Below are 55,642 nucleotides of genomic sequence, written 5' to 3'. Positions count from 1 at the left end.
AAGAGCTGCGCAAATCCAAGCGCGTCACCATTTTCCGCGACTTTCTCATCCGCAAGGTCGCCGAATACGCCTTCTGAGCCTTCCTGGCGGCACAGCCATGCAGGGTGCGCATATGAGGGTTGAGAAGTTTGCTCTTTCCCCGAAGCGGCCAATTTAATACAAACGGGGCGAGCGATGTTGCGACGCAACATCCCGCTCCATCAAGATCCCCTGGTCTTGATGAAATTGCACAATCTCCTCCCTGATTATGCAATTTATGTCTATTGACATATTACCTCCCTGTTAGACTAGCCGGCCTCTTTATTGAGGCCGGCCTTTTTTTCTGCGGTTTTATAAGCAGAATATGAATTGCCATTCACAGGGTGAAACGTCAGGATTTTTGAGCCATGCGTTATTTGCATAGGTGCACTGCAATATTATCGGTGGCAAACCGCTCTTGGATTGGCTATCTATTGAACATGGATGTTGCGATGCAGCATCCCACATATCAGCCTCCCTGCTGATATCGGTTACATGTATTCCTCCCAATCACATGTAACCTGTATTGTCGAAAGACAATACCTCCCTGTTAGACTAAGCCGGCCTCTTCATTGAGGCCGGTCTTTTTTTTCTCCCGCATCAATTTTGAACATATGTTCAGACAGCATGGCTGCCATGTCATTTTGGCGGTTTTAATCTCTGTCCGAAACCCGACATATAATTAAGATGATGCGCAACGCATCGTCTGATGGCTGGATTTTTCCGGCCGGGACAAGTGGCACCCTCCCTATCCTGCTTGTCCCACGCATCTTTTCAGATGCACCTCCCTGTCAGACTGGCCGGCCATGCAAATGGCCGGCTCTTTTTTTGGGATCAGCCGTGATGATCGCTGATCTTGCCTTCCTTGAACAGATAGTCCTTGAGCTCCTTGTCCAGCACCGGGTCCCGGCGGCGGATCCATTCGAGGACCATGGCGGCATGTTCCTTTTCCTCATCGCGGTTATGCTCGAGTATCCGCTTCAGCTCCGGATCCTTGCAGGCATCGACCCGCTGGTTGTACCAGTCGACGGCTTCGAGCTCTTCCATCAGGGAAACAATCGCCTTATGCATATCCCGCGTTTCATCGGAAAGCTCTTCAATGGGTTCGTGATATCCTTCGCTGGCCATTATGCCTCGTCCTCCTTGACGTTGTTTCGAATGATTCCAATCTTACTGTCTTATTGTCAGCAAAACCAGCCGCAATCGCAACCCGTTACGTAAAGTTTTATGGAGGTCGCCGCCGGGGCCAAAGATAAGGCTCCCGCACGGCGGGCATTACATGAACAGCGCCTCGCCCTTCATGTCCTTATAGAGATCAGCGACATAGTCCCCATAGCCATTGTAAAGAACCGTCGGAATCCGCTCCCCCGTGCCGATGTCCCGCTCCGTCGCCTGTGACCAGCGCGGATGCGGCACCTCCGGGTTGATATTGGCCCAGAAGCCATATTCCGACTTCGCCAGATTTTCCCAGAAGCTGACCGGCCGCTTGTCCGTGAAATGGAAACGAACCAGAGATTTCGCATGCTTGAAGCCGTATTTCCACGGCACGGCAAGGCGCAAGGGCGCGCCGTTCTGTTTTGGCAGCGGCTTGCCATAAAGGCCCGTCACCAGAAAGGCGAGATCGTTGGTCGCTTCCTCCATGGTCAGCCCCTCCGTATAGGGCCAGGGATACCAGAACTGCCGCTGGCCGGAGGCCATGGCGCTGTCTTCAAAGGTTTCCATCACCACATATTTCGCCGATGACAGGGGCGCGGCCAGCTTCACCAGCTCTTTCATGGGAAATCCGCTCCACGGCACGACCATGGACCAGGCTTCCACGCAGCGATGGCGGTAGAGGCGTTCCTCCAGCGGCATCCGGGCCAGCAGATCATCGATATCGAGCTGCTGCTCCTTCTCCACCATGCCGTCGATCGTCACCGTCCAGGGGCTGGTTTCCAATTTTTGCGCCGCCGAATGGATTTCCTTGTGCGAGCCGAACTCATAGAAATTATTGTAGGTCGTTACAATTTTCTCATCCGTCAGCGGCCGGCTGACCGTATAACGGTCGTTTCGCGGGACCGGATACAAGGAAGACCCGGCCGCCGCCGGAGCCGCGAGAAGCGCGCGCGGCAGCCCGGTCATGGCGGCCGATCCGACAAGGCCGACCGCCGCCATGCCGCGCAATATGGCGCGGCGGTCCTGATAGATTGTTTCCGGGGTCGCTTTACCTTCGGGAAGTTCCCAGCCTTTCGGCGTCTTGATCAGCATGTGCTCATCCTTTCCTTGACCCTCGATCCGCACAAATGATCTCTCTCTGCCCGAACCGACACAAGTCAACTGTCCGTGAGCGTGGAACGCGTGCCTAGGTCCGGCTTTGCAAAACCTTGTCGGCCCCCTGCCCCGTCAGCTCCTGCAAATGGTCAAATTCACCGCGATAGGTGCCAAGCCCCAGCGTGGCGGAGCGCAGGTCGATGATCAGATCATGCACCTCCGATTCCGGGATCATCGCCAGCAGCACATCCCAGCCGTCCCAGCCACTGCGGGCATCAAAGCCGAGAATTTGCCCGCGTCGTCCGCTGACAATGCTGTTGACGCGCGAGGTATGTTCGGACGGCATGGCGATTTCCACCTTGTAGATAGGCTCCAGCAGGACCGGATCGCATTTCGGCATTCCCTCGCTCATGGCAAGGCGGGCGGCGGACCGGAATGAGTTTTCGGAGCTATCCACCGAATGAAACTGCCCGTCAAACAGGGTCACCGCCACATCGACGACCGGGAAGCCGAGCGGTCCTTCGGCGAGATATTCACGCACCCCATGCTCCACCGCCGGGATATATTGCCGCGGCACGGAACCGCCGACGATCTTTTCCTCGAAATTGAAGCCCGAGCCGCGCGGCAACGGCTTAATCTCGATATGCACATCGCCGAACTGGCCGTGCCCGCCGCTCTGCTTCTTGTAGCGGGCATGCTGTGTCGCCGCCTTGCGGATGGCCTCCTTATAGGCGACCTTCGGCCGTCGCGCGCGGACATTCAGCCCGTATTTGCTGCGCATCCGGTCAATGGCAACGTTGAGATGGATCTCCCCCTGCCCCCAGAGCAGCAATTCCTGCGTGTCCTGCCGATGCTCCACCCGGAGGGAGTTATCCTCCTCCACGATCTTGGCGAGCACGGCCGACAGCTTGACCTCGTCTTCCCGTTTTTCCGGGAAAAGCGAGACGCTGTAAACGGGGATTAACAACTCCTCCTCCGGCAGATGCGTGGTGCTGTCGACTGCGAGGATATCCCCCGTCCGCGCCTGATCCAACCGCCCGAAGGCAACGATTTCCCCGGCCCCCGCGCTGTCACGTTTTTCGGATTTGGCACCTTGCAGGCGGAAAATGCCGCCGATCCGCCCGGCATCAAAAGTCTCCCCATCGCGCACCGGCCCGGACCAGATACGGGCGAGTGACAGCTTGCCGCCCTGCGCCGACATATAGGTCTTGAGAATTTGCGCGACCGGCGCGCCGGAGGAGGCGCCGACCCCGGCCCGCGCCGCCGCAAGCGACGCCTCCGGCACCTCATGGCGAAGCGCCTTCAACAGCCGCCGGACGCCACTGTCATTTTCGGCCGAGCCCAGAAAAACCGGCGTAACCAGCCCCTCGCGCAGGTCATTTTGCAACAGTGCGTAGATTTCCTCCCGCTCCGGCTTGATATCCTCCAGCAGCTCCTCCATCAGATGATCATCGAAATCCGCCAGCTTTTCCAGCATGGCAAAGCGGGAGGTTCCCTCCTCCTCCGCCATTTCCGGGGGCAGGTCGATAATGCGGGACGCCTCCCCCTCCTTGTAGACATAGGCCCGCTCGGACGCGAGATCGACATAGCCGCTGATGATATTATCCTTGAAAATCGGCACTTGGCGCAGCACCAGAGCCCGCTCCGTCACCGCCTGCAGCGAATTGAACAGCTCATGGACGGAACCGCGCGCCTTGTCCATCTTATTGACAAAGATAAAGGTCGGCAGCTTCTTCTCCTGCAGGCTTTTGAGCAGCGGCGTCAGCGTCAGAACCTTCGCCTCATCCGGTTCGCACACGACCACCGCCGCATCCACACCCTTCAGGGCATTTTCCGTTTCCTGGAAAAATTCGATCGAGCCCGGACAGTCGAGAAGATAAAAATCATCGCCCAGATAATTGATGTGACCGGCATTCACCTCGACGCCCATCTGCCGTTCCCGCGCCTCGCGGGAGCTGTCGCCGCAGGTCGTTCCCGCCTTGATGCTTCCCTTGCGATCCGTCTCACCGCAGATATGAAGAATGGCCTCAAGAAGTGTGGTTTTGCCGCTCGAATAGGGGCCCACCAGCGCAATGCTGCGAGGCCCCTCCGGTTTGTCTACGACCATGACGCGCCTCCCTTTTGTTAGATTTTTCTAATGTTCCACCTCCGGCCCGGCAGGTGCAAGAAAAATCTGCCACCGCCGCCGGAAGGCGCGGAAAACCGACCGGGACGCGCGGCGGTACAGCTTCGTTCAGACGGAAATAAAAAAGGCGGCCGAATCATCGGCCGCCTTTGATGGGGATATGTCGTGCGCTTATTTCAGGCTGGCGCAGAACCGCTGGATCCGTTCGCACGCTTCCGTCAACGCCTCCGTCGAGGTGGCATAGGAAATACGGAAATTCGGGGACAGGCCGAAGGCCTCCCCATGCACGACGGCGACGCCCTCGTTCTCCAGCAGGGCGGAGACGAAGTCGAGGTCATTTTCGATCAGCTTGCCCTCCGGCGTTTTCTTGCCGATGCAGCCAGCGCAGGACGGATAAACATAGAAGGCTCCTTCCGGCAGCAGGCAGTCGATCCCGGCGGCCTGATTGAGCATGCTGACCACCAGATCGCGTCGTTCCTCGAACACTTTGGCCCGCTCGGCAATGAAATCCTGCGGCCCGTTCAGCGCCTCGACAGCCGCATACTGGCTGACCGAACAGGGGTTCGACGTGCTTTGCGACTGGATCGTCGCCATGGCCTTGATCAGCGGCACAGGCCCCGCGCCATAGCCAATCCGCCAGCCGGTCATGGCATAGGATTTGGAAACGCCGTTCATGGTCAGCGTCCGGTCATAGAGGGAGGGTTCAACCTCCGCCGGGGTGACGAATTTGAAGTCACCAAAGACCAGATGCTCATACATATCATCGGTCATGATCCAGACATGCGGATGGCGGACCAGCACATCGGTCAGGACTTTCAGCTCTTCGCGGTTGTAGCCCGCGCCGGACGGGTTGGACGGCGAATTGAAAATTAGCCATTTGGTTTTCGGCGTGATCGCGGCTTCCAGATCCTCCGGCTTCATCTTGAAGTTATTTTCCTTCGTCGTCGGCACGATCACCGGCGTTCCGCCGCCGAGCAGCACCATATCCGGATAGGAAACCCAATAGGGCGCGGGGATGAGCACTTCATCGCCCGGGTTCAGCGTCGCCATCAGGGCGTTGTAGATAATCTGCTTGCCGCCCGTGCCGACCGTCACCTGCGCCGGTTCATAGTCGAGATTATTGTCCCGCTTGAACTTGGCGCAAATCGCCTTTTTCAACTCCGGAATACCGTCCACTGCCGTATATTTTGTCTTGCCTTCCCGGATCGCGCGAATGGCGGCTTCCTTGATATTGTCCGGCGTGTCGAAATCCGGCTCACCCGCGCCAAGACCGATCACATCGCGTCCGGCCGCTTTCAATTCCGCTGCCTTTGCCGTCACTGCAATCGTGGCAGATGGTTTGATTCGTCCCAGGCTTTTGGCAATAATAGACATGATTTTGATTCTCTTTCGGCTAAAAAATCCTGCTCGGGCACATGCCCGCAAGCAACAGAGCTATAGCGTTAATTGCCTGTCGAGACCACCCGTTTTTTGACGATTTTCCATTCATTCTCCCATATTTTCCGCCCTTTTTCAGCAGAAGGGAGAAAATAGGCGGCGGCCTTTTTCAATTTGCCCTGGTATTGCGCCTGCTGTCCTCTGTATCCCGTTCGGTGCGCGCTTTGAACCGGCCAAAACTTTCCGACGCCTCCTGCATGATCCAGTCACGAAAGGCCGAAATGCGGGGCCGGTCCGCCGTCGCTTCCGGGCAGACGAGATAGTAGGAATGATGCGCCTGGATCGGCTGCAGATCGAACGGCTGCACCAGCCGCCCGGCCAGCAGGTCATCAGCGGCCAGCGTGCTCCGGCCGAGAGCAATGCCCTGCCCTTCAATCGCCGCCGAGAGCAGCATGGAGCTGTCATTGAAGCTCGGCCCTTTCTTGGGGTCCACATCAGTCACCCCGGCCATGGTCAGCCAGGCCTGCCAGTCAATGCGCATATCGTCATGCAGCAGCGTATGGTGCTTCAGATCCGCAGGCGTGCGCAACGGGTGCCGCCCCTCAAGCAGCGCCGGACTGCACACCGGAAACATCACCTCCTCCGTCAGCAGCTTATCGACCCGCAGGCCCGGATAATTCCCGTGGCCATATCTGACCACCACATCCACATCCTCGCGGTTGAAATCCGTCAGATGGTCGGAGGCGGAAAGCCGTACATCGATATCGGGATGCGCCTCGCGAAAGCGGCTGAGACGCGGCAGCAGCCAGCGCGCCGCAAAGGAGGGCAGCGTGTCCACATGCAGGGCGCCGGACGCATCCTGCCGCATAATATTATCTGTTGCGACGCCAATCGCCTCCAACCCCTTGCGCACGCCAAGGAGATAGGTCTGCCCTTCCTTGGTGAGGATCACCGCACGGTTCAGCCGCTTGAACAGCGGCACCCCCAGCCATTCCTCCAGCGCCTTGACCTGATGGCTGACCGCCGCGGGCGTCACAAACAGCTCATCCGCCGCCTTGGAAAAACTCAAATGCCGGGCCGCGGCCTCAAAACTGCGGACGGCTTTCAACGGGGGAAGGCGCATTTCCGGATCCCTTTTCAGATTAGAAATTCTAATACATTTTATTAGATTTTGTCGTTTGCAATCAACCCCTGAAATTGACAAATATACGCCATTGATAAGAGCCGATGTGATGCGGCGAAGGGCGCCGCCCTGTTTTTTGAAGGAAAAGTAAAATGTCTGTAAAAAGCAACGTAAATGGCAGAAACCTGCATTTTTCTCCGGTCGTCAGCCGGTATGGCTTTCGCAGCGTTGTGAGCGCCGCGGCATCGCTGATCCTGCAATGGCAGCAACGCGCGGCAGAGCGCATCCATCTTGCGGATATGGACAAACATGACTTAACCGATGTCGGCCTGACATTTGCGGATGTCCGCCCCGAAACCGAAAAGCCGTTCTGGCAGTCCTGAGTTACCCCCCAGCCCGGAGCATCAACTGCACCCTTCCTGTCCGCAGGCTCCGGGCAACCCGAACCCTTTTTCCGCTGATTTTTCCGGACAACTGGAATAAGCTTTCACCGACCCCATATTATGGATGGAAATCCGTGCCCCTTTGGCCTATAAACGGATCATGCAGAAAGAGAACAAACCGGAAACAATGACTCTGGAAGAAGCCCCGGCGATTTTTATCCCGCACCGGCCCGCCCGGCCCGAGAAATCGGAAGGCGGCATCCCGTTCGAAGTGGTCTCGGAATATGAGCCGGCGGGCGACCAGCCGGAGGCCATCGCCGGGCTTGTGGACGGGCTGAAACAGCAGGAACGCGACCAGGTTCTGCTCGGTGTCACAGGGTCCGGCAAGACCTTCACCATGGCCAAGGTGATTGAAAAACTGCAACGGCCGACACTGATCCTCGCCCATAACAAGACCCTCGCCGCGCAGCTTTACGGGGAGATGAAAGCCTTCTTCCCCAACAACGCGGTGGAATATTTCGTCTCCTACTATGACTATTACCAGCCGGAAGCCTATGTGGCGCGCACCGATACCTATATCGAAAAAGACGCCTCGGTGAATGAGCAGATCGACCGGCTGCGCCATAGCGCGACCCGCGCGCTGCTGGAACGCGATGACGTGATCATCGTCGCCTCCGTCTCCTGTATCTATGGTATCGGATCGGTGGAGACCTATAGCGAGATGACCATGGATCTGAAGGTCGGCGAAAATTATGACCGCCAGCATCTGCTGCGCCAGCTTGTCGAAATCCAGTACCGGCGCAATGACGCCAGCTTCACCCGCGGCACCTTCCGCGTGCGCGGCGACACTATCGAAATTTTTCCCGCCCATCTGGAAGATCGCGCGTGGCGGCTGTCGCTGTTCGGCGACGAGTTGGAGGCGATTGTCGAGTTTGACCCGCTGACGGGAGAGAAGAGCGGCAGCCTCAAGGAAGTCCGCATCTATGCCAACAGCCATTATGTGACGCCGAAACCGACCCTGCGGCAAGCGCAGGAGCTGATTAAAAAGGAGCTGAAATCCCGCCTCGCCGAGTTCGAGGCGCAGAACAAGCTGCTGGAAGCGCAGCGGCTGGAGCAGCGGACCACATTTGACCTTGAAATGATGGAGGCGACGGGCGCCTGCGCCGGGATTGAGAATTATTCCCGCTATCTGTCCGGACGCGGCCCCGGGGAGCCGCCGCCGACGCTGTTTGAATATCTGCCCGACAATGCGATTTTGATGGTCGATGAAAGCCATGTCACCGTTAGCCAGATCGGCGCCATGTATCGCGGCGACTTCCGCCGAAAATCCACCCTGTCGGAATATGGCTTCCGCCTGCCCTCCTGCATGGATAACCGACCGCTGAAATTCGAGGAATGGGAGACCATGCGCCCACAGACGATTTTCGTCTCGGCCACCCCCGGCCCGTGGGAGATGGAACGCACCGGCGGCAGTTTTGTCGAACAAGTGATCCGCCCGACCGGCCTGACCGATCCGGACTGCATCATCCGCCCCGTGTCGCAGCAGGTCGATGATCTGATGCGCGAGTGCAAGCTTTGCGCCGCCAAGGGGGAGCGGGTGCTGGTCACCACCCTCACCAAGAAAATGGCGGAGGATCTGACCGAATATTTTCATGAGAACGGCATCAAGGTGCGCTATCTGCATTCGGATATCGACACGCTGGAACGGATCGAGATTATCCGGGATCTGCGCCTTGGCACCTTCGATGTGCTGGTCGGCATCAATCTGCTGCGGGAGGGGCTGGATATTCCCGAATGCGCCCTTGTCGCCATATTGGATGCGGACAAAGAAGGGTTCCTGCGCTCCGCCACCTCACTGATCCAGACAATCGGCCGCGCCGCGCGAAATGTCGATGGCCGTGTTATTCTCTATGCGGACAAAATCACCAAAAGCATGCAGTTCGCCCTGGATGAAACCAAACGGCGTAAGGACAAGCAGGAAGCGTTCAATGCGGAGCATGGCATCACCCCCATGTCGGTGCGCAAGAATATCGGCGATATCATGCAAAGCGTCTATGAACAGGACCACTATAATGTGAGCTTGGGCCTGGAAGAGGCGAGCCATATGATTGGCCATAACCTCACGGCGCATATCGAGGATATGGAGAAGAAGATGCGCGGCGCCGCCGAAAATCTGGAATTTGAGGAGGCCGCCCGCCTGCGCGATGAAATCAAGAAATTGCAGGACCGGGAACTGGGCATCGGCGGCCCCAACAGCGGGAGGCCACAAGGCCGGTCCCGCAAGGGCAAGGCCGGCACCGCGCATGTGCTGGGCGGGCGCAGCCGAAACTGACGCGACGGATCAGTTTTCCACTGCCATAAAGCCGAAGCTGCGAATGATCTCCCCGCCCTCATCGGACTGGATGAAGTCATAGAACTGCTTGGCGGAATGGGTGTCATGATCCTTGATCAGGGCCATGCCATAAACAATCGGCGGATGGGACTCCTCGGGGAAGGTTGTCACCAGCCGGATATTTTTCGCCAGCTTGAGATCGGTGCCGTAAATAATGGCGTAAGGCACCTCGCCCCGCTCCACCAGCGCCAGCACGGCCCGGACATTCGGCAACATGACGGCCTTTTTCTGCACGTCTTCCCACAGGCCGAGATTTTCCAGCGCCCCCTTGCTATAGGTGCCGACCGGCACGCTTTCCGGATCGCCAATGGCAAGACGGCCATCGCCCAGAAGCTCCGGCAATTTTGCAACATCAAAATCCATCACTTCGGGGGTTTCCTTCGGCGCAACCAGCACAAGGCTGTTGGACGCCATGGTCACCAGACTGCCCGGCACCAGCATCTTTTCGTCATCCAGAAATTGCAGCCATTTCATATTTGCTGACACAAAAACATTGGCCGGGGCGCCCTCGCTGATCTGGCGGGCCAGCGTCCCGCTCCCCGCGAAGGAGGCAATCACCGGCAGGCCGGGCTTCTCCTCGAACCTCTCGCCCAGGGACGATATGGTTTCCGTCATGCTGGCTGCCGCAAAAACGACGACCTCATCCCCCGCCGCGCGGGCCGGACCGGAGAAAGGCAGCAAGATGGCCAGCAAAAGCAGTGCGCGCCATATATTTCTTTTTTTCAAATCGGCAGCCATTATGACAGCCCCCTCCGGGCAATTCGTGAAACGTGAAATAATATGATAGTCTATTGATAGACTTTCGACAGTACAAGATATTGAGTCATTCATGCCCTTGCTTTCAAAGATATTTTTCACGGTCACCCTGCTTCTTTTCACAACGGGCTGGCCCGGGCCGCTGCCTGCAAAATCCCCCGCGCCCGAAAACTGCGCCGCGCGGCCGTTCGATCAGGGCAGGCTCTGGAAAGTATCGAAAGACGGTATTCCGACGAATTATGTTTTTGGCACCATGCATTCGAAGGACCCCCGCATCCTGCATTTGCCGGGAATTGTCATGCAGGCCTTTACCGGGGCGGGCACGGCCATTTTTGAAACCTCCCTGAGAGACAATGACATCGCCCGCTCACGCGCGCTCATGCTGCTGCCCACCGGGGACAGTCTTAGGGCACGGCTCGGCGATGCGCGGTTCGGCCGCCTGCTCGGCATCGCAGAACGCTATGGCCTGACGGCAGACACGCTCGACCGTTTCAAAATATGGGCGGCGGCGGCCGTTATCAGTCAACCGCCGCCTGACCCGGCAACCGGCCAGCCCCTCACCCTGCTCGACAAGGAGTTGGAAAAATCCGCGCTGCAAACGGGCAAGCGCGTACTTGCCCTTGAAAGCAATGACGAGCAGCTTGCGATTTTTGATGCGATGCCCGAAACCGTGCAGATCGAATATCTGGATCAGGCTATTTCGGAAAACCCGCGCTTGAATGAAGAGCTGGAAACATTGACCAGCCATTATCTTGCCGGGCGGACCGGCTGGATCGCCTGCGATCTTGAAGAAACGCTCAAAACGGCAAGCCCCGACCTTGATCGGGTCATGACGGAGGAGCTGATCGACAAGCGCAACCGTCGCATGGTGGAACGCATGCTGCCGGAGCTTGCAAAAGGGAACGCCTTCGTCGGCATCGGCGCCCTGCACCTGCCCGGCGCGGAGGGGGTTCTTTTCCTCCTGCGTAAACACGGATTTTCTATCGAGCGAAAATACTGACATTTCAACAGCCGGAACGGCATCTCTCTGTTTTCCTGACGTCCCGGATCCTCCGGATCGCCCCCGCCAGAAAATGCAATTTTTAGTGTTTTTTGCCCTTTTACAGGCAAAGGGTCGTGTCTATATAACAATGAATTGTCTTGACGGGGCTGCAGCGACGATATGACGGCGACAGAGAATAAGCTCCAGGGTGTTTGTGCAATATGATGTATCTACAGGTGGCTGCGGGGCTGGTTATTCTACTGGTCTGCGGCGAACTTCTGGTTCGAGGGGCTGTTTCTCTTGCTGAACACGCCGGTGTTTCCAAACTTCTGATCGGCTTTACAGTTGTTGCCTTCGGTACATCAGCGCCGGAACTCGTGGTTTCGGTTCAGGCCGCTCTCGATGGTATGCCGGGCATCGCCTTCGGTAATGTGGTCGGCAGCAATATCGCCAATATCCTCCTCGTGATGGGCCTGCCTGCGCTTATCTATCCGCTCTTCGGCGATCCCCGCTCGGCAACGCGGGATACCTGTTTCATGCTGGCCGCCTCGCTTATGCTGATTGCCTTTGCCTGGATGGGGGTCATCGGTTTCTGGCAGGGCGTCATCTTTGTCACCTTCCTCATTACCGTCATTGTCACCTCCTACATTCGGGCGCGGAAAGAAGGCGCCAAGGATGTGGATGAAGCTCTTGAAGAATATGAGCAGAATATGCCCAAACATCTGGGCTTCAGCCTGCTGTTCATTCTTATGGGGTTGGTGGGGCTGGTGCTTGGCTCGCATCTGCTGATTGGCGGGGCGGAAATGATTGCCCGCGCCGCCGGTGTTTCCGATGAAATTATCGGTCTTACCCTCGTTGCGCTCGGCACCTCCCTGCCCGAGCTCGCGACCTCCATCATCGCTGCCGTTCGCCGCCATGGTGACGTCGCCATCGGCAATGTACTCGGCTCCAACTTCTTCAATATTGCCGCCATTCTCGGTATCACCGTTATCATCGAGCCCATGGCAACGCCGCTCCAGATCCTGCATTTTGATCTCTGGGTAATGCTGTTTGTCTCCTTCCTGCTGGTGCCACTGTTCCTGCTCCGCATCAGGATAGGCCGGATTGTGGGAATAATTTTCTGTGCGGCTTATGTCACCTATGTCCTGCTTCAGTTTTATGGTATGTCCGGGACCGGCATCACATAATATCAGGCAGCAACACCGGGGTATTCCACCATGTCCAAAAACGCGCTGATAACCGGAGCGGGCCGGCGTATCGGACGGGCCATTGCCTGCGCGCTTGCGGAAAAGGGCTGGGGCGTCGCCCTGCATTATCGCCATTCGGCGGATGCGGCGCAAACGCTGCACGGGGAAATCACCGCGCGTGGCGGCCGTGCCGCGGTCATACAGGCCGACCTTGCAGAGATCGCAGATGTCCAGCGGCTTGTAGCAGAGGCGCGGGACGCCCTCGGCCCGCTGCACTGTCTTGTCAACAATGCTTCCCTGTTCGAGAATGATACCCTTCATGATGTAACGGCAGAGAGCTTTCATACGCATATGGATACAAATCTGCTTGCCCCGCTGTTGCTGACCCGGGATTTCGCCCGCCAGCTTCCGCCTGGCGAGAAGGGCAATGTGATCAATATCGCGGATCAACGGGTCTTCAATCTCAGGCCCGATTTCCTGTCCTACACCCTCAGCAAGACCGGGCTGTGGACCCTCACCCAGACAGCAGCCATGGCGCTTGCCCCGCAGGTGCGGGTCAATGCCATCGGGCCCGGACCAACGCTCGCGAACAGCCGACAAAGCGCCGATGATTTCCGGGCGGAGCAGGCGTCCGTCCCTCTCGGCTATGGTCCCAGCCCGGAAGAGATTGCCCTTGGCGTGCTGTTCATCCTCGACGCCCGGTCCATGACCGGCGAATTTATCGCCCTCGACGGCGGTCAGCATCTGCCGACATCCGGCCAGATGAACGCGGAGACTTCCCATGAATAAATCGACACCGCTTACCGTTCTGCACCCGCTTGACAAGCTGGTCAATCCCGGCAAGACCCATAAGATCTTTATCCGCGATCTGGTGATCGACATGCTGATCGGTGTCTATTCCCATGAGAAAACCACGCCGCAGCCGGTCCGCATCAATATTGAAATGACGGTCAGCGATGCCACCGGACCGATTGACGATAACTACAGAAATGTCGTCTGCTATGAGACCATCACAAATCATGTCATTCGCATGGCAACCGGGGAGCATGTCAACCTGGTCGAGACCCTCGCCGAAAGGACAGCCGCGATCTGTCTTGCCAATGAACGGGTTAGCCTCGTGACGGTGAAAATCGAAAAGCTGAATGCCATCAAAAACACCTCGAGTGTCGGCGTTGAAATTCTCCGCACAAGAGGGTGAAAATGGCGTCAGGAGACTGGAATCACTAAAATTTTCGGAAATGTCATCGATAGTTGTGCACATTGGGCGAGGATCGGGCTGATTCTGCAATTACCCCCGAATAAAATCTCGAAAAACTCCGGCAGGCTTCCTTGACTTTTAAAAAATTCAACTATTTCAGATAGTTATAACTTTGATTAAAAAATAGGCATCTTCGTGAAAGGCTAGGTTTCCTCGGCCTTGCAGGTGTCTTCGGACAGCTTATTCACAAAGTTTTCCACAGGAATCGTGGATAGTGTAAAAAAACTGTAACGGCAGTCCATGGACATATTTTTTTCAACCTCTAATGTCTCTTACAGATAGGGGGGTTAGGGTCTTTTACTGAGGATGCTTTTAACTATACCTTGCAAGCAACGCCGGGCCCGGCGCCAGCAGAATTAGATAAATGATGGATCAGAATACCGAATCAAATGAAAAGACCAGCATCTCCCCCTTCCGTCGCGGGGCGGAGGTGATTGAGCGGTTTCTGAAAACCCTGCCGGGCAGTCCGGGGGTATACCGCATGATCGGGACGGACGGTCAGGTTCTCTATGTCGGCAAGGCGAAAAACCTTAAAAAGCGTGTCAGCTCCTATATCAAGGCAACAGGGCAATCGAGCCGGATCATGCGCATGGTGTCCCTCACCCGGTCGATGGAATTCGTCTCCACCCATACGGAGGTGGAAGCACTGCTGCTGGAAGCCAATCTGATCAAGAATCTGAAGCCGCGCTACAACATCATCCTGCGCGATGACAAATCCTTCCCCTATATCCTGATCACCGGTGATCATGACTGGCCGCAGATCACAAAGCACCGCGGCGCCCGCAATCGCAAGGGCGAATATTTCGGTCCCTTCGCGTCCGCCGGGGCAGTCAATGAGACACTGGCAACTTTCCAGCGGCTGTTCCCGCTCCGCTCCTGCTCGGATTCCGAATTCCAGAACCGCACCCGCCCCTGCCTGCAATATCAGATCAAGCGCTGCTCCGGCCCCTGCGTCGGGCTGATCAGCCGGGCGGATTATCTCGATGTGGTGGAAGAGGCGCGCGGCTTTCTCTCCGGTAAGAGCCATCAATTGCAGGAGAAGCTGGTCAGCCGCATGCAGACCGCCTCCGATGCGCTCGATTTCGAGCAGGCGGCCATATTGCGCGACCGGCTGAAGGCCATGGCCCATATCCAGTCGCGCCAGACCATCAACCTGCCGTCCGAAGACGAGGTGGATGTCATCGCCGCCTATCAGGAGGGCGGGCAGACCTGCGTGCAGATCTTCTTCCTGCGCTCAGGACAAAATTTCGGCAACCGGGCGCATTATCCATCCCATAACAAGGACGATAGCCCCGCCGACGTGCTGGCCGCCTTCATCGGTCAGTTCTATGACAGCCGCCCGGCGCCCCGGCGCATCTGGACCAGCCATGAACTTCCCGATGCAGAGTTGATCGGCGAGGCCCTTTCGATCACAGCGGAGCGCGTCGTGCGGATCGAGACGCCGAAGCGCGGGCCGAAAAAGGAAATGGTCGATCATGCGCTGATGAATGCGAAGGGAGCACTGCTTCGCCGGATGGCCGAGAATGCGAGCCAACGCAAGCATCTGGAAGGGGTGGCGGAGGCTTTTGACCTGCCCGAGCCGCCGCAGCGCATCGAAGTTTATGACAACAGCCATATTTCCGGCACCCATTCCGTCGGAGCAATGGTTGTGGCCGGGCCGGACGGGTTCGAGAAAAAGGCCTATCGCAAGTTCAATATCAAGAACAGCGCCCTCACGCCCGGCGATGATTACGGCATGATGCGCGAAGTGCTGACGCGCCGCTTCTCCCGCCTGCAGAAGGAAGATCCGGACCGGGCCGGGCCGGACGCCTCCGGTTCCCGCGAGCAATGGCCCGATCTGGTCCTGATTGACGGCGGACAGGGGCAGCTCAATATCGCGCAGGAGGTATTCGAAGAGCTCGGCATCAGTGATGTGACCCTTGTCGGCATCGCAAAAGGACCGGACCGCAACGCCGGACGCGAACGTTTCTTCATCCCCGGCAAGGCGCCGTTTTCATTGCCGGAAAAGGACCCGACTCTCTATTTCCTGCAGCGGCTGCGGGACGAGGTGCATCACTTCGCCATCTCCACCCACCGGGCGAAGCGATCAAAAGCCATCGGCCGGTCGCCGCTCGATGACATTCCGGGCATTGGCGCGAAACGCAAGAAGGCCCTGCTCAACCGCTTCGGCTCGGCCAAGGGCGTAGAACAGGCGGCTCTCGGCGATTTGCAGGCCGTTGAGGGGATCTCCCGGGCAACGGCCGAAATCATCTATAATTTTTTTCACGAGAAAAGCTGACTTCTGCTCTTTTATAAAAGCAAACCCCTGCCTATACTGGCTTTTTCAGCAGACCGTCGGCGACCAGAATTTATATGCTCCTAAGCCTGCCTAATATACTCACCCTGTCGCGGATTATGGTCATTCCGCTGCTGCTCGCATCGCTGTTCCTGCCGGGCACGCTGGCGAGCTGGATTCCGCTCGGGCTGTTCGTGGCGGCGGGCATCACCGATTTTCTCGACGGCTATTTCGCGCGCCTGTATGGCCAGACATCCAAGCTCGGACGGTTTCTCGATCCTGTTGCGGATAAGCTGCTGGTGGCCTCTGCCCTGCTGGTGCTGGTCGGCATTGACCGGATCAGCGGCTGGGTCCTGATTCCGGCGACGATCATCCTCTGCCGTGAAATTATGGTCTCTGGCCTGCGCGAATATCTCGCTGAGTTGCGCGTCGGCATGCCGGTGAGCAAGCTCGCCAAATGGAAAACCGCAGCGCAGATTTTCGCCCTCTGCTTTCTGCTTGGCGGTCCGGCCGTCACGCAATATGTCGATGCCATCCAGATCGGCGAGGTCCTGTTGTGGGTCGCCGGCCTGCTGACCGTCTGGACGGGATATGACTATCTGCGCCTCGGCCTCAAACATATGATGGATGACGGCCCGTCGGTACAGAGCTGATACAGGGTCAGGCTTGATTTGCATGCATATCATCGGCATTTCAGGATGGAGCGGAAACGGCAAGACAACCCTGCTGACGCGCCTTATCCCGGCCCTCAAGGAACGCGACTATGACGTTTCCACCATCAAGCATGCGCATCACCGCTTCGATATCGACCGGCCGGGCAAGGATTCCCATCGCCATCGGGAGGCCGGGGCCGGTGAAGTCCTGATTTCCTCTGCCCGCCGCTGGGCATTGATGCATGAAAACCGCGACGGGGCGGAAGCCTCGTTCGAGGAAATTGTGCAAAAGATTACGCCTGTCGATTTCCTGCTGATCGAAGGGTTCAAGTCGGAAAACTTCCCGAAGATTGAAGTCTGGCGCCCCGAAAGTGGCAGTGCTCCGCGCTATGGGGAAGATAGCAGCATCATCGCCCTTGCGACAACGGCGCGCGGATATGACGCGCCGATCCCAGTTCTGGATCTGGATGATGAGCAGCAAATTGCGGATTTCATTATCGGACATTTCCGGGGAGAGGCCGCACCAGTCCACGCGCTGCAGGGCGACTGCTTCGCACAGGGGGAAGAGATCCTGAGCGCCCGTGATGCGATTGCCCTTATTGCCACATCGGCCGATATTGCCGTCGGGCAGGAAAGCTGTCCCCTTATGGAGGGATGTGGCCGGGTGCTCGCGGCGGATATGCATTCCTCCCTCGATTTGCCACCCGCAGATAACTCCGCCGTGGACGGCTATGCCTTTCGGCATCGCGACTATCTGGAAGACCCGGCCCTGCCTCGGGTTGTGGCGGGATACAGCAGGGCGGGGCATCCCTTTGCGGGCAGGGCGGGAAAGGGCGTTGTCAAGATACTGACCGGCGCCCTGATGCCGGAGGGACTGGATAGCGTCGCCATGGTCGAGCATGTCCATCTGGACGGCGACCGCATCCGCCTACCCAAGGGGTTGCAGCCCGGTGAGAACCGCCGCAAAGCGGGGGAGGATATCCGCAAAAACCAGCTTCTTCTCGAGCGCGGCCACCGTCTCCGGCCACAGGATGTCGGGCTGCTTGCCTCTGTCGGTATTTCACAATTGCCCGTCTACAATCCGCTGCGCGTGGCGCTGTTCTCCACAGGCGATGAACTGCTGGAACCGGAGCAGCCGCCCGCCCCCGGCCATATCCATGACAGCAACCGCTATATGCTGCTGGCACTGCTGCAAAAGCTGGGATGCGAGACCAGCAATCTCGGGATCCTGCCTGATGAGCCGGAGGCAATTGAAACGGCCCTTCGTCAGGCCGCCCGGCAGCATGAGATCATCATCACTTCCGGCGGCGTCTCCGTGGGCGATGAGGATCATGTCAAACGCATTCTCGCGCGTATTGGTCGGCTGCATTTCTGGCGCATCGCCATCAAGCCCGGACGCCCCCTCGCCCTCGGCCAGATCGGCAGCACCGCCTTCATCGGCCTGCCCGGCAATCCGGTCTCCACGCTTGTCTGCGGGCTTCTTTTCTTGCGCCCGCTGATCCAGCGCCTGTCCGGCGCGCGGCAAACCCCACCGCTGCATTTTACTGCCACGGCCGACTTCACCTATGAGAAAAAACCGGGCCGCCGGGAATGGCTGCGCGCGCGGTATCACGCGGCGGCGGATGGCCCCGGCAGCGTCGAGATATTTCCAAGACAGGGTTCCGGCATTCTCTCTTCCGCGGCCTGGGCCAACGGGCTGGTCGAAATTGGCGAAGACTGCCGCTATATTAACAAGGGAGACATGGTACAATTCCTTCCCTTTTCGGAGTTTACGGGATGAAAATTCTCTATTTTGCGTGGCTGAAAACAAAGCTGCAGATGAACGGGGAGACCCTGCCCTGGGCGGCGGAACGGCCCGATACGGACAGCCTTGTCACATGGATGCAGGAGCGCGGGCCCGCCTTTGCGGAAGTCTTCAGCGATCGCGATGTTGTCCGCATCGCCGTCAATCAGGAATATATCATCGGCAACACCCCGATTTCCGAGGGTGACGAGATTGCCTTTTTCCCGCCGGTCACGGGGGGCTGAATGATCCGCATCCAGCAGGAAGCCTTCGACACCGGCGCCGAGATTGCCGAAATCAGCAAGGGTCGCACCGATATCGGCGCCATTGTCAGCTTCACCGGGCTGGTGCGGGATTTTAACGATGGCCGCAATATCACGGGCCTGGTCCTCGAACATTACCCTGGCATGACAGAGCGGGAGCTTGCGAAAATTGAGGCGGAAGCCCATCAGCGCTGGCAATTACAGGCGAGCCGCATCATCCACCGCTATGGCAACCTTGCCCTTGGCGAGCCCATCGTGCTGGTGATTACCGCCTCTCCCCACCGTCAGGACGCGTTTGACGCCGCCAATTTCCTGATGGATTGGCTGAAAACGAAAGCGCCCTTCTGGAAAAGCGAGATGACAGCCGATGGCCGCACTGTCTGGGTGGAAGAGCGTACAAGCGACATCGACGCCGCGCGGCGCTGGCAGAAGTGAGAACCCCCACACCGCCCGATCCGGGGCACGGCCCATGCCAATTTAAAACCGGTTAATATTTATAAATTAGGTTAAAGATTGCGCTGCTGCGCGATCAGCCATTCGCTGGCCAGCCGGTTCGCCTCGGCAATCTGCACCGGCGACATCTTCGACATCAGTACCTTGTTCATCTTCGGCGCGGCCTTGTCCCCTTTCGCGCCGGAGATCAGGGACCATTTCAGCGCCTCGATCCGGCTGATAGAATTTTCGATTTCCCGCTGCGCCGCCGGGGTCCCGAGATCGGCGATCTTGGCCTGCTCGAATATCTCCTCGACTACATTGCGATCCAGCCCGTCATAGGATTGCAGCGCCGCAAGGGACGCCGACTTCTCATCGGTCAGAGGAGACGAAGGCTGAGACGACGTGTCGCCCTGAGTGGACGCCATCTGTTGCGACGGGGTTTTCTGCGGTGACGGCGCAAGGCCGCCACTGCCCGCCTCCGGCATTGTCTGTGATTTGCTTTCCTTCAGCTTATCGGTTGAGGCCGGAGTTGCGGTTGGCGTTTCCTCAAGTTTCGCGGCGGGACTTTCCGTGGCCTTTGCCGCGCTACCTGTTTCCGCGACAGGTGCGGGAACAGTTTCTTTCGTGATGCTGCCATTCGCGGATGGGGAGGCCGCGACGGTAGGAGCGGAAGCCGGGGCGTTGCTGACAGGGGGGGCCGATGCGGCGGCCGCGGCGCCTGTCGATCCGGCGCTATCCCCCTGCTTCGCCATCAGGGCGGCAAGGCGGGCGCGCGCGGCCTCCTGCTCATCCACGGCGGGAGCAGCCGTCTGTTCGGCAATGGCCTGCCGCCGGACGGCGATCTGCTGATCCCGCAGGGCCGCCTGCCGCTTGGCTTCTTCCGCCTGCTGCTGCGCGGCCGCAATGGCGGCCTGGCGGCTTTCCTCAAGAGTGCGGGCCTCAGCCTCCTCTTGCGCCTTGCGTTGTTCTATCATTTCTCGCTGCGCCGCCGCCCGCTGATCGGCGACTGACGTCTCGGGCGTGCCAATTTCCACGCGGGCGCTGGACGGGCGTTCCGCCGCTGCAACGGCGCGCATCTGCTGATAGGCCGCTTCATCCTGACCCGTGTAAGTCCGGAACCAAACCCCGACCGTCGCCAGAGTGCGTAAATGTGCCTCCTCAACCTCCGCCGCGCCAAGCTGGCCGCTCAGCCGCTCTGCCGCCTCACTAGCCTCCGTCAGCCCTTGCGCCGCGGCAAGGCGGTACCATGACAAAGCATCCACCGGATCGGCAACAACACCATCCCCGCCTTTTTCAAGAAGCTGGCCAAGCGCGAATTGCGCCCGGGAATCACCCCGTTTGGCAACGGCAATCCATTCATCAACAGCCGTAACGGCATCGCTGCGGTCCAGCGCCGCCTGCCCCGCCTCAAAGCTGGCGGATGCGGGGGATATGCTGAAAACGGCCAGTCCAAGGGCCAGGGAGACTCCGGTCAGTTTCATGATTGCCTGTTGTTTCGAATAATATGCGGCTCAGCCAATTCGTAAAATTTGCAGCATTTTAAACGATATTGCGCAAAAATCAAAATGCCCGTCCCAACATGGTTAAGACGGGCATCGGTAACAGGATCTATATCCGGCTTATGCGGCTTTTTTACGGCGAACGCAGTTATCATAATCCTTGATCAGCATTTCGCAGATGGCGCCCGGCGTGAACTGGTAAGTGCCGATGCTGCCAACCGGGGTGACTTCCGCCGCTGTGCCGGTGAGGAAGCATTCCTGGAAGGTGGCCATTTCCTCGGGCATGATGGCCCGCTCCACCACTTCGATCCCACGGGCCCTTGCAAGATCAATAACGGTGCGGCGCGTGATGCCGTCAAGAAAGCAATCCGGTGTCGGCGTATGAATGACGCCATCGCGGACAAAAAAGATGTTGGCGCCAGTGGATTCCGCGATCTGTCCCCGGTAATCCAGCATCAGCGCATCATCGAAGCCTTCGGCCTCCGCCTCATGCTTGCTGAGTGTGCAGATCATATAAAGACCCGCAGCCTTCGACTTGGTCGGGATGGTTTCCGGGGAAGGACGCTTCCACGGAGACATCTTGAGGCGAATGCCTTTCATGCGGGCTTCCGGCGAGAAATAGCTCGGCCAGACCCAGGCGGCAATGGCAAGGTTGATGCGGTTGTTCTGCGCCGAGACGCCCATCATTTCCGAACCGCGCCAGGCAACCGGGCGGACATAGCCATCGACAATCTTGTTGGCGGCAACCGTCTGGCGGCAGGCCTCGTTAATTTCCTCCGCCGACTGCTCAATCTTGAAGCCGAGAATACGGGCCGATTCGATCAGCCGGTCCGTATGTTCCTGCAGTTTGAAAATTTCGCCGTCATAGACCCGTTCCCCTTCGAACACACTGCTGGCATAATGCAAACCATGCGTAAGCACATGGATGTTTGCATCCCGCCATGGTACGAGTTTACCATTCAACCAGATGAAGCCGTCGCGATCGGCAAAAGAGGAGGTATCCATTTTCAAGCACCTTGCGTTATTATTGCTATCATATATTCCCACTTAGTATTCGATTCTGTCGAATCGAGTAGAATTTTTGTAACATTCTGAGAAATATATGTCAACATGACTGACTTAAAATCGGCGAATAATCCGCTTTTTCTTCGCGAAGAGGAGCTCAGGCAGGCCATAGAGCTGCTGTTTTTCGCCTATCGCGAATTCACGGCAGGCCCGGACCAGATTCTCAAGGACTATAATTTCGGGCGGGCGCATCACCGCGTGATTCATTTTGTTGGCCGCAATGAAGGCATAATTGTCTCCGAACTTCTCGACATTCTGCGTATTACCAAGCAGAGCCTCAATCGCGTGCTCAGCAATCTGATCGAGCGCGGCTTCATCGAACAGCGACAGGGAGAAGAGGACCGGCGGCAGCGCTGCCTGTATCTGACGGAGAAGGGACGCAAGCTGGAGCAGGAACTCAGCCGGGTTCAGCGTGATCTGGTCGGCCATGCCTTCCGGGAGGCCGGGGCCGATGCCGTCGCGGGATACCGCAAGGTATTGCTCGGCCTGATTGACGAGGATATCCGGGATACGGTGCTGAAACGGGTGCTCAAACCATGAGTATGAACGGAGCGGATCACGGGTATGCTGGATAACGCACCGCATATTCTGGTCGTCGATGACGATGTCAGGCTGCTGTCCCTCCTCAGGAAATACCTCATGGACAACGGTTATCGCGTCACCACTGCCGGGACAGTCGCCACCGCACAAAGCCGGATGACAGGTTTCTTTTTCGATCTGATTGTGCTTGACCGCATGATGCCCGGCGGCGATGGCATTGAACTTGCCCGGCATGTGCGCGCGGGCGCGGGAACCGGCAAGGAAATTCCCATCCTGATGCTGACGGCCATGGGGGATGCCGAAGACCGCATTGCCGGGCTGGAAGCCGGGGTGGATGACTATCTCAGCAAGCCGTTTGAACCACGGGAATTGTTACTGCGGATCGACGCCATCCTGCGCCGGGCCAAGCCCGAAAAACGGCAGGAACTCAGCTTTGGCCACTTCACCTTCAATCTGGAGCGCGGGGAGTTACTGAAGGAAGGCGACGTCATCGCCCTGACATCCGGTGAATCCCTGCTGCTGAAATCGCTGGCGGCCGCGCCGGGTGTCCCGATCAGCCGGGATGCGTTGTCGGCCAGTAGTGGCAGCCAGGGCCGCGCCGTCGATGTGCAAATTACCCGCCTGCGCCGCAAGATCGAAGAGGATCCGAAATCACCGCGATATCTGCAAACGGTCCGCGGTGAGGGATATGTCTTATGGGCGGATTAGCCAGACTGCATCTGATATACAAGAAAATCACGGGCGGCTTCCTCAAGAATTTGATGCCTCGGACGCTGTTTGGCCGCTCCATCCTGATTGTCGTACTGCCCATTCTGCTGTTGCAGATTCTGGTGACCTATATCTTTTACGAACGGCACTGGGATGATGTTGCGCGCCGTCTTGCGCAAGGAGTGGCCGGAGACGTTGCCGCCGTTATCTCGTATCGGGACCGGTTTCCGGGGGAAGTTTCAGAAGCGGATATTCTCGCCATTGCCCGTAGCCAGATGCGTCTTGCTGTCAGTATCCGCGACGGAGAAACCCTGCCCGAAGGCAGCGACAAACAGCAGAGTTTCGGCTTTCTGGAAAGTCATCTTGTGAATGCGCTGCGGGAAAGCTTGCCTGCCCGCCCTTTTCACATCTCAACGAACAAGAAACTGGAATCCGTGATCATCCTGATCCAGCTTCCCGACGGCATCCTCCAGGTCATTGTGCGGGACAAACGGCTGTTTTCCACCACCACCTATATTTTTGTCATGTGGATGGTGGCGATTTCCCTTGTCCTGCTTGGGGTCGCCCTCATGTTCCTGCGCAACCAGATGCGGCCGATCCGGCAGTTGGCAACGGCGGCGGAACAATTCGGCAAGGGACAGTTTGTCGAGGATTTCAAACCATCCGGCGCACAGGAAATCCGCTCCGCCTCCCGCGCGTTTCATGTCATGAAGCACCGCATCCTGCGTCAGATTACCCAGCGCACCGAAATGCTGGCGGGTGTCAGTCATGACCTGCGCACGCCCCTCACCCGCATGAAGCTGCAACTGGCCATGATGCCGGACGGGGAAAGCCGCAGCAGTCTTGAGGACGATGTCGCCGACATGGAAAAAATGGTCGAAGGCTATCTTGCTTTTGCCCGCGGTCAGGAAGCCGAAGCCGTTGAGGATACTGATCTTCCCGAGCTGATGAATGATATTGTCACCAACGCCCGGCGACAGGGAACGGCCGTCTCTCTGACCACGAAACCCGAGAGCTTCCGCGCCGACATCCGGCCGAACAGTTTCAAGCGCTGCATCACAAATCTGGTTAACAACGCCGCGCGATATGCCGATGAAATCTGGATCACGGTTGAAGAAACCCCCTCGGAGATTGTGATCCTTATTGACGATGACGGCCCGGGCATCCCTGCAGACAAGCGCCGCGATGTGTTTCGTCCCTTCTTTCGGCTGGACCCGTCGCGCAATCTGGAAACGGGAGGCAGCGGCCTTGGCATGACCATCGCCCGTGATGTCATTCATGGGCACGGCGGCCAGATCGCCCTTGGACAGGCGCCGACCGGCGGCCTCAGGGTTGAAATTCGCCTGCCCCGCTGACCGCTACCCCGTCAGCAAGCTATTCCGCAAACGGTGCGAAGGCGGCCTGCAGGGCTGTCTGACTTTTCTGGTCGGTCAGCGGCACCTCGGCGAAGGCCGCATTGGCGAGGGCAAGGACAGGCGGAATGCTGGCCAGCGCCAGCTCCGGTGACTTGGCGGCGGCGGCGATTACGAACACCTTCTGAACCTCCTGATTGAGGGTTTCAATCAGCGCCGACAGATCCTGATCCCGTGATTTGATGGCGGAAAAGGCTTGTCCGGCCTTCTGGCAGGCCGCCTCAATCTGTTGGCTGTGCTTCTGAAAAAGCGGGGAAAGATCCGGCGGCGCAGGCATTTGCGTTTGCGCGGCCTCCGTCCCCCCTGCCGCCGTCTTCTCCTCTTCGCTCATCGCATCCGCCTTATCTCGGTTTATTTAATGAAGCCGTCCGCCGACCGGCACGTCATGGTCCGGCGCGGCCAGCGAGATATTCCCTTGCGCATCGCTAAAACCCAGAACCAGCACCTCCGACATGACCGGACCAATCTGGCGCGGAGGAAAATTGACAACCGCCATGACCAGTTTGCCCACCAATCCTTCGGGTTGATACAGTTTGGTGATCTGAGCTGAACTCTTTCGAATGCCGATTTCATCGCCAAAATCAATGACCAGCTTGTAGGCAGGCTTGCGGGCCTCCGGAAAAACCGCCGCTTCGACAATCCGGCCGACGCGAATATCCACCTTCAGAAAGTCATCAAATGTAATTTGCTCTGTCATCTATCTGCTCTCCTTGAATGGGGAGAGACTAGGGCAAAGCCCCGTGAAAATCACCCGCCTTGTCCACCGGAGGAAAATTTTTCAGCAACCTTGCTGATTGTGTCCAGCGACTGCTGCATGGATTTATTGATCGCATCGAAGGATTTTCCCGTCGTCGCCGTCAATGTTTCCGCCGATTTCGTCAGGCTGTCGATGGTAAGATTGAGATTATCCACCTCCGGCTTCAGATCAAGCGTCCCTGCCGGGCCCGCTTTCGCCGCCGTCACAGAAGCATCCAGCGAGGTCTGCAAATTCTGGATGGTCTGTTGCAGAACGGCCCGCTGCTGCGAAACAATCTCCTGCAATCCCCCGGAAGCCGACTGAACGGCGGCCGTCATTTTTTGGATATTGTCATTCTGCTGCGCCGTAATGGCGCTAAGATCAGGGATGATCATCCCCCCCGCCGCCGTTGGCCCGCCGCCGCTTGCGCTGCTTGCGCCGCCCGAACCACCTGTCCCACTCGGGGCGCTTGGGCCCTCTGCGGGGGATGCCGTGCCACTGTCCGCGCCTGCCGTGGATGCGCTATCGTCACTGACACTGTTGCCAGACGCCGCTTCCCCAGATGTTTCGACCATATCCTCCTCCTTCTCTTAAAAGAAAGAATATGGTAATTTTTATTCTACTTTAAAGTGTGTTATTGATTTTAACGGCTAACCAAGCTCTTTTGAGCGTTCGGTTGCCGCCGCGACTGTCTTTTCCATGAGCGGCGCCAGCCCCGATTTTTCATCCATCAGGACAGCGAGCCCTGCCGCCGTGGTGCCATTCGGGCTGGTGACATTCACGCGGAGTTGCGCCGCCGAGTCAGAGGATTGACGCGCCAGCGCCCCGGCCCCCGCAACCGTCTGCTGCGCCAGTTGAACGGCCAGCGCCTCCGGCAGACCCGCCTTGACGCCCGCCTCTGCCATGCATTCGATCATATAAAACACATAGGCAGGGCCGGAGCCGGACAGGCCGGTCACCGCATCCATCAATGCTTCATCTTCCACCCAGGCAACCTCGCCAATAGCCTGCATCAGCTGATCGCAAATCCCCCGTTGCGCCGGAGAGACACTGGCATTGGCACAGGACACCATCATTCCCTGATGCACGGCGGCCGGGGTATTCGGCATGGTGCGGATGATCGCGGCATCGGCTCCGAACGCCGCCTCGAAAGTTGCAAGGCGGGTACCTGCCGCGATGGAGATAATCAGGCTGCCCGCCGCCGCGAAGGCGCGATAGGTCGGCAGCACATCAAGGATAACCTGCGGCTTGACCGCCAGGACAAGCACATCGGGCCGGAATGCCTTGGGGATGTCATCTACGGTGGCCACGGCCTGACAGCCGAGTCTGGCCGCAATAGCGAGATTTTCCGGACCGGGATCAACAACGACGATATCGGCTGGCCGGATCCCTTTATCGATCCAGCCGCCTAACATCGCCTGCCCCATCTTGCCGCTGCCAACAAGAAGCAGGGAAAGCTTCATGGCCTTATGCCTCTCCCATGGTTTCAAACATGGCCGCCTCAATCGCCTCTTCCGGTGTCTTGCCGCCCCATAGGCAGAACTGGATAGCCGGATAGAACTTCTCAAGCTCGCCCATGCCGATCTCCACCAGCGCCTGTATCTGTTCGCTGGTCAAAACCGGGGCGCCTCCCAGCAGCAGGGAATGCCGGAACAGCACCATCCCTTCTTCCCGCCAGGTATCGAAATGACCGACTGGCATCCGTTCATTGACCCGGCCGAGCAATTCATAAATCATCGGATACATGCGGTCGGGGATCTTGATGTCATAGGCGCATGAAAAATGGATGGCGCGGAGATCGGAGCGCCAGGAAAACCAGAGATGATACTGGCACCAGCTCCCCTCCACCCCGACGGTCAGTTCATTATTCCCCTGCCGATCAAAGGACCAGTCGTTATCGACAATAATGCTTTCGATGAGGTCAAGGGGGTTGGGGTCGTCTAGTTCTTCGTGAGAGAGATACAAGGACGTCATGGAGCCATTCCTTTCAGAACTATCCCGCCGACGGCGCCCTGTCACCTGCCGCAAAGCGTGCGCCGGTAAGGAAATCTACTACAGACCATATATGGTGCTGCTTCACAACGAACACCATAAATCTAGCGTAGTCTCCCGCGCGTTGCGGCGCAACAGGGAATATGGTCGGGAGCGTTATTTCTTGTGGATAAATATGATGGAAGAAAGAACCGGTCGTCGCCTGCGCTTGCCGACTAGGCCGTGCCGCTGTCGTCCGCTTTCGGCTTCGCCGCTCTCGCAGGGGCGGCCTTGCGTTTTGCCGGGACCGGTTTGGAGAGAGCCTCGATCTTCGCTTCCAGCGCAGCGAGACGATCTTTCAGCGCGTCATTTTCTTCGCGCGCCAGGGCGGCCATTGCCCTCACCGCATCAAACTCCTCCCGCGGGACCAGATCCATCCCGGCGATGACTTTCTCCATCTTCTGATGGATCAGATTTTCCCATTCCGCCTTCACACCCTGCGCCGTGCCGAGCGCGCCGGTGGCGAGACGGGCAATATCATCAAAAAGGCGTGTATTGGTCTGCATGGTGATCATTCCTTTAAAAAAGATTTGCCCCATAATGGCAACAGCGATACATGAATGCAATCGCCTAGCCGTGATATACTTGCGAATATCACCTTCAGCTTTATATAGTGGCCCGCATGACGTTATCGACCCTTTTCTCGGCAGTCGCCTTTCCCGAAATTGACCCTGTCCTTGTGCAGATCGGGCCGTTCGCCATCCGCTGGTATGCCCTTGCCTATGTCGCCGGTCTGATCATCGGCTGGCGGCTGATGATGTATTTTGCCCGCGATACCAGATCGCGGGTGACGCCGAAGCAGGCCGATGATTTCCTGATCTGGGCAACGCTCGGCGTGATCCTCGGCGGGCGGCTCGGCTATGTCCTGTTTTACAAGCCGGACTATTACTTCTTTCACCCCGCAGAGATATTTATGGTCTGGCAGGGCGGCATGTCCTTTCACGGCGGCTTCCTCGGCGTCGTGCTGGCAACGATCCTTTATTGTCGACACCAGAAAATCACCATTCTCGACTTTGGCGACCTGCTTTCCATGGTCGTGCCGGTCGGGCTGTTCTTCGGACGAATCGCCAATTTCATCAATGCGGAGCTATATGGCCGGGTGACCGATGTTCCCTGGGGCATGGTCTTTCCGGGCGGCGGGCCAGAGCCACGGCATCCCAGCCAGCTTTATGAAGCCGTCCTTGAAGGGGCGCTGCTGTTTCTCGTGCTGCTCTTCTTCCGAAGAACCCGCTTTGCCGAAAAGCCCGGCTTTATTATGGGCCTGTTTTTTGCGGGCTATGCCATCGCTCGCAGTTTTGTTGAGCTGTTTCGTGAGCCCGACGCCTTTCTCGGTTTCCTGATCGGCGGGCTGACCATGGGGCAACTCCTGTCCCTGCCCATCCTGATTGTCGGGCTTTACTTTATGTTCCGGCCCCGCCGCACGCCTGCATGAGTCCTCTGACGGATATTCTGAAATCCCGGATTGCCGAAGACGGCCCGATTTCGCTGCATGACTATATGACACTTGCCCTCAGTCACCCTCGATACGGCTATTACACGGCGGCGGAGCCCTTCGGGCCGGAAGGCGACTTTCTGACGGCGCCGGAAGCAAGCCAGATGTTCGGCGAACTGATCGGCTTATGGGCCATAGATGTGTGGATGAAACTCGGCAGTCCCGAGACGTTTCTGCTCATCGAGATGGGCCCCGGAAACGGCACCCTGATGAGTGATGCGCTGCGCAGTGCGCGGCTGATGCCGGGGTTCCTGAAGGCGGCCGATATCCGCCTGATCGAGATGAGTCCCCGGCTGCAAAAGAAACAGGCCGCCCTGCTCGGCGGTTATCATGTCAAATGGCATACGAGCCTTGCCGATCTGCCGGAAGTGCCGATCATCCTCATTGCCAATGAGTTTTTCGATGCCCTGCCGATCCATCAATATGTCAGGACAGGGACCAAATGGCATGAGCGATGCGTCACCCATGACGGCTCGGATTTCAAATTTACGCTGTCACTTGACAGCGTCGATGTCGGTCCGGCGCCGGACAGCGCGGAGGGCGATATCCTGGAAAGCTGCCCAATGGGGGAGACACTCATTGCCGACATTTCTGGCCGGCTGCGCACATCCAGCGGCGCGGCCCTCATCATTGACTACGGCCCCGCAGAAAAGATTATGGGGGATAGCTTTCAGGCTGTCCGGAAACACCGTCATGCCGCCCCTCTCTCCCATCCCGGGGAGCAGGATCTGACCGCCCATGTGAAATTCGCCACACTCAAAAGAATCGCCGAAGCGCATGGTATCGAAGTCCATGGCCCGACGCCGCAGGGACTTTTTCTCGAACGGCTGGGGATTGAGGCGCGCCACCATCTGCTCCGCCAGAAGGCCGATGAGGCGCAGCGCAAGGCGCTGGATGCGCAGCTCCGCCGCCTGACCAGCGCCGCAGAAATGGGAACCCTTTTCAAGGCAATGGCCTTTGCGCATAATATGCCAACACCACCAGAGGGATTTGGGAACTGATATGCTGACAAGCCGGAACCTGACTGACGACCGCATCGCCCATGCTTTTTTCACACGCGAAGGCGGATTATCCGAGGGTGTGTATGAGGGGCTCAACTGTGGCCCCGGATCGGCGGATGATCCGACCCGGGTAGCGGAGAACCGGGTCCGCGCCATGCAGATGATCGGGCTGGATGGGGCGGCCCTTCGCACCGTGCACCAGATACACAGCACCGAAGTTGTGGTGATTGAGGATGACAGGCCGCTCGATCCCCGCCCCAAAGCAGACGCCATGGTCACCCGCCTGCCCGGCATCGCCCTTGGCATTCTCACCGCCGATTGCGTCCCGCTGCTGTTCGCCGATACGGAGGCGGGCGTCATCGGCGCCGCGCATTCGGGATGGAAAGGCACTGTAGGCGGGATCGGCGCAAAAGTCGTGGACGCCATGATCGGCCTCGGCGCGAATCGCGCCCGCATACAGATGGCCATCGGCCCGGCCATCGCACAAAAATCTTATGAGGTGGGACCGGAGTTCCCTGCCCCCTTTCTCGCCGCCGATCCGGACGCCGGGCGGTTCTTTATCCCGTCGGAGAAGGCGGGACACCATATGTTCGATCTCGGCGGCTTCGTCCGCGCCGACCTTGAAAAGCTGGATATCGGCGGCATTGAATATCTCGATATGGATACCTGCGCCGAAGAGACGCTTTTCTACAGCTATCGGCGCATGACAAAGCGGGGGGAGGCGGACTATGGTCGGCAACTTTCCGCCATTGCCCTGAAAGAGATCTGAGATGATGTCCCCCACTTGTGAGAAGAGGCAAAAATGCCCTATATGGTGATCTTCATCCTGTTCTGTCTGCTGGGAGTGCTTGCGACCTGTGCAATGTAATCCGGTCATAAAAATCCTGCTGGCCCTCTCCCTTGGTTTGCTCGCCGCCTGCCAACCGCTGGAACGCCCGTTTCAGCCGGAATATAAATCCTCCTGGCGGGCCGCACCGGGGCCACGGGCCGCGCTTTATGTCGAGGTTGAGAAAGATGGTCCGCCCGAATTGGAACAGGCTGTCGCCAAAAAGCTGCAGCAGCTTGGGATTGCCGCCTTCGCCGGGGACGCCCAGCCGAACCGCTATTATGTGCGCGGCAGCATTGTCGATACGGAAAACGGCAAATATCTGGACTGGACAGTCTTCGATCCGCAAAACCGCAATACCGGACTTTATGCGCGGGAAAAACTGCCTCCGGTGATGGTCGCCGGGGAAATCCCCGCCCCCAGCTTTGACCGGCTGGTCCTGAGTTCCGCCAGCCATATCGACAAACTGCTGGGCGGCGATGGTCTCACCCTTGAAGATGAGAACAAACTCACCCTGTTTGTGCCCATCGTCGAAGGCGCACCGGGAGATGGCTCAGAAAGCCTTGCCGCCGCCATCCAGAACGAGCTGGTCCGCCTCGGCCTCACCGTCCTGCCCACGGAAAACGGCGCCACCTTTATTGTCCGTGGCAGCGCCGACCTGACGCCGCCCGTTGCCGAAACCCAGGTTATTGAACTTGTCTGGAGCCTGGAACGGCGCAACGGCGAGCAGGTCGGGCAAATCCGCCAGCGTAATAGAATCAGAGCCGGTTCCCTCAATGGCGCCTGGGGCGATACGGCCCGTCTGGCTGCCCAAGGCGGCGCCGATGGTGTGTATAATCTTTTGCGCAAAAGCGAGCCGGATTATTTCAAATCAAAATCATGATGTTATTTGCCGGAATCCGGCAGAAAAAGGCGTTTAAAATATTTACAGGGCCCATGCCCCTTGGTAAGTTCCGCCCGCCTAACGACTCGTTCACTTTTTTGCGAGTAATATGCCCGTTCTTTTGACTGGAAATGCCCGTAACTGACCAAAGGACTGTATCGATGAAAATTCTCGCCGGAAATGGCAATCGACCGCTGGCAGAAGCCATCGGAGGTTATCTCAAGCTACCCCTGACGGATGCGGATGTAAGACGATTTTCCGATATGGAGGTGTTTGTCGAGATCCATGAGAATGTCCGCGGTGAAGACGTGTTTGTCGTTCAGCCGACCTCCTATCCGGCGAATGACCATCTGATGGAGCTTCTGGTCTGTATCGACGCGCTGAAACGGGCCTCGGCCGCACGCATTACGGCGGTCCTTCCCTATTTCGGATATGCCCGGCAGGATCGCAAACCCGGACCACGCACCCCTATCTCGGCCAAGCTGGTCGCCAACCTCATCACTACCGCCGGCGCTGACCGCGTCCTGACCATGGACCTGCATGCCGGACAGATACAGGGCTTCTTCGATATTCCGACGGACAACCTCTTTTCCGCCCCCGTGATCGTCCCCGACATTGAAAAGCATTACGGCCGCGGTGAAGACATCACGATTGTTTCCCCCGACGTTGGCGGTGTCGTGCGCGCCCGCGCCTATGCCAAAAGGCTTGACGCGGACCTTGCAATCGTGGATAAGCGCCGGGAACGCGCGGGCGTATCGGAAGTCATGAATATCATCGGCGATGTCAAGGGACAGCGCTGCATTCTGGTGGACGATATCGTGGACAGCGCGGGCACGCTTTGCAACGCGGCCAGGGCGCTTATGGAAAAAGGTGCCAAAAGCGTTGCTGGATATGTGACCCATGGCGTTCTTTCAGGCGGCGCGATTGCGCGTATCAATGACTCCGCGCTGGATGAAATGGTTACGACCGACAGCATCATGGAAACCGAAGCCTTCCGTGCTTCGGGCAAGATGCGGCAGATTTCCGTCGCCCCGCTGATCGGCGAGGCGATGTACAGAATTTCAAAGGAAACTTCGGTTTCCAGCCTGTTCGATTGATCGACAGGCACTGGCGGCGCGGGCACCCCTGGAGGCACGCGCCATTCTCGCACCGGGTTCGCCCGGTGTTGCTCGTTACATAGGAGATTGAAAATGAGCGATAATGCAGTTCTGCTTGCAGAAACGCGTGACCGGGTCGGAAAGGGGACCTCTCGGGCATTGCGTCGTGAGGGTCGTCTTCCGGCCGTCATCTACGGGGACAAGAAAGAACCCGTATCCATTTCCCTGGCCACCAAGGATGTTGTCAAGGCAATCAACCGCGACTCCTTCCTCGCGACAGTTTACACGGTAGAGGTCGGATCGACGAAGTATAATGTCCTGCCGCGCGACCTGCAGCTTCATCCGGTAAGCGACACGCCGATCCATATCGACTTCCTGCGCGTTTCCGCAAAGTCCCAGATCGCCGTCATGGTTCCGGTTCACTTCCTCAATGACGAGGACTGCGTTGGCGTTCGCCGCGGCGGCGTTCTGAACGTTGTCCGCCATGAAGTCGAACTGCTGGTTCCTGCGGGCAACATCCCGGAATCCATCGAAATCGACCTGCTCAACTATGACATCGGTGACAGCGTGCATATTTCCGATGTCTCCTTGCCAAAGGGTGCGCAACCGACCATTACGGATCGCGACTTCACCATTGCAACCATTGCAGCACCTTCCGGCGGCGTCTCTGATGACGAAGAGGAAGAGGGTGATGACAGCGAAACCGAAACCGTCAGCGCCGCAGATGAAGACAAAGACGAAGACTGATCGGAACTGACAGATGATATTGCTGGTTGGCCTCGGAAACCCCGGTAAGGGATATGAAGGCAACCGGCATAATTTTGGATTTATGGCGGTGGATGAAATTATCCGCCGCCATTCCTTTATGCCGGAGCGTGTCCGATTTCAGGGACTTGTCGCCGAGGGAACAATCGGTGGCGAGAAGGTGCTTGTGCTCAAACCCGCCACCTATATGAACCTGTCCGGACAAGCTGTCGGCGAGGCCGCCCGGTTTTACAAGATCCCCCATGAGAATATCATCGTCTTTCATGACGAGCTGGACCTGCCACTCGGCAAGGTGCGCGTCAAGACGGGCGGCGGGCATGGCGGGAATAACGGGCTCCGCTCCATTATCAGCCATATTGGCGAGAATTTCCGCCGCGTCCGGCTCGGGATCGGACATCCGGGAGAGAAGCATCTCGTCTCCGGCTATGTCCTCAAAGACTTCGCCAAGGCGGAACAGTCGACAGCGGAGACTATCATCGACAGCGTCGCCCGGCATATCGCCCTTCTGCTGGAAGGCAACGCCTCCGGCTTCATGAACAAACTGGCACTGGATGTCGCCCCGCCCAAGGAAAGCCCGGCGGATACAACAAAAGGAAACTGAAAATGGGGTTCAAATGCGGGATTGTCGGCCTGCCGAATGTCGGAAAATCCACCCTGTTCAACGCGCTGACCCAGACGGCACAGGCAGCAGCAGAAAACTATCCCTTCTGTACGATCGAGCCGAACCTTGGCCAGGTGCCGGTGCCCGATCCGCGCGGTGAAAAACTGGCGGAACTGGCAAAGTCAAAGGAGATTATCCCGACCCAGCTTACCTTTGTCGATATCGCCGGGCTTGTCCGCGGCGCCGCAAAAGGCGAAGGGCTTGGCAACAAATTCCTCGCCCATATCCGCGAGGTTGATGCAATCATTCATATGGTCCGCTGCTTCGAGGATGAGGACATCACCCATGTCGATGGTCGGATCGACCCGATTTCCGATATCGACACAATCGAGACGGAGCTGATGCTGGCCGACCTAGAAAGCCTTGAAAAACGTGCGGAAGCTCTGATCAAGAAAATCCGCGGCGGCGACAAGGAGGCGAAAAAGCAGAGTGAGCTGATTGACCGCGCCCTCGCCGCCCTGCGCGATGGCAAGCCTGCCCGGACAGTCGCCCTGGCCGATGATGAGGTAAAACCCTTCCGGAATTTGCAGCTTCTGACGCAGAAGCCTGTCCTCTATGTGTGCAATGTGGATGAGGGAAGCGCCGCAACAGGCAATTCCTTCTCCGAACAGGTCGCGAAAAAAGCGGCAACGGAGAATGCGGGAACTGTCGTCATCTCCGCCGCTATCGAAGCGGAAGTCGCCCAGCTAGACGCGGCCGAGCGGTCGGAGTTTCTCGCTGATCTCGGCCTCAGCGAAACCGGTCTCAGCCGGATCATCCGCGCGGGCTATGACCTGCTCGACCTGATCACCTATTTCACTGTCGGCCCGAAAGAATGCCGCGCCTGGACCATTACCAAGGGCACCAAGGCCCCGCAGGCCGCTGGCGTTATTCACACCGACTTCGAAAAAGGCTTTATCCGGGCCGAGACAATCGCCTATTCTGCCTATGTGACGCATGGTGGCGAATCCGGCGCGAAAGAGGCCGGGCTCATGCGACTGGAAGGCAAGGAATATATTGTCGAGGATGGCGATGTCCTGCATTTCCGGTTTGCCAACTAGGGGCACGCCCCGGACCTTGAGAAGCAAAGAATGCGCATCAGATCGGAACAAGATCGAAAGGTGAGAAAATGCGATACTGGGAAGATTTCACCATTGGCCTGGTGATGGAATTCGGCGGCTATAAGACCACGGAAGAAGAGATCATCGAATTTGCCAGCGAGTTTGATCCCCAGCCCTTCCATGTCGACAGAGAAGCCGCCCGGGAGCATTATTTCGGCGGCATCATCGCCAGCGGCTGGCATACGGGCGCCATGTGTATGCGCATGATGGTTGATCATTACTTGAAAGATTCCGCCTCCATGGGATCGCCAGGCATCGAACAGCTCCGATGGAAAAAGCCTGTCCGCCCCGGTGAAACACTGCATGTCATTGCCGAGGTGCTGGACCGCAGCCTGCCCAAAAGCCGTCCAGAACTTGGTTTCGTCAAACTGTCTCATACGGTTAAAAACCAGGACGGGGAAATCAAAATGACAATGGTATCGAGCGGCATGTTCCTGCGCGATCCCGCTCGTTTGCAGGAAGGGGCCGGACAATGAGCAAAATTTATTTCGAAGACATCAAGGTCGGCGCCAAAACCGTTTCCAAGACACGCACGGTGACAAAAGAGGAAATGCTCGCCTTCGCCACCAAATACGACCCGCAGCCCTTTCATATTGACGAAGAGGCCGCCAAAAATAGCATATACGGCGGGTTGATTGCCTCCGGCTGGCATACGGCGGCGATCATGATGCGGCTGCTCGTTGACAATATGGGAAATCAGCGCGCCGGGCTCGGCTCTCCCGGTCTTGATAATCTGCGCTGGCTGCTGCCGGTCCGGCCGGGCGATACGCTTCACTTTGAATCCGTCGTTATCGAAACCCGCCGCTCACAATCGCGGCCGGACATGGGCGTCGTCCGCTCCGAAGTCAAGGTCTATAACCAGAAGGACGAAGCGGTGCTCAGCTTCAATTCCATCGGCATGATGATGACGCGCCCGGCCTGACACGCGATAGATGTATTTTTAACTTAGGCCCGGCGTCAAACCGCTATATAGTTTCCCGGTCTAACTGCTATCGGTTGTCTGGGGAACGTGATATGGACTTCTTCTTGTCGGGCTTTGCTATCTTTGTCATCGTCCTGGTGATCCTTGCCGTCATCGTCGTCATTATGGGGGTCACCATCGTTCCCCAAGGGTATCAATTTACCGTAGAAAGGTTTGGGAAATTTACCCGAACGCTGCATCCGGGACTTGGTCTTATCCTTCCATTTATCGACAGAATAGGAAACAAGATCAATATGATGGAGCAGGTTCTCGATATTCCGACGCAGGAAGTCATCTCCCGCGATAACGCCATGGTGCAGGTGGATGGGGTGCTGTTCTATCAGGTACTGGATGCCGCCAGTTCGGCCTATGAGGTCCGGGATCTGGAAAGGGCGGTTCAGAACCTCGCCCAGACAAACCTGCGGACTGTTCTTGGCTCCATGGATCTGGATGAAGCGCTCAGCCAGCGCGACGGCATCAATGTGCGTCTTCTCAATGTGATTGACCACGCCTCCTCCCCCTGGGGAATCAAGGTCACCCGCGTTGAGATCAAGGATATCACCCCGCCCATTGACCTTGTGGAAGCCATGGGCAAGCAGATGAAGGCGGAGCGTCTTAAACGCGCTGTTATTCTGGAGGCAGAAGGGGTGCGACAATCCGAAATCCTGAAAGCCGAGGGCGAAAAACAGTCGATGATACTGGAAGCTGAAGGCCGCCGTGAGGCCGCATTCCGGGACGCCGAAGCCCGCGAACGGCTTGCCGAAGCCGAAGCCAAGGCAACCCGCGATGTTTCCGAAGCCATAGCGGCAGGCGATATTCAGTCGATCAATTACTTCGTCGCCCAGAAATATACCGAAGCAATGAAGGAAATCGGATCGGCGCGTAATTCCAAGGTTGTTCTCATGCCGATGGAGGCAAGCTCGCTCATCGGGACGCTCGGCGGAATTGGCGCGATTGCGCAGGAAGTGTTCGGCAAGGACAGCGCGAATGATACGCGCCGCGGCGGCTCCGTGCCGAATGTCGAGTAGGACGGGCCATGGATATCCTTGTCAGCTGGCTGTCCAGCCTTGAATTCTGGTCCTGGTGGATTCTCGGGCTGTTTCTGATCATTCTGGAAATTTTCGCGCCCGGCACGTTTTTTCTGTGGCTTGGCATTGCCGCCGGTATTGTTGGCCTGATCGCACTCGTGTTCCCAAGCCTGCCCTGGGAATATGAATGGATTCTCTTTGCCGTTATCGCCATCCTGAGTATTCTTGTCCTGAGGCGTTTCCTGAAGCGCCATCCGGGGGTGGAAAGCGGGCAAAAGCTCAACCAGCGTGGCGCACAGTATATTGGCCGTACCTTTGTTCTTACGGAAGCCATGCAGAACGGCCGTGGCAAGATCCATGTCGATGATACACAATGGGTGGTCGAAGGCGTTGACCTCGAGGCCGGTGCGAAAGTGATCGTGACCGGTGTCAGCGGCAATCGGCTCACTGTCGAACCCGCCCAGTAAGAAAGGGAGAAACCTATGGGAGAAATGATTGAACTGACTGCTGCAGATGGTCATAAATTCGCCGCCTACCGCGCTGCGCCTGCAGCCGCGCCAAAGGGCGGCATTGTCCTGCTGCAGGAGATTTTCGGCGTCAACAGCCATATCCGCGAAGTGTGCGACGGATATGCCCGTGATGGCTATCTGGTCATTGCTCCGGCCCTGTTCCACCGTGTGGAACCGGGCGTACAGCTTGGTTATGAGCAGGCGGATATCAAGGAAGGCCTCGATTACCGGGCGAAGGTCGCGGAAGATGACGCCCTCAAGGATATTGATGCCACGGCCAAATCAATCCGCGATGCCGGCAGCATCACGGTCATCGGCTATTGCTGGGGTGGATCCCTCACCTATCTTGCGGCCTGCCGCCTTGCTTCCGTCGACAAAGCGGTCAGCTATTATGGTGGCCAGGTGGCCCAGCATATAAATGAGGACCCGAAAGTCCCGATCATCCTGCACCTTGGCGATGCGGATCATTCCATTCCCATGTCCGATGTGGAAATGATGCAGGCAAGACGGCCGGACATTCCAATGTATGTCTATGCCGCCGGGCACGGCTTCAACTGCGATCAACGCGGCAGCTTTGATGCGGCGGCGGCAAAACTCGCCCGCGATCGCACCCTCGATTTTATCGGCTAGGCTTTTTTCAGGTCACCGTAGAGGTAAATTCCAGCAGCACACCACAGGCATCCTCCGGACGGACACGGAGGGTACCATTGGCGATCCGTTGCCCCCTGATGCCTTTGCTATTCAGCAATTCCTCCGTCTTGCCGAGATCCTGGACCGCCACAGACATGGCAATGAGATATGGCAAGACGGGGATCTCATCATCCATAGTCAGGCCGGGAAACAGGAGGTCTATGTCCCGGTCATTCACAAAGATGAGGCTGCCGCGACCGAAGCGGACAGTCAGCGTGTTGTCCGTCAGCGTAACATTGATCCAGCCGCAGAGCCGGCGATAATAATCGGCAAGTGCGCCCGGATCCTCCACCACCACAACAACCGCATTGAGATGGAGTGCGCCATTGGCGTGCTGCAACCACTCCGGACGGCGGATCAGTTCCGGCGTCAGATGATGGCAGATGAAGAGATGCTTTGCCTCCAGCCCTGCGGAGGACGTCAGGCGGATCAGCCTGAATTCCGGCAGCACCTCCCCCTCCGGCAGCTCGAGACGACGCTTCAGCGTGATCAGATCGGAGGGTTCCAGCGCCGCCTCGACAAGGGAGCGGTGCGTCTCTTCAGGTGCCTCCGTTGACAGGGCAAGGCCGAGCAGCCCCTCTCCCCGATCCGCAAGCGCCTTGTCCAGTCCATTGGTTTCAAGCGACGGATCCACAATACCCAGAAGCTCGATATAATCTTCATCGAACATGATGCAGTAATTGGCCGTGCCCCAACCGATATGGGAGCCCCGCGGCGTGATCGTAAAGCCTAGTTTTTCATAGGCAGCGCGCGCCGCCTCAAGATCCTTCACACCGACAAGGCTGTGATCTATTCCCTTGATATGATGTAGCATTTGCCTCTCCTATTCGATCGGGCTGTCATTCCTTGCGATATCAGGCAGTACGCCGCACGAGAGCGGTCAGCAGACCCGCCGCAATCAGGAAGCCAGCACCGGTCCGGTTCATCAGCCTGACCGCGCCGGGGCTTGCGAAACGCTGTTTGACTGTTCCGGCAAGGAATGCCCATATGAGCACATTAACCGCCGCGAGTGTCACAAATGTTGCTTCCAATATCGCAAACTGGACAAAAGCGGGTTCATTTACATTAACGAACTGCGGCACAAAGGCGACGAAAAAGACAATTCCCTTGGGATTGAGAGCTGTCACGATATAGGCCGTGCGAAACATGGCAAGGGGGCTGCGGGGCGCCCGCGCGGCAACGTCCTCCACCCCGCCTTCCGCCCGCCAAAGCCGAAAGCCCAGCCAGACGAGATAGAGAGCCCCGGCAACCTTCAAAAGGGTGAACAGAGTCGCCGACGCGGCCAGCACCGCGCCTGCGCCCAGCAGGGAGATGGTCATGGCTGTCAGATCGCCAAGGGCAACACCCGGCATCGTCGCGAGCGCCGTGCGTCGGCCGCCGGACAACGCATAGCTGATGACAATCATCAAAGTCGGACCGGGGATAGCGAGCAGGACGCCACTCGCCAGAACGAAAGATATCCAAATTTCCAATGACATGAGGTCTAATCTCCTGCGCAGGCGAAAAGCAAGCCACAGCCGGATGCAATTGACAAGCAGGAATTTGGATAAAAACGGACGTCAGTCGCCTTCAAACTCACAGAGCGTGCGGACATTTACGCCCATATCGGTCAGCCGCCGTGAGCCGCCGATATCCGGCAGGTCAATAACGAAGGCCGCCCCGATCACCGTACCGCCCGCGCGGCGGATCAGACTGATGGCGGCGCAAGCCGTGCCGCCCGTCGCGATCAGATCATCCACAAGCAGGATATTCTCCCCCGGCTTGATGGCATCCTGGTGCACCTCAACCGTATCGGTGCCATATTCGAGGTCATATTCCTCGCTCAGGACTGCCGATGGCAATTTGCCCTTCTTACGGACCGGGATAAAGCCGACGCTGAGCTGGTGGGCAATGGCGCCGCCAAGGACAAAACCCCGCGCCTCAATCCCCGCCACCTTGTCGATCCGCACACCGGCATAGGGCCAGACCAGTTGATCCACTACATGCCGGAAACCGCTCGCGTCCTGCCAGAGGGTGGTGATATCGCGAAACATGATTCCCTTGTGCGGATAATCGGGAATGGTGCGAATGACTGACTTGATATCCATGGCTTTTCCTGATTAGAGAACGCGACCTGCGACGGCATCCAGCATCCGGACAAGGGCCGGATCGCGGGCTTCCACTGCGGTTATGAGGGCATTATCGAGGGCATGATGACACCCTGCTGGGCATGCCTCCTCCTGCACAGAGAGAGCCGGGACGACCGCCTTGACGAGGCTGCGGGCGTTTTCTGCATTTCCGACCAGCACCTTAATCACTGTCGACACATCAACCGCATCATGATCGGGATGCCAGCAGTCATAATCGGTGACCATGGCGACGGTCGCATAACAAAGCTCCGCCTCCCGTGCGAGTTTTGCTTCCGGCATGTTTGTCATGCCGATAACCTGGCATCCCCAGCTCCGATAAAGCTCGGATTCCGCAAGGCTTGAGAACTGCGGCCCTTCCATCGCCAGATAGGTGCCGCCACGATGAACAGGAATATCAAGCGAGCGCGCCACCGTCTCCAGCGCATCGCCAAGCCGCGGGCAGACCGGATGCGCCATACTGACATGGGCGACCAGTCCTGTGCCGAAAAAACTTTTCTTCCGGTCTATGGTCCGGTCGATAAACTGGTCAACAATAACAAAGGTGCCGGGCTTCAGTGCCGCCTCAAACGATCCACAGGCGCTAACCGAAATAATTTCTGTCACTCCGGCCCGTTTCAGGGCATCTATATTGGCACGGTAGTTGATTTCTGATGGAGGCAGACGATGCCCGCGTCCATGGCGGGGCAGGAAAACCATATCGACGCCCTCCAGGCTGCCAAACAGCAACTCGTCCGACGGGGAGCCGAAAGGGCTTTCGACCGCCTGCCAGCGTGTGTTCGTGAGGCCGTCCAGCTCATAGACCCCGCTGCCGCCGATCACGCCGATAACCGGCCGTTTCCCAGATGACATCATCCCCACCTCTTTTCATGCATCCGCTGCAATTTAGCCGCCAAAGCTACCGCTTGCCATAAAAAAGGGCGCTTAAAGAAGCGCCCCTTTTCGAAAGTTTTCAATAGGATCAATGAAGATCGGACCAGACCTTCCGCTTCACCGCATAGAACAGGCCAGCCAAAATAAGCAGGAACAAAATAACTTTCAGTCCCATCTGCTTGCGCTGTTCCATTTTCGGTTCCGCCGCCCAGGTGAGGAAGACCGTCACATCATGGGCCATCTGGTCAATGCTTGCTTCCGTTCCGTCGGCAAACTCAACCTGATCCTCCATCAATGGCGGCGGCATCGCAATCTGATGCCCAGCGAAGTAGGCATTGTAATTCATGCCTGGGGCGAGGGTGAAATCAGCGGGAGCATCCACATAACCGGTCAGCAGGGAATAAAGATAGTTATCCCCGTTCGGACGGGCCTTGGCGATCAACGACAGGTCCAGCGGATAAGCGCCGCCATTTGCCGCGCGGGCAGCCTTTTCATTGGCATGCGGTGCGGGAAATTTGTCTGATGGCTTGCCCGGGCGGTCGAACATCTCACCGCTGTCATCGGGACCGTCTACAAAGTCATACTCCGCCGCCAGCGCCTTGATCTCGTCTTCCGTAAAGCCGAGATCGGCCAGCGTCCGGAAAGCAACCAGGCTGAGACCATGACATGCCGCGCAAACTTCACGGTAAACCTGCGCGCCCCGCTGCGCGGAGGCCCGGTCATAGGCACCGAACAGACCGCCATGCTCCCAGGCAACCGATTTAAGTTCTACTGCCTCTCCGGCGGCCTGGGCAGAGCCCAGAGACGCAAGAGATACGAATGCGGCCACGCCTGCAGACATCAATAACTTAAGCATTGGCCGCCTCCTCTTTAGCAGGCTTCTTCTTGGATAATACATCCTCCGAGATACTTGCAGGCAAGGGTTTCGGTTTTTCAAACAGACCAACCAGCGGCAGCAGGATCAACAGATGCACGAAGTAGTAAACAGTCGCGATCCGGCCCCAGATGAGGTAGGCGCCTTCTGCCGGTTTACCGCCGATATAAGTCAGCAGGATGCAGTCCGCGACGAAAATCCAGAACAGCTGCTTGTAGATCGGACGGAAGCGTGCCGAGCGGATCCGGCTCTTGTCCAGCCAGGGCAGAGCAAACAGCACAAGGATAGCGCCAAACATCAGCAGAACACCGCCGAGCTTGTCCGGCACCGCCCGCAGGATTGCGTAGAACGGCAGGAAGTACCATTCCGGAACAATATGCGCCGGTGTCACCAGCGGGTTAGCCGGAATATAGTTATCCGGGTGACCGAGGTAGTTCGGAGCATAGAACAGGAAAGCCGAGAAGAAAATCAGGAAGATCGCCAGACCGAACAGATCCTTCACCGTGTAATAGGGGTGGAAGGGAATGCTGTCCTGCTTATCCTTGATTTCAACGCCTGTCGGGTTGTTGGAACCGCTTGTATGCAGTGACCAGATATGCAGGATCACGACACCGGCAATCACGAAGGGCAGCAGATAATGCAGGCTGAAGAAACGGTTAAGCGTCGGATTATCAACAGCAAAACCACCCCACAGCCAGGTCACGATGCTGTCGCCGACAAGCGGGATCGCACTGAACAGATTGGTGATAACCGTTGCGCCCCAGAAGCTCATCTGGCCCCAGGGAAGAACATAGCCCATGAAGGCCGTGGCCATCATCAGCAGGAAGATCACAAGGCCGAGCCACCACAGCAGCTCGCGCGGGGCCTTGTAGGACCCGTAGTAAAGCCCCCGGAAAATATGCAGATAGACGACAATGAAAAACATGGATGCGCCATTGGCATGCATATACCGGATCAACCAGCCATAATTCACATCACGCATGATATGTTCAACGCTGTTGAAGGCGTGATCCACATGCGGCGTGTAATGCATGGCAAGGACGATACCAGTGACGATCTGGACTACCAGCATGAACCCGGCGAGAGAGCCGAAAGTCCACCAGTAACTCAGATTTTTAGGCGTGGGATACTCATAGAGCGCATGATGCAGCATACCCGGAAGCGGCAACCGGTCTTCTACCCACTTTATGGCAGGATTTTTAGGTTCAAAAGACATCTTGGGACCCCCTACCCAATCTTGATATTATTATCGTCGAGGAATTCGTAAGGCGGGATCACCAGATTGGCCGGTGCCGGTCCCTTTCGAATACGTCCGGACGTGTCATAATGCGATCCGTGGCAGGGGCAGAACCATCCCCCGTAATCCCCCTGGCCCTTGAGCGGGACGCAGCCCAAATGGGTACAGATACCGATCATGACCAGCCACTCCGGCTTGATGACCCGTTCCGAATCCGGCTGCGGATCCGGCAGCGTGGCGAGATCCACATCCTCCGCGCTGGCGATGTCCTGTTCAGTGCGGTGCCGCACGAAAATCGGCTTGCCCTGCCAGACCACTGTCAGTTCCGAGCCGACTTCGATACCGCTGAGATCAGCTTCCGTCGTCGAGAGCGCCAGAACGTCCGCGGATGGGTTCATTTGCGAGATAAACGGCCAGATAGCCGCCGCCGTCCCCACGGCACCAAGGCCGCCGGCTGCAATATAAAGAAAATCACGGCGCTTGACGCCGTTCTCCTCTTCAGGGGTGGTTGTCGTCATTTGTTTCCCCAAAGCCTAATTAAAATAATTCTATTGCGACCGCTTTTTGTCATTTTACGGCCGTATTGTCCAGCCCGAAGGTGATGCTTGCGACAATAAAGCGCGGTTTTCGCTGTATTTGTTACATCACTGCCATTACAACGGCAATATGCGACTTGCACTTTATCAGCCGGACATCGCGCCGAACGTGGGAACCCTGCTCAGATTGGGTGCTTGCCTGGGCGTTTCCATGGATATTATAGAGCCCTGCGGCTTCCCTTTCGGCGCGCGCGACATGAAGCGCGCCCTCATGGATTACGGGGCGGCGGCGGATGTCATACGCCATGTTTCATGGCCGGAATTCCGCAAAACAAATGCCGGAAAACGACTCATCCTGCTCACCACGCGGGCCGAAATGCCTTATACCGAATTTACATTCACAGAATCGGATATTCTGCTGCTGGGCCGGGAGAGTGCTGGCGTCCCGCCCGAGGTGCATGACGCCGCCGACAGTCGCCTTCTCATTCCGATGTCTCCTGGCCTCAGGTCCATCAATGTAGCGATCTCCGCCGCCATGGTGCTGGGAGAGGCCCTCCGGCAGACCAATGGCTTCCCGCAACAGGCCCCGGCAACCCAGACATAAAATTTCAGTGAAGAATGACATGACGGACACACAAAAAACACGCGCGGCCAGTTGGTTCCGTGACTTGAGAGATCAGATTCGCACTTCCTTCGAGGCGCTGGAAGACCAGCTCGCCGGGCCGCTCAGCGATCGCGCGCCAGGCCGCTTCGAGGTGACGGAATGGGAGCGACCGGGCGGCGGCGGCGGCGAGATGTCCGTCATGCGGGGGCGTGTCTTCGAAAAGGTCGGCGTCAATATCTCTACTGTCCATGGCGAATTTTCCGAAGAATTCCGGAATGCCATCCCCGGAACCGATAAAGACGGGCGCTTCTGGGCGAGCGGGATTTCCCTGGTCGCCCATATGCAGTCCCCCCTCGTCCCGGCGGTGCATATGAATACCCGTCATATCATCACCGCCAGCCATTGGTTCGGCGGCGGCGCGGATCTGACGCCCATGTATCCCGATGATCAGGATACGCAGGATTTTCATGCCGCGCTTAAAGACGCCTGCGACCGGCATGATGCCGACTACTATCCCCGCTTCAAAAAATGGTGTGACGAATATTTTTTCCTGCCCCATCGCAACGAGCCCCGTGGCGTCGGCGGCATTTTCTATGACCGGCTGGAAACCGACTGGGAAAAGGATTTTGCCTTCACTCAGGATGTTGGCAGGGCGTTCCGCGATATCTACCCTGAGATTGTCCGCCGCCATATGAACCGTGAATGGACCCAGGAGCAGCGCGAGCACCAACTCCGCCGCCGGGGCCGTTATGTCGAGTTCAACCTGCTTTATGACCGCGGGACCACCTTTGGCCTGAAAACCGGGGGCAATACCGAAGCCATCCTGATGTCGTTGCCGCCAGAGGTGAAATGGCCGTAACCCGACCAGATCGCTCCGATTTGATGCAAAGCTGTGACGCCGCGCACATTTCTTTTACTTGGGACCATGCTGGTGGCGGTGTATCATTCATGTGTGATCGCGAATTCATTTTGAGGATTAGTACGATGATCAGATACAGATACAGCCTGATAGCCTTGGTAGCGGCAACCATACGGAATATGCGGGAGTCCTTTGCAGGATCCGCAATGCCGGGGAAACCCTGTCACGGCTGCGACTGCATGTAAACGGACATCTGCCCCTCTCCTGCTGACGCGGAAAAATACAGACGAGTAGCTTGCGGGCAACCGCTGAGTAAAAGCAAAAGGCGTGAAACTTTCCGGTTTCACGCCTTTTCTTTATCTATTTATTGATCTTCTGTGAGTGCGGGGACCGGGCAGGGCCCGGCCGTCCCTCATCAATTCAGTTGGCCTGACGGCGCAGGAAGGCCGGGATATCCAGTAGATCCTCATCTTCCTGCTTCTGATCAATCTTGACCGAAGCGGAAGCTTCCTTGCGTACCGGCTGGCCTTGCGGCGCGGGAGTAGTGGGCGTGGCCATCGGCGGCGCTGTCCGGCTCGTGACCGGCTCCCGGCGGACCGGCGCGGACGCCTCCTCTTTCGGGCTGTCCTTGCGGAAGGAACGGCTGACGCCCGTCATCCGCTCAAACAGGCTCGGGCCGCGTTTTCTGGTTTTGCTCTCGGTCACTTCCGATGCCACCTGCTGAGCGTCGGGATTAAGAAGTTTTTCCGGGCTCTTGTCGACACGAATAGCGGGCGGCGCCTTAAAGGGGCTGTCCCGGCCCTCGGCTTCCGCCAGTTCCTGATCGCTCTCTTCCATCTCCACATCAATCTCGGACAGCAAATCACGCTCCCGGTCGATGGCAAGATTGCCGCTCATGGAGGTCGTATCGAGGGAAGTTGCGCCCATTTCCAGCTTGTCAGAGCCTTCCGTTGCCCCAGATGCCTGAGCAACCGGCTGACCAGAGAAATTACCGCCAGGAATGCTGGCACCGAAACCGGAGGCGGAGACCGCGGCAACGGCCGGAATCATCGGTCCAGATGCCCCATCGCTTGCCCCGCCTGAGATTCCGGAAGCCGCTTTACCTTCCCCCTTGGTGGGCCGAAGGGACATAACATTCGGGGAATTCGCTTTCTGAACTTCCAGCGCGTCAATGCCGGTTGCGACGACGGAAACGCGCATGCTGCCTTCCATCTGCGTATCGAACGTGGATCCGACAATGATGTTGGCTTCCGGATCGACTTCCTCGCGAATGCGGTTCGCGGCCTCATCCAGCTCATACAGGGTGAGATCCATCCCGCCGGTGATGTTAATGAGAACGCCGCGCGCGCCCTTCATGGAAACATCATCGAGCAGTGGGTTGGAAATCGCGGCTTCCGCCGCCTCGATCGCCCGGTTCTCGCCGCTGGCCTCCCCGGTGCCCATCATTGCCTTGCCCATTTCGCTCATCACCGTGTTGACGTCAGCGAAGTCAAGGTTGATCAGACCCGGCATGACCATCAGATCGGTTACGCCGCGAACGCCGGAATGCAGCACTTCATCGGCCATGTTGAATGCATCAGCAAATGTCGTCTTTTCATTGGCGACGCGGAACAGATTCTGGTTCGGGATGATAATCAGCGTATCGACATAGCGTTGCAGTTCTTCGATCCCCGCATCCGCAATCCGCATCCGGTGATTGCCCTCAAACTGGAAGGGTTTTGTTACAACGCCAACCGTCAGGATGCCTTTTTCGCGCGCCAGCCGCGCCACGACCGGGGCCGCGCCCGTGCCTGTACCACCGCCCATTCCGGCCGTGATAAAACACATATGAACGCCATCAAGGTGACCGGCAATTTCGTCGAGCGTTTCTTCCGCAGCAGCCGCACCGATTTGCGGTTTTGATCCAGCGCCAAGGCCTTCCGTCAGCTCAGCTCCCAGTTGAATACGATGCTCTGCCAAACTCTGCCGCAAAGCCTGCGCATCCGTATTGGCGACAACGAATTCGACCCCCTGCAACTCGGCGGAGATCATGTTGTTTACCGCGTTACCACCAGCTCCTCCAACGCCCAGGACAAGGATCTTTGGCTTCAGTTCTGTTTGCTCCGGTACTGACAAATTGATACTCACGGTACTCTCCTCCTTAAAGACGCTGACGAACACATAATTAATACCAAATATTGTGGTTAATGAAACCCCACTTCTTACATATTGACTAATTTTCAGCAAAAATTTTGTCTAAAAATTCTCCTTGAACCAGGTTCCAACCCGTAAAAGCCGACTTTTCGGCGGCTTTTCAACGACCGACATCTTGATCCCGTCATCAAATCTTTCCCGGATCGCATAGGACAGCAGCCCGGCTGCCGTCGTAAAGGCCGGACCGTCGGTCGCATCGGCCAGCCCCTTAACACGGATAGGTTTACCCATCCGAACTTGTTTATCGAGAACCCGCGCGGTCAGTTCCTGCACGCCGGAGAGTTGCGCAGCACCGCCGCACAGCACAGCGCGTCGTCCGGCAACCTTATTGTACCCCGACGCGACGAGCCGGTCGCTGACCAGCTCCAGTATCTCTTCCAGCCGCGGCTTGATAATGCCCACCAGCATGGAACGCGGCACATGATTGGCGACATCGTGGTCACTTTCACCGATCAGCGGCACATCAATGATTTCCTTTTCATCGGCCGGGCTTGCCAACGCATTGCCATAAAGGGTTTTCATCCGCTCCGCATTGGCGAGGGTGGTGGACAGCCCGCGCGCAATATCATTGCTGACATGGCCACCCCCAACGGGGATGACCTCGTTATAAACCATCTCCCCATCATAGAAGACAGCAAAGGAAGTGGAACCGCCGCCCATATCAATCACCGTGACGCCCAGATCCATCTCGTCTTCCACCAAGGATGCAAGGCCGGAAGCGTAGGATGCGGACACCATCCCGGCCACGCCTAGGTGACAGCGTTCCACACAATTGGCGAGATTTCGCATATGGCTGTTCTGAAGCGAGACCATATGCATGCTGATCCCCAGATTCTCGCCATACATGCCGCGCGGATCACGAATGCCGCGATTACCATCCACGGTGTAGCCGACCGGCAGCGCATGAATAACCGTGCGCCCATCCGGCTGATAACTCGCCCGTGCTTCCTTCAGCGTGCGCTGCAAGTCCTTTTCCGTAATTTCCTGACCACCGATGGACATTTCCACATCGACCGTCTGCGATGCGGGCTTGCCTGCGGAGACACCAAGATAGACTTCCCGGACCGTCTCGCCAGCCATGCGCTCCGCCGCATCAACAGCGGAGCGGATCGCCTCTTCGGCCATCTCCATATTGGTGACGCCCCCAGCCCGGATACCACGGGAAACCTGATGGCCGATGCCGGTCACACGAAGGCGGCCTGCTTCCTCCGTTGCGACAAAGCAGCATACTTTCGTTGAACCGACATCCAGTGCCGCTAAAGGTCCGTTCCGTCCCGCCGCCATTAACCTTCTACCCGCTCCATCTCTCGTTTATCCATCTGCGCTTCCGTCATTCCGTCAGCTTCCTTGCGCTGCAACCCGCCGGATATTTGCCGCGCCTTCGCCCAACCGGACATACAGGCGATCCTGGGCCCGCATATCAATGGCAACGACATCCTTGTCGAGAATTCGTTGCTCAGTCTGAAGCCGACCAAGCGCCTGCCAGGCTTCAAGCGCGCCCTTTTCCGGCAATTGTACCGTAATGTTCTTATCAAATTCCAAATTCCAGCGACGATCGCGGATCCGCACGGCGCTTTCCAGCCGGGCGAACAGCTCCGGTGTTTGCACCAACATATCGAACAGCTCCGCCGCATGGGCATTTGCGCCGGGGCCAACCACCTTTGGCAGATAACGGAAAGCGGCCTCATCTTCTTTGGATACAACAGTGCCGGTCCGGTCAATCACACCCGTCCGCCCCTCAAGTTGCCAGCGGGCAAAGGGCCGCCGTTCCGTGATCTCGATAAAAATCTCATCGGGATAGCGGCGCATGACGGACGCGGCCTCAACCCATCCCAGCGTTTCAAGACGCTCGCGCGCTGCTTCGGGGTCCACGCCGAGAATACTGTCCCCCCGCCGGACATCCAGCACCCGGAGAATATCCCCGGCCTCTGTTCTTTCCCGACCCACAACGCTGATTTCCTGCACGGTCAGGCCGAAAAATTCGGCAATCGACTGCTGTTGCTTATCAATCCAGGCTGCGCTGTGGGCAATGAGCTCCGATTTCACCATAAAGTTTGTGATACCGCCGATAACAATGGCCACAACCAGCACGGCCGCACAGATCAGCGCTGGTTTCCGCCAGGCGGGCGCTGGCTTGCGGCGCCCTGTTTTTTTCGGCTTTGAGCTTCTGAACGGCGTTGTGATACGGTCCGTAATCTGGACGGTCAGCCCCCCAAGGCGCGAAAAAGCCCCTTCGGTCGAAAAGCGCGGCTCCGCCTTGCGGCCTGTGGCTTTCTTTTTCTTGCCGCCCTGGGAAGCGCCCTTGAAGAACCCGCCCTTTGACTTCTGCCGACGCGGACGCGCCGGGGTAAGTACTCTGTCTTCCTTGTCTATGGTTATCTGTCGCATGATGCATCCTCCACGATCCAGCAGACAAGCTCTTCAAAGGAGATGCCACAGTGCCCCGCGATTTCGGGCACCAGACTGAGAGATGTCATGCCGGGCTGTGTATTGGTTTCCAACATGTAAAATTTGCCGCGCCCCTCGCCCGTGTCATCGAACCGCAAATCGCTACGGCTGACGCCGCGGCAACCAAGCGTGCGATGCGCCAGAAGGGCAAGACGCAGGGCCTCCTCATAATCCTCCGGGTCGAGCGGCGCCGGCATCAGATGCTCCGCCTTCCCGTCGGTATATTTCGCCTCATAATCATAGAAACGGCCGAGAGGCCGGATTTCGACAGCGCCAAGGGCCCCATCCCCCATCACCGCGACCTGTATTTCCCGGCCGGGTATGAAAGTTTCCACCAGCACCTTTTCACCAAAACTCCATGGCAGGTCCTGCAAGCTCATATTCTCGCCATCAAGAATGATGGTAACGCCAACGCTGGATCCTTCATTCAACGGTTTGACAACATAGGGCTTGTCATAACGCGCGCCGTCCTGGATTTCCCGCCGCGTGAAAACCCGGCCATCCGCCACCGGAATTCCTGCCGCCTTGAACAGCGTTTTCGCAACCGGCTTATCCATGGCAAGGGCGGACGCCAGTACGCCGGAATGGGTATAGGGAATACCCATGATTTCCAGCACACCCTGAATATATCCATCTTCGCCATACCGGCCATGCAGCGCATTGAAGCAGACATCCGGGCGAATCTCGGCCAGCGTTTGCGCAATGTTCCGCCCCGCATCAACCGGTGTTACCCGATAGCCGGACTTTTTCAGCGCCTCGGTACAGGCAAGGCCGCTATTGATCGACACTTCCCGCTCGGCCGACCATCCGCCCATCAATACGGCGACATGTTTCATGGTCTCTTTCCTTCCGTACAGTTCGCCGCGTCTCCAAGGCGGACAATCTCCCACCGCAGCAGGGTGTCATGCCGCGCGAAGACCCGGCGGCGCATCTCCTCGCCCAGCGCTTCAAGATCGGCCGCCCGTGCCCCGCCCGTGTTGATCAGGAAGTTGCAATGCTTGTCGGAAATCATCGCCAGTCCCTTTTTCAGGCCCCGGCCGCCGACGCTGTCAATAAGCTGCCATGCCTTCTTGCCGGGCGGATTGGCAAAGGTGGAACCACCGGTGCGACTGCGCACGGGCTGGCTTTCCTCCCGGTTGCGGGAGATATCGGCCATGCGGTTAAGGATATCCTCGCGGTCACCCTGCGACAGTTGAAAACTCGCCTCCGTGAAGATCCAGTCTTTCGGCACTGTGGTGTGGCGATAGGAAAAGCCCATATCCTCCGGCCCGAGTTCATGACGCTCACCTGCCCGGTCATAGGCGACGGCAGACAGGAAAATATCTGATATATCGGCACCATAGGCACCGGCGTTCATACGCAGCCCCCCGCCGATGCAGCCGGGAATACCACTCAGGAACTCAGCCCCTTCCAGCCCCGCATCCGCGGCAAACCGCGCCACGTGGCCATCAAATGACCCGGCGCCAACCGTCAATATTCCGTCCTCATTGTTCATCTTGGCGAAATGCCGACCGAGCCGGATTACAACGCCGCGCACCCCCCCGTCCCGCACCAGCAGGTTAGAGCCGACACCGATCACATGCACCGGAATATCGTGCGGGAGGTTTTTGAGAAATTCCGCCAGATCGGCCTCATCCTCCGGCTTGAACAGGACATCCGCCGGGCCACCCACCTGGAACCAGGTCACCTTGGACAGGTCCGCATGAGCGCGCAGCCGACCCCGGACAGGCGGCATCCGCTCCATCAGGCTTTCCACAGTTGCGGCTTTATGCATTTTCTCACTCATCCGCTCAGGTCGCCCCTTCCTTTGCGTATTGCTTTTCCAGCTCCACCGGAAGAGCATTCGCCCAGGCGGAGATGGAGCCTGCGCCAAGACAGACAACCACATCGCCGGGGTTGCTGTTCTCTGCAATCACTCTGGCGAGATGTTCCGGTCCCTCAAGGGCGAGGACATGACGGTGGCCGCGGGCGCGCAGGCCCTCCACATAATGTTCTTTGTCGATCCCCTCAATCGGCGCCTCACCCGCCGCATAGATATCGGCAACAATCACCGTGTCCGCGTCATTGAAGCAGGTGCAGAAATCCTCGAACAAGTCCCGCAAGCGGGAATAGCGATGCGGCTGGACAACGGCAATCACCTTCTGGTCATAGGCCTGACGCGCCGCAGAGAGGACAGAGGCGATCTCAACCGGGTGATGACCATAATCGTCAATCACCGTCACGCCATTCACCTCGCCGGTTTTGGTGAACCGCCGTTTCACCCCGCCGAAATTACGCAGGCCCTTTTTGATATCCGCTTCCTCGAAGCCCATTTCCTTGCCGACCGCAATGGCGCTGAGGGCGTTCAGAACATTATGCGTGCCCGGCATGGGCAGTTCAAACCCCTTCATCTGCCGCGTATGACCATCGGCGCGGGGGCTAATCTCCACATCGAAAAGCGCCTTCCCACCTTCAAAGCGGACATTGACGGCCCGGTAATCCGCCTGCGGCGATTGCCCGTAGGAAATAAGACGGCGATCGGTAATCCGGCCGATCAGGGCCTGCACTTCCGGATGATCGATACAGACCGCCGCGAAGCCGTAAAACGGGATATTCTCAACAAATGTCTTGAAGGCATCGCGCACCCCGTCGAACGTGCCGTAGAAATCAAGATGTTCCGGGTCAATATTGGTGACAACCGCAATGGTTGCCGGAAGTTTGGTGAAGCTGCCGTCGGATTCATCGGCCTCCACCACCATCCATTCCCCTTTGCCAAGGCGGGCATTGGTGCCATAGGCATTGATAATGCCGCCGTTAATGACCGTCGGCTCCATCCCCGCCGCATCCAGCAGGCTCGCCAGCATGGAAGTGGTGGTTGTCTTGCCATGGGTCCCGCCAACCGCAATCGCCCATTTGAGACGCATCAGTTCGGCCAGCATTTCTGCGCGGCGCACCACGGGGATCAGATGCTTGCGGGCTTCGCGCACCTCCGGGTTATCGGCCTTCACCGCCGATGAGATGACCACTACCTGCGCCTCGCCCAGATTACTGGCGTCATGCCCCACATGCACCGTAATGCCGAGGGCGCGCAGCCGTTCCACATTGGCATTAGCAGCCAGGTCGGAGCCCTGCACCTGATAGCCAAGCGTATGCATGACTTCGGCAATGCCACTCATCCCGATCCCGCCGATCCCGACGAAATGAACAAGTCCCATATCCAGAGGAAGGGTTCTCATGCTGCTGCCTTTCCGGTCTTCTTCGTCTCAATATTCGCAGGCGTAAACCGCTCCACCAGATCGGCAAGTTTTTCCGCCGCGTGAATTTCACCAAGGGCCGCCGCCGCCGTGGCCATAACGGACAGGCAATCGGGACGGCGCAGAAGGTCTGCAATCTGGCGCGTCGCCTCCTCCACCGTGAAATCATCCTGAAGGACCAGCCGCGCCGCGCCGCGGGCAACGGCCTTCTCTCCGTTTTTCCGCTGATGGTCATCCATCGCAAACTTATAGGGGACGAGCAGCGAAGGCCGCCCGGCCACGCTCAATTCCGAGAGCGTTGACGCGCCGGAACGGGTAATCGCCAGATGACAGCGCTCCAATAGCTCCGCAACATTTGGGAAGAACTGCGCGAGCGAGGCGTCGATACCACTCTCCTGATAGAGGGCGCGAACCCGCTCGATATCTTCCACACGGCACTGCTGCGTCACCTGCAGACGTGACTTCAGATCCTCCGGCAACTGGGCAAGAGCAGCGGGCACAATTTCCGACAGGATGGTCGCCCCCTGACTGCCGCCAAGGATAAGCAGGTTGATCGGCCCACCCGCTTCCGGCGCCCTGTATCCCTTACCGAACAGGGCAAGAATGGCGCGGCGCACGGGATTGCCGGTATGGATCATCTTGTCCGTGATATCCTCATCCGGGCTTTCGGTATTATCAAACGACGTAGCAATATATCGGGCCCGGCCCGCCAGCAGCTTGTTGACCCGTCCCAACACGGCATTCTGTTCATGCAGCAGCAGCGGGATGCCAAGGCTCGCCGCTGCCGCGGCGGGCGGCATGGAGGGATATCCGCCAAAGCTGACCATAGCGATCGGCTTCAGGCGGCGTAAAATCCGGCGTGATTGCAGAAACCCGACCAAAAGGGAACCAATCGCCCTGACCTTTGCCGCAAGTCCGCGAACAGAAGGAGAGCCTGCCTTGACCTGCACGATACTGACGCCGGGAAACAGTTCCTCATATTTTTCACCGCGCATATCGGTCATCAGCGTGACGGAAAACCCGCGCGAGATCAGCTCTTCGGCGAGAGCGCGGGCGGGAAAGATATGCCCGCCGGTGCCGCCACTTGCCAATATGATGTTGCGCTGTGCCGTCATCGCAGCTCCCCGGTTCCCGGACGGCGGCGGCTCAGCGCCAGCAACATGCCCATCAGCAGCGCCAGCGCAAACATGGAGGAACCGCCATAGGAAATGAACGGCAATGTCATGCCCTTGGTCGGCATCAGGCGGAGATTGACGCCAATATTGATGATGGCCTGAAGGCCGAACTGAGTCAGCAGCCCCGCCGCCGCAAGAACGACAAAGAAATTCTTTTCTTCCAGTAATCGGCTAAATCCGCGCAAGACGATGAACGCAAACAGCGCCACGACCAGCAGACAAACAACGACGCCGAATTCTTCACCCACAACAGCGAAAATAAAATCCGTATGCGCATCGGGTAACTGCCGTTTAACCGATCCGTCTCCCGGACCAACCCCGAAGAACCCACCGGTTTGGAACGCCTCCATGGCGCGGTCAATCTGATAGTTACCGCCGCCCGCCGGATCCAGAAACCGGTCGATCCGGCTGGCCACATGCGGGAAGAACCCATAGGCGGCGGCAGCGCCGACAATACCGACAACCAGCAACATGACGACCCAGATGATGGGCAGCCCGGCCAGGAAAAACTGGGCGAACCAGACACTGCACACAACCAGCGTCATGCCAACATCCGGCTGCATCAGCATCAGGAAAACGACAAAAGCAAACAGCGCCATGGAAATCAGATTGCCCGGCAGTTCATCACTGCGTCGCTGCTCCGCGAACATCCAGGCGGCCACAACCGCAAATGACGGTTTTAGAAATTCCGTCGGCTGCAACGTGAAGCTGCCAAACTGCAACCAGCGATGCGCCCCCTTGACTTCCGGCCCCACCAACAATGTCGCAATGGTCAATATCGAGAAGACCGCAAAACAGACGACGGCAAGGCGCCGTATCCATAGGGGAGACAGGAGGGAGATCAGAAAAATCACGATTGCCGCCATCGGCAGATACATGAACTGCCGCCGCACGAAGTGAAAGCTGTCAAGATTGAGACGCGCCGCTATGGCCGGGCTTGCGGCAAGCACCATCATGCCGCCCGCCAGAATCAAAACACCAACCGCCAACAGCGTCCAACGGTCGACAGTCCACCACCAGTTACCGACCACGGAACGGTCGAGACGGGTAAAGGTGGTCATGACATCTCCTCCGCAATCACTTTCTGCACGGCCTCCCGGAAGGCATCGCCCCTCGCCTCGAAGCTGGTGAACTGGTCAAAGCTTGCCGCGGCAGGGGACAGGAGGATAACCGCGTCCTTCTTCCCGTCCGCAATGGCGGCGCGCACGGCCTGCCGCACG

At 57.9% G+C, this 55,642-nt stretch carries 60 protein-coding genes (2 of these 60 only partly in view); 30 read left to right on the top strand and 30 right to left on the bottom strand.

Features of this window, described 5'->3' with window-relative positions; genetic code table 11:
* Window positions 1-77 carry the end of a LysR family transcriptional regulator gene (locus tag CMN55_RS14555; RefSeq protein WP_293950575.1) on the top strand. Its footprint begins 814 nt before the window's first position, so only the last 77 of its 891 coding nucleotides appear in the window; its start codon lies off the left edge, out of view; its stop codon occupies window positions 75-77.
* A gap of 775 nt (window positions 78-852) precedes the next feature.
* On the opposite strand, the gene CMN55_RS14550 is transcribed toward CMN55_RS14555, so the two are convergent.
* From CMN55_RS14550 to CMN55_RS14530, 5 genes are all read right to left on the bottom strand, one after another.
* Window positions 853-1,146, bottom strand: coding sequence for a ferritin-like domain-containing protein (locus CMN55_RS14550; RefSeq protein ID WP_293950573.1), 294 nt, complete (start codon window positions 1,144-1,146; stop codon window positions 853-855).
* A 147-nt stretch (window positions 1,147-1,293) separates the two neighbouring features.
* On the bottom strand, window positions 1,294-2,265 hold the full coding sequence (gene msrP, locus CMN55_RS14545; RefSeq protein WP_293950571.1) for a protein-methionine-sulfoxide reductase catalytic subunit MsrP: 972 nt from the start codon (window positions 2,263-2,265) through the stop codon (window positions 1,294-1,296).
* Between the two features lie 94 nt (window positions 2,266-2,359).
* Window positions 2,360-4,375: an elongation factor G gene (locus CMN55_RS14540; protein WP_293950569.1), complete on the bottom strand. Its 2,016-nt coding sequence runs from the start codon at window positions 4,373-4,375 to the stop codon at window positions 2,360-2,362.
* 189 nt (window positions 4,376-4,564) lie between these two features.
* Window positions 4,565-5,767 carry a pyridoxal phosphate-dependent aminotransferase gene (locus CMN55_RS14535; RefSeq protein WP_293950567.1) on the bottom strand — a complete coding sequence of 401 codons (1,203 nt, stop codon included), beginning with the start codon at window positions 5,765-5,767 and terminating at the stop codon, window positions 4,565-4,567.
* Window positions 5,768-5,939: 172 nt separating this feature from the next.
* On the bottom strand, window positions 5,940-6,893 hold the full coding sequence (locus CMN55_RS14530; RefSeq protein ID WP_293950565.1) for a transcriptional regulator GcvA: 954 nt from the start codon (window positions 6,891-6,893) through the stop codon (window positions 5,940-5,942).
* A 152-nt stretch (window positions 6,894-7,045) separates the two neighbouring features.
* Between CMN55_RS14530 and CMN55_RS14525 the strand changes: the two genes are divergently transcribed.
* Together CMN55_RS14525 and uvrB are read left to right on the top strand one after the other, a co-directional pair.
* Window positions 7,046-7,276, top strand: a complete 231-nt coding sequence (locus CMN55_RS14525; protein ID WP_293950563.1) for a DUF1127 domain-containing protein — start codon at window positions 7,046-7,048, stop codon at window positions 7,274-7,276.
* A gap of 187 nt (window positions 7,277-7,463) precedes the next feature.
* Complete coding sequence (gene uvrB / locus CMN55_RS14520; protein WP_293950561.1) at window positions 7,464-9,608, top strand: excinuclease ABC subunit UvrB; 2,145 nt, start codon at window positions 7,464-7,466, stop codon at window positions 9,606-9,608.
* Window positions 9,609-9,617: 9 nt separating this feature from the next.
* Here the strand turns inward: uvrB and modA are convergent, their stop codons facing one another.
* Window positions 9,618-10,406, bottom strand: coding sequence for a molybdate ABC transporter substrate-binding protein (gene modA, locus CMN55_RS14515; RefSeq protein ID WP_293950559.1), 789 nt, complete (start codon window positions 10,404-10,406; stop codon window positions 9,618-9,620).
* Between the two features lie 91 nt (window positions 10,407-10,497).
* Between modA and CMN55_RS14510 the strand changes: the two genes are divergently transcribed.
* The 9 genes from CMN55_RS14510 to CMN55_RS14470 all read left to right on the top strand — a co-directional run bounded on the left by CMN55_RS14510 (window position 10,498) and on the right by CMN55_RS14470 (window position 19,260).
* The gene (locus CMN55_RS14510) at window positions 10,498-11,424 is read left to right on the top strand and encodes a TraB/GumN family protein (RefSeq protein ID WP_293950557.1); all 927 of its coding nucleotides are present in this window, start codon (window positions 10,498-10,500) and stop codon (window positions 11,422-11,424) included.
* Window positions 11,425-11,627: 203 nt separating this feature from the next.
* Window positions 11,628-12,593, top strand: coding sequence for a calcium/sodium antiporter (locus CMN55_RS14505; protein WP_293950555.1), 966 nt, complete (start codon window positions 11,628-11,630; stop codon window positions 12,591-12,593).
* Between the two features lie 30 nt (window positions 12,594-12,623).
* A complete protein-coding gene (locus CMN55_RS14500; RefSeq protein WP_293950553.1) occupies window positions 12,624-13,382 on the top strand; it encodes an SDR family oxidoreductase in 759 nt (252 codons plus the stop codon).
* Window positions 13,375-13,791, top strand: coding sequence for a dihydroneopterin aldolase (locus tag CMN55_RS14495; RefSeq protein WP_293950551.1), 417 nt, complete (start codon window positions 13,375-13,377; stop codon window positions 13,789-13,791). The genes CMN55_RS14500 and CMN55_RS14495 overlap by 8 nt, the downstream gene beginning before the upstream one ends.
* Window positions 13,792-14,218: 427 nt before the next feature.
* Window positions 14,219-16,129, top strand: coding sequence for an excinuclease ABC subunit UvrC (uvrC, locus tag CMN55_RS14490; RefSeq protein WP_366932086.1), 1,911 nt, complete (start codon window positions 14,219-14,221; stop codon window positions 16,127-16,129).
* 74 nt (window positions 16,130-16,203) lie between these two features.
* Window positions 16,204-16,779 (top strand): CDP-diacylglycerol--glycerol-3-phosphate 3-phosphatidyltransferase, encoded by a 576-nt coding sequence (pgsA, locus tag CMN55_RS14485; protein ID WP_293950547.1) that lies wholly within the window; start codon window positions 16,204-16,206, stop codon window positions 16,777-16,779.
* A 22-nt stretch (window positions 16,780-16,801) separates the two neighbouring features.
* Window positions 16,802-18,559 (top strand): bifunctional molybdopterin-guanine dinucleotide biosynthesis adaptor protein MobB/molybdopterin molybdotransferase MoeA, encoded by a 1,758-nt coding sequence (locus tag CMN55_RS14480; protein ID WP_293950528.1) that lies wholly within the window; start codon window positions 16,802-16,804, stop codon window positions 18,557-18,559.
* The gene (moaD, locus tag CMN55_RS14475; protein WP_293950527.1) at window positions 18,556-18,807 is read left to right on the top strand and encodes a molybdopterin converting factor subunit 1; all 252 of its coding nucleotides are present in this window, start codon (window positions 18,556-18,558) and stop codon (window positions 18,805-18,807) included. The genes CMN55_RS14480 and moaD overlap by 4 nt, the downstream gene beginning before the upstream one ends.
* The gene (locus CMN55_RS14470; protein WP_293950526.1) at window positions 18,808-19,260 is read left to right on the top strand and encodes a molybdenum cofactor biosynthesis protein MoaE; all 453 of its coding nucleotides are present in this window, start codon (window positions 18,808-18,810) and stop codon (window positions 19,258-19,260) included.
* A gap of 71 nt (window positions 19,261-19,331) precedes the next feature.
* Here CMN55_RS14470 and CMN55_RS14465 read toward each other — a convergent pair whose 3' ends face one another.
* Complete coding sequence (locus tag CMN55_RS14465; RefSeq protein WP_293950525.1) at window positions 19,332-20,741, bottom strand: hypothetical protein; 1,410 nt, start codon at window positions 20,739-20,741, stop codon at window positions 19,332-19,334.
* Between the two features lie 138 nt (window positions 20,742-20,879).
* Window positions 20,880-21,764: a branched-chain amino acid aminotransferase gene (locus CMN55_RS14460; RefSeq protein WP_293950524.1), complete on the bottom strand. Its 885-nt coding sequence runs from the start codon at window positions 21,762-21,764 to the stop codon at window positions 20,880-20,882.
* Between the two features lie 105 nt (window positions 21,765-21,869).
* Here CMN55_RS14460 and CMN55_RS14455 point away from each other — a divergent pair, with 105 nt between their 5' ends.
* Genes CMN55_RS14455 through CMN55_RS14445 form a run of 3 tightly spaced genes read left to right on the top strand, consistent with a single transcriptional unit; the run spans window position 21,870 to window position 24,427 of the window.
* On the top strand, window positions 21,870-22,364 hold the full coding sequence (locus CMN55_RS14455; RefSeq protein WP_293950523.1) for a MarR family winged helix-turn-helix transcriptional regulator: 495 nt from the start codon (window positions 21,870-21,872) through the stop codon (window positions 22,362-22,364).
* 24 nt (window positions 22,365-22,388) lie between these two features.
* On the top strand, window positions 22,389-23,072 hold the full coding sequence (locus tag CMN55_RS14450) for a response regulator (RefSeq protein ID WP_293950522.1): 684 nt from the start codon (window positions 22,389-22,391) through the stop codon (window positions 23,070-23,072).
* Window positions 23,060-24,427 (top strand): ATP-binding protein, encoded by a 1,368-nt coding sequence (locus CMN55_RS14445; protein WP_293950521.1) that lies wholly within the window; start codon window positions 23,060-23,062, stop codon window positions 24,425-24,427. Before CMN55_RS14450 ends, CMN55_RS14445 begins: the two co-directional genes overlap by 13 nt.
* 19 nt (window positions 24,428-24,446) lie before the next feature.
* Here CMN55_RS14445 and CMN55_RS14440 read toward each other — a convergent pair whose 3' ends face one another.
* The 6 genes from CMN55_RS14440 to CMN55_RS14415 all read right to left on the bottom strand — a co-directional run bounded on the left by CMN55_RS14440 (window position 24,447) and on the right by CMN55_RS14415 (window position 27,757).
* Window positions 24,447-24,815 carry a hypothetical protein gene (locus CMN55_RS14440; protein ID WP_293950520.1) on the bottom strand — a complete coding sequence of 123 codons (369 nt, stop codon included), beginning with the start codon at window positions 24,813-24,815 and terminating at the stop codon, window positions 24,447-24,449.
* A gap of 24 nt (window positions 24,816-24,839) precedes the next feature.
* Complete coding sequence (locus CMN55_RS14435) at window positions 24,840-25,181, bottom strand: tRNA-binding protein (RefSeq protein ID WP_293950519.1); 342 nt, start codon at window positions 25,179-25,181, stop codon at window positions 24,840-24,842.
* Window positions 25,182-25,231: 50 nt separating this feature from the next.
* A complete protein-coding gene (locus tag CMN55_RS14430) occupies window positions 25,232-25,795 on the bottom strand; it encodes a hypothetical protein (protein WP_293950518.1) in 564 nt (187 codons plus the stop codon).
* A 75-nt stretch (window positions 25,796-25,870) separates the two neighbouring features.
* Window positions 25,871-26,683, bottom strand: a complete 813-nt coding sequence (proC, locus tag CMN55_RS14425) for a pyrroline-5-carboxylate reductase (protein WP_293950517.1) — start codon at window positions 26,681-26,683, stop codon at window positions 25,871-25,873.
* Window positions 26,684-26,687: 4 nt separating this feature from the next.
* Window positions 26,688-27,194: a type III secretion system chaperone family protein gene (locus tag CMN55_RS14420; RefSeq protein ID WP_293950516.1), complete on the bottom strand. Its 507-nt coding sequence runs from the start codon at window positions 27,192-27,194 to the stop codon at window positions 26,688-26,690.
* Between the two features lie 233 nt (window positions 27,195-27,427).
* On the bottom strand, window positions 27,428-27,757 hold the full coding sequence (locus tag CMN55_RS14415) for an accessory factor UbiK family protein (protein WP_293950515.1): 330 nt from the start codon (window positions 27,755-27,757) through the stop codon (window positions 27,428-27,430).
* Between the two features lie 116 nt (window positions 27,758-27,873).
* On the opposite strand from CMN55_RS14415, the gene lgt reads away from it, so the two are divergent.
* The 13 genes from lgt to CMN55_RS14350 all read left to right on the top strand — a co-directional run bounded on the left by lgt (window position 27,874) and on the right by CMN55_RS14350 (window position 38,204).
* On the top strand, window positions 27,874-28,683 hold the full coding sequence (lgt, locus tag CMN55_RS14410; RefSeq protein WP_293950514.1) for a prolipoprotein diacylglyceryl transferase: 810 nt from the start codon (window positions 27,874-27,876) through the stop codon (window positions 28,681-28,683).
* Window positions 28,680-29,744 (top strand): class I SAM-dependent methyltransferase, encoded by a 1,065-nt coding sequence (locus CMN55_RS14405; protein ID WP_293950513.1) that lies wholly within the window; start codon window positions 28,680-28,682, stop codon window positions 29,742-29,744. Before lgt ends, CMN55_RS14405 begins: the two co-directional genes overlap by 4 nt.
* A 1-nt stretch (window position 29,745) precedes the next feature.
* Window positions 29,746-30,513 carry a peptidoglycan editing factor PgeF gene (pgeF, locus tag CMN55_RS14400; protein ID WP_293950512.1) on the top strand — a complete coding sequence of 256 codons (768 nt, stop codon included), beginning with the start codon at window positions 29,746-29,748 and terminating at the stop codon, window positions 30,511-30,513.
* An 88-nt stretch (window positions 30,514-30,601) separates the two neighbouring features.
* On the top strand, window positions 30,602-31,453 hold the full coding sequence (locus tag CMN55_RS14395; protein WP_293950511.1) for a hypothetical protein: 852 nt from the start codon (window positions 30,602-30,604) through the stop codon (window positions 31,451-31,453).
* A gap of 161 nt (window positions 31,454-31,614) precedes the next feature.
* Window positions 31,615-32,550, top strand: a complete 936-nt coding sequence (locus CMN55_RS14390; RefSeq protein WP_293950510.1) for a ribose-phosphate pyrophosphokinase — start codon at window positions 31,615-31,617, stop codon at window positions 32,548-32,550.
* A gap of 93 nt (window positions 32,551-32,643) precedes the next feature.
* Window positions 32,644-33,297: a 50S ribosomal protein L25/general stress protein Ctc gene (locus CMN55_RS14385; protein ID WP_293950509.1), complete on the top strand. Its 654-nt coding sequence runs from the start codon at window positions 32,644-32,646 to the stop codon at window positions 33,295-33,297.
* A 13-nt stretch (window positions 33,298-33,310) separates the two neighbouring features.
* On the top strand, window positions 33,311-33,916 hold the full coding sequence (gene pth, locus CMN55_RS14380; protein WP_293950508.1) for an aminoacyl-tRNA hydrolase: 606 nt from the start codon (window positions 33,311-33,313) through the stop codon (window positions 33,914-33,916).
* A gap of 2 nt (window positions 33,917-33,918) precedes the next feature.
* Window positions 33,919-35,016 carry a redox-regulated ATPase YchF gene (ychF, locus tag CMN55_RS14375; RefSeq protein WP_293950507.1) on the top strand — a complete coding sequence of 366 codons (1,098 nt, stop codon included), beginning with the start codon at window positions 33,919-33,921 and terminating at the stop codon, window positions 35,014-35,016.
* Between the two features lie 68 nt (window positions 35,017-35,084).
* The gene (locus tag CMN55_RS14370) at window positions 35,085-35,552 is read left to right on the top strand and encodes a MaoC family dehydratase (protein ID WP_293950506.1); all 468 of its coding nucleotides are present in this window, start codon (window positions 35,085-35,087) and stop codon (window positions 35,550-35,552) included.
* Complete coding sequence (locus CMN55_RS14365; protein ID WP_293950505.1) at window positions 35,549-35,998, top strand: MaoC family dehydratase; 450 nt, start codon at window positions 35,549-35,551, stop codon at window positions 35,996-35,998. Before CMN55_RS14370 ends, CMN55_RS14365 begins: the two co-directional genes overlap by 4 nt.
* A gap of 164 nt (window positions 35,999-36,162) precedes the next feature.
* Entirely contained in the window at window positions 36,163-37,065 is a 903-nt protein-coding gene (locus tag CMN55_RS14360; RefSeq protein WP_459253673.1) for an SPFH domain-containing protein, read from the top strand.
* A gap of 8 nt (window positions 37,066-37,073) precedes the next feature.
* Window positions 37,074-37,532: an NfeD family protein gene (locus CMN55_RS14355; protein ID WP_293950503.1), complete on the top strand. Its 459-nt coding sequence runs from the start codon at window positions 37,074-37,076 to the stop codon at window positions 37,530-37,532.
* A 15-nt stretch (window positions 37,533-37,547) separates the two neighbouring features.
* The gene (locus CMN55_RS14350) at window positions 37,548-38,204 is read left to right on the top strand and encodes a dienelactone hydrolase family protein (protein WP_293950502.1); all 657 of its coding nucleotides are present in this window, start codon (window positions 37,548-37,550) and stop codon (window positions 38,202-38,204) included.
* A gap of 7 nt (window positions 38,205-38,211) precedes the next feature.
* Here the strand turns inward: CMN55_RS14350 and CMN55_RS14345 are convergent, their stop codons facing one another.
* From CMN55_RS14345 to petA, 7 genes are all read right to left on the bottom strand, one after another.
* Entirely contained in the window at window positions 38,212-39,078 is an 867-nt protein-coding gene (locus CMN55_RS14345) for a VOC family protein (protein ID WP_293950501.1), read from the bottom strand.
* 40 nt (window positions 39,079-39,118) lie between these two features.
* The gene (locus tag CMN55_RS14340; protein WP_293950500.1) at window positions 39,119-39,742 is read right to left on the bottom strand and encodes a LysE family translocator; all 624 of its coding nucleotides are present in this window, start codon (window positions 39,740-39,742) and stop codon (window positions 39,119-39,121) included.
* An 81-nt stretch (window positions 39,743-39,823) separates the two neighbouring features.
* The gene (locus CMN55_RS14335; protein ID WP_293950499.1) at window positions 39,824-40,351 is read right to left on the bottom strand and encodes an adenine phosphoribosyltransferase; all 528 of its coding nucleotides are present in this window, start codon (window positions 40,349-40,351) and stop codon (window positions 39,824-39,826) included.
* 12 nt (window positions 40,352-40,363) lie between these two features.
* Window positions 40,364-41,245, bottom strand: a complete 882-nt coding sequence (locus CMN55_RS14330) for an S-methyl-5'-thioadenosine phosphorylase (RefSeq protein WP_293950498.1) — start codon at window positions 41,243-41,245, stop codon at window positions 40,364-40,366.
* Between the two features lie 106 nt (window positions 41,246-41,351).
* Window positions 41,352-42,119 (bottom strand): cytochrome c1, encoded by a 768-nt coding sequence (locus tag CMN55_RS14325; RefSeq protein ID WP_293950497.1) that lies wholly within the window; start codon window positions 42,117-42,119, stop codon window positions 41,352-41,354.
* Window positions 42,112-43,353, bottom strand: a complete 1,242-nt coding sequence (locus CMN55_RS14320) for a cytochrome b (RefSeq protein WP_293950496.1) — start codon at window positions 43,351-43,353, stop codon at window positions 42,112-42,114. Before CMN55_RS14320 ends, CMN55_RS14325 begins: the two co-directional genes overlap by 8 nt.
* A gap of 11 nt (window positions 43,354-43,364) precedes the next feature.
* Window positions 43,365-43,892 carry a ubiquinol-cytochrome c reductase iron-sulfur subunit gene (gene petA / locus CMN55_RS14315; RefSeq protein WP_293950495.1) on the bottom strand — a complete coding sequence of 176 codons (528 nt, stop codon included), beginning with the start codon at window positions 43,890-43,892 and terminating at the stop codon, window positions 43,365-43,367.
* Window positions 43,893-44,040: 148 nt separating this feature from the next.
* Between petA and CMN55_RS14310 the strand changes: the two genes are divergently transcribed.
* Window positions 44,041-44,514, top strand: a complete 474-nt coding sequence (locus CMN55_RS14310) for a tRNA (cytidine(34)-2'-O)-methyltransferase (protein ID WP_293950494.1) — start codon at window positions 44,041-44,043, stop codon at window positions 44,512-44,514.
* Window positions 44,515-44,533: 19 nt separating this feature from the next.
* Entirely contained in the window at window positions 44,534-45,373 is an 840-nt protein-coding gene (gene hemF / locus CMN55_RS14305; protein ID WP_293950493.1) for an oxygen-dependent coproporphyrinogen oxidase, read from the top strand.
* Between the two features lie 420 nt (window positions 45,374-45,793).
* Here the strand turns inward: hemF and ftsZ are convergent, their stop codons facing one another.
* The 9 genes from ftsZ to murD form a co-directional block, all read right to left on the bottom strand.
* Window positions 45,794-47,500: a cell division protein FtsZ gene (gene ftsZ, locus CMN55_RS14300; RefSeq protein ID WP_293950492.1), complete on the bottom strand. Its 1,707-nt coding sequence runs from the start codon at window positions 47,498-47,500 to the stop codon at window positions 45,794-45,796.
* A 108-nt stretch (window positions 47,501-47,608) separates the two neighbouring features.
* A complete protein-coding gene (gene ftsA / locus CMN55_RS14295) occupies window positions 47,609-48,850 on the bottom strand; it encodes a cell division protein FtsA (protein WP_293950491.1) in 1,242 nt (413 codons plus the stop codon).
* Window positions 48,851-48,904: 54 nt separating this feature from the next.
* Window positions 48,905-49,954 carry a cell division protein FtsQ/DivIB gene (locus CMN55_RS14290; protein ID WP_293950490.1) on the bottom strand — a complete coding sequence of 350 codons (1,050 nt, stop codon included), beginning with the start codon at window positions 49,952-49,954 and terminating at the stop codon, window positions 48,905-48,907.
* Window positions 49,942-50,850 (bottom strand): D-alanine--D-alanine ligase, encoded by a 909-nt coding sequence (locus CMN55_RS14285; RefSeq protein ID WP_293950489.1) that lies wholly within the window; start codon window positions 50,848-50,850, stop codon window positions 49,942-49,944. Before CMN55_RS14285 ends, CMN55_RS14290 begins: the two co-directional genes overlap by 13 nt.
* Window positions 50,847-51,800 (bottom strand): UDP-N-acetylmuramate dehydrogenase, encoded by a 954-nt coding sequence (gene murB / locus CMN55_RS14280; protein ID WP_293950488.1) that lies wholly within the window; start codon window positions 51,798-51,800, stop codon window positions 50,847-50,849. The genes CMN55_RS14285 and murB overlap by 4 nt, the downstream gene beginning before the upstream one ends.
* Before the next feature lie 4 nt (window positions 51,801-51,804).
* Entirely contained in the window at window positions 51,805-53,229 is a 1,425-nt protein-coding gene (gene murC / locus CMN55_RS14275; RefSeq protein WP_293950487.1) for a UDP-N-acetylmuramate--L-alanine ligase, read from the bottom strand.
* Window positions 53,226-54,362 carry an undecaprenyldiphospho-muramoylpentapeptide beta-N-acetylglucosaminyltransferase gene (gene murG / locus CMN55_RS14270; RefSeq protein WP_293950486.1) on the bottom strand — a complete coding sequence of 379 codons (1,137 nt, stop codon included), beginning with the start codon at window positions 54,360-54,362 and terminating at the stop codon, window positions 53,226-53,228. Before murG ends, murC begins: the two co-directional genes overlap by 4 nt.
* Window positions 54,359-55,483, bottom strand: a complete 1,125-nt coding sequence (gene ftsW, locus CMN55_RS14265; RefSeq protein WP_293950485.1) for a putative lipid II flippase FtsW — start codon at window positions 55,481-55,483, stop codon at window positions 54,359-54,361. Before ftsW ends, murG begins: the two co-directional genes overlap by 4 nt.
* Window positions 55,480-55,642, bottom strand: the 3' portion of a protein-coding gene (gene murD, locus CMN55_RS14260) for a UDP-N-acetylmuramoyl-L-alanine--D-glutamate ligase (protein ID WP_293950484.1). Its footprint extends 1,226 nt past the window's final position; 163 of the gene's 1,389 nt are visible here — the last part of the coding sequence; its start codon lies beyond the right edge, outside the window — the gene reads right to left on this strand; it ends in the stop codon at window positions 55,480-55,482. The genes ftsW and murD overlap by 4 nt, the downstream gene beginning before the upstream one ends.

Origin of the sequence: Sneathiella sp., assembly GCF_002694385.1 — a bacterium.
Taxonomy (GTDB): Bacteria; Pseudomonadota; Alphaproteobacteria; order Sneathiellales; family Sneathiellaceae; genus Sneathiella.
Note: the sequence above shows the minus strand (reverse complement) of the source record. Positions and strands in the feature narration are given on the sequence as shown.

Excerpts from the sequence above, each read along its gene's own strand:
- CMN55_RS14550 (WP_293950573.1), bottom strand. The coding sequence starts at position 1,146 with ATGGCCAGCGAAGGATATCACGAACCCATTGAAGAGCTTTCCGATGAA.
- msrP (WP_293950571.1), bottom strand. The coding sequence starts at position 2,265 with ATGCTGATCAAGACGCCGAAAGGCTGGGAACTTCCCGAAGGTAAAGCG.
- CMN55_RS14540 (WP_293950569.1), bottom strand. The coding sequence starts at position 4,375 with ATGGTCGTAGACAAACCGGAGGGGCCTCGCAGCATTGCGCTGGTGGGC.
- CMN55_RS14535 (WP_293950567.1), bottom strand. The coding sequence starts at position 5,767 with ATGTCTATTATTGCCAAAAGCCTGGGACGAATCAAACCATCTGCCACG.
- CMN55_RS14530 (WP_293950565.1), bottom strand. The coding sequence starts at position 6,893 with ATGCGCCTTCCCCCGTTGAAAGCCGTCCGCAGTTTTGAGGCCGCGGCC.
- CMN55_RS14525 (WP_293950563.1), top strand. The coding sequence starts at position 7,046 with ATGTCTGTAAAAAGCAACGTAAATGGCAGAAACCTGCATTTTTCTCCG.
- uvrB (WP_293950561.1), top strand. The coding sequence starts at position 7,464 with ATGACTCTGGAAGAAGCCCCGGCGATTTTTATCCCGCACCGGCCCGCC.
- modA (WP_293950559.1), bottom strand. The coding sequence starts at position 10,406 with ATGGCTGCCGATTTGAAAAAAAGAAATATATGGCGCGCACTGCTTTTG.
- CMN55_RS14510 (WP_293950557.1), top strand. The coding sequence starts at position 10,498 with ATGCCCTTGCTTTCAAAGATATTTTTCACGGTCACCCTGCTTCTTTTC.
- CMN55_RS14505 (WP_293950555.1), top strand. The coding sequence starts at position 11,628 with ATGATGTATCTACAGGTGGCTGCGGGGCTGGTTATTCTACTGGTCTGC.
- CMN55_RS14500 (WP_293950553.1), top strand. The coding sequence starts at position 12,624 with ATGTCCAAAAACGCGCTGATAACCGGAGCGGGCCGGCGTATCGGACGG.
- CMN55_RS14495 (WP_293950551.1), top strand. The coding sequence starts at position 13,375 with ATGAATAAATCGACACCGCTTACCGTTCTGCACCCGCTTGACAAGCTG.
- uvrC (WP_366932086.1), top strand. The coding sequence starts at position 14,219 with ATGGATCAGAATACCGAATCAAATGAAAAGACCAGCATCTCCCCCTTC.
- pgsA (WP_293950547.1), top strand. The coding sequence starts at position 16,204 with ATGCTCCTAAGCCTGCCTAATATACTCACCCTGTCGCGGATTATGGTC.
- CMN55_RS14480 (WP_293950528.1), top strand. The coding sequence starts at position 16,802 with ATGCATATCATCGGCATTTCAGGATGGAGCGGAAACGGCAAGACAACC.
- moaD (WP_293950527.1), top strand. The coding sequence starts at position 18,556 with ATGAAAATTCTCTATTTTGCGTGGCTGAAAACAAAGCTGCAGATGAAC.
- CMN55_RS14470 (WP_293950526.1), top strand. The coding sequence starts at position 18,808 with ATGATCCGCATCCAGCAGGAAGCCTTCGACACCGGCGCCGAGATTGCC.
- CMN55_RS14465 (WP_293950525.1), bottom strand. The coding sequence starts at position 20,741 with ATGAAACTGACCGGAGTCTCCCTGGCCCTTGGACTGGCCGTTTTCAGC.
- CMN55_RS14460 (WP_293950524.1), bottom strand. The coding sequence starts at position 21,764 with ATGGATACCTCCTCTTTTGCCGATCGCGACGGCTTCATCTGGTTGAAT.
- CMN55_RS14455 (WP_293950523.1), top strand. The coding sequence starts at position 21,870 with ATGACTGACTTAAAATCGGCGAATAATCCGCTTTTTCTTCGCGAAGAG.
- CMN55_RS14450 (WP_293950522.1), top strand. The coding sequence starts at position 22,389 with ATGCTGGATAACGCACCGCATATTCTGGTCGTCGATGACGATGTCAGG.
- CMN55_RS14445 (WP_293950521.1), top strand. The coding sequence starts at position 23,060 with ATGGGCGGATTAGCCAGACTGCATCTGATATACAAGAAAATCACGGGC.
- CMN55_RS14440 (WP_293950520.1), bottom strand. The coding sequence starts at position 24,815 with ATGAGCGAAGAGGAGAAGACGGCGGCAGGGGGGACGGAGGCCGCGCAA.
- CMN55_RS14435 (WP_293950519.1), bottom strand. The coding sequence starts at position 25,181 with ATGACAGAGCAAATTACATTTGATGACTTTCTGAAGGTGGATATTCGC.
- CMN55_RS14430 (WP_293950518.1), bottom strand. The coding sequence starts at position 25,795 with ATGGTCGAAACATCTGGGGAAGCGGCGTCTGGCAACAGTGTCAGTGAC.
- proC (WP_293950517.1), bottom strand. The coding sequence starts at position 26,683 with ATGAAGCTTTCCCTGCTTCTTGTTGGCAGCGGCAAGATGGGGCAGGCG.
- CMN55_RS14420 (WP_293950516.1), bottom strand. The coding sequence starts at position 27,194 with ATGACGTCCTTGTATCTCTCTCACGAAGAACTAGACGACCCCAACCCC.
- CMN55_RS14415 (WP_293950515.1), bottom strand. The coding sequence starts at position 27,757 with ATGCAGACCAATACACGCCTTTTTGATGATATTGCCCGTCTCGCCACC.
- lgt (WP_293950514.1), top strand. The coding sequence starts at position 27,874 with ATGACGTTATCGACCCTTTTCTCGGCAGTCGCCTTTCCCGAAATTGAC.
- CMN55_RS14405 (WP_293950513.1), top strand. The coding sequence starts at position 28,680 with ATGAGTCCTCTGACGGATATTCTGAAATCCCGGATTGCCGAAGACGGC.
- pgeF (WP_293950512.1), top strand. The coding sequence starts at position 29,746 with ATGCTGACAAGCCGGAACCTGACTGACGACCGCATCGCCCATGCTTTT.
- CMN55_RS14390 (WP_293950510.1), top strand. The coding sequence starts at position 31,615 with ATGAAAATTCTCGCCGGAAATGGCAATCGACCGCTGGCAGAAGCCATC.
- CMN55_RS14385 (WP_293950509.1), top strand. The coding sequence starts at position 32,644 with ATGAGCGATAATGCAGTTCTGCTTGCAGAAACGCGTGACCGGGTCGGA.
- pth (WP_293950508.1), top strand. The coding sequence starts at position 33,311 with ATGATATTGCTGGTTGGCCTCGGAAACCCCGGTAAGGGATATGAAGGC.
- ychF (WP_293950507.1), top strand. The coding sequence starts at position 33,919 with ATGGGGTTCAAATGCGGGATTGTCGGCCTGCCGAATGTCGGAAAATCC.
- CMN55_RS14370 (WP_293950506.1), top strand. The coding sequence starts at position 35,085 with ATGCGATACTGGGAAGATTTCACCATTGGCCTGGTGATGGAATTCGGC.
- CMN55_RS14365 (WP_293950505.1), top strand. The coding sequence starts at position 35,549 with ATGAGCAAAATTTATTTCGAAGACATCAAGGTCGGCGCCAAAACCGTT.
- CMN55_RS14360 (WP_459253673.1), top strand. The coding sequence starts at position 36,163 with ATGGGGGTCACCATCGTTCCCCAAGGGTATCAATTTACCGTAGAAAGG.
- CMN55_RS14355 (WP_293950503.1), top strand. The coding sequence starts at position 37,074 with ATGGATATCCTTGTCAGCTGGCTGTCCAGCCTTGAATTCTGGTCCTGG.
- CMN55_RS14350 (WP_293950502.1), top strand. The coding sequence starts at position 37,548 with ATGGGAGAAATGATTGAACTGACTGCTGCAGATGGTCATAAATTCGCC.
- CMN55_RS14345 (WP_293950501.1), bottom strand. The coding sequence starts at position 39,078 with ATGCTACATCATATCAAGGGAATAGATCACAGCCTTGTCGGTGTGAAG.
- CMN55_RS14340 (WP_293950500.1), bottom strand. The coding sequence starts at position 39,742 with ATGTCATTGGAAATTTGGATATCTTTCGTTCTGGCGAGTGGCGTCCTG.
- CMN55_RS14335 (WP_293950499.1), bottom strand. The coding sequence starts at position 40,351 with ATGGATATCAAGTCAGTCATTCGCACCATTCCCGATTATCCGCACAAG.
- CMN55_RS14330 (WP_293950498.1), bottom strand. The coding sequence starts at position 41,245 with ATGATGTCATCTGGGAAACGGCCGGTTATCGGCGTGATCGGCGGCAGC.
- CMN55_RS14325 (WP_293950497.1), bottom strand. The coding sequence starts at position 42,119 with ATGCTTAAGTTATTGATGTCTGCAGGCGTGGCCGCATTCGTATCTCTT.
- CMN55_RS14320 (WP_293950496.1), bottom strand. The coding sequence starts at position 43,353 with ATGTCTTTTGAACCTAAAAATCCTGCCATAAAGTGGGTAGAAGACCGG.
- petA (WP_293950495.1), bottom strand. The coding sequence starts at position 43,892 with ATGACGACAACCACCCCTGAAGAGGAGAACGGCGTCAAGCGCCGTGAT.
- CMN55_RS14310 (WP_293950494.1), top strand. The coding sequence starts at position 44,041 with ATGCGACTTGCACTTTATCAGCCGGACATCGCGCCGAACGTGGGAACC.
- hemF (WP_293950493.1), top strand. The coding sequence starts at position 44,534 with ATGACGGACACACAAAAAACACGCGCGGCCAGTTGGTTCCGTGACTTG.
- ftsA (WP_293950491.1), bottom strand. The coding sequence starts at position 48,850 with ATGGCGGCGGGACGGAACGGACCTTTAGCGGCACTGGATGTCGGTTCA.
- CMN55_RS14290 (WP_293950490.1), bottom strand. The coding sequence starts at position 49,954 with ATGCGACAGATAACCATAGACAAGGAAGACAGAGTACTTACCCCGGCG.
- CMN55_RS14285 (WP_293950489.1), bottom strand. The coding sequence starts at position 50,850 with ATGAAACATGTCGCCGTATTGATGGGCGGATGGTCGGCCGAGCGGGAA.
- murB (WP_293950488.1), bottom strand. The coding sequence starts at position 51,800 with ATGAGTGAGAAAATGCATAAAGCCGCAACTGTGGAAAGCCTGATGGAG.
- murC (WP_293950487.1), bottom strand. The coding sequence starts at position 53,229 with ATGAGAACCCTTCCTCTGGATATGGGACTTGTTCATTTCGTCGGGATC.
- murG (WP_293950486.1), bottom strand. The coding sequence starts at position 54,362 with ATGACGGCACAGCGCAACATCATATTGGCAAGTGGCGGCACCGGCGGG.
- ftsW (WP_293950485.1), bottom strand. The coding sequence starts at position 55,483 with ATGACCACCTTTACCCGTCTCGACCGTTCCGTGGTCGGTAACTGGTGG.